Origin of the sequence: Nocardia goodfellowii, from assembly GCF_017875645.1 — a bacterium.
In the GTDB taxonomy this organism is placed as follows: domain Bacteria; phylum Actinomycetota; class Actinomycetes; order Mycobacteriales; family Mycobacteriaceae; genus Nocardia; species Nocardia goodfellowii.
Genome location: NZ_JAGGMR010000001.1, coordinates 1,027,671 through 1,085,074 on the forward strand (window position 1 = coordinate 1,027,671; position 57,404 = coordinate 1,085,074).

Sequence of the window (57,404 nt, forward strand, 5' to 3'; positions counted from 1 at the left end):
TCCCGGTATTCCTGCTTCTCCTTTTCCGGCATGAACTCGAGATCCGCGATATCCACCAGCTGGTCCCAGGTGGTGCCGTAGACGATCGCGAGATTCTTCAGCGCGTCCATGGTCGGGCGGGCGGCCCGGGTGTAGGGCCAGCTCTCGAATTCGGAGATCCGGCTCGGCTTCATGGCGGCGGTTTCGCCCGGTAGTTCCCGGTACCGATCGGCGACCTCGCCCTGGGTGAGGTCGTGCGCATGCCGCCACGCGGCGCGCGGCCGGACGCCGCGCGCACGCAACTCCGCGACCATCGGCTCCAGCAGTTCGTGATCGCTGAGGCCGAGCGCGGCCAACCGGGCGCGCAGCCACCGGCGTTCCACCGCGCCGAACCGCTCGGAGCGCCACCATTGCTCATCAGTCCGCATCGCCGCGCACCTCCGGCCCTCCCCCACCAGAATTACCGGCGCACAACATTTTCCGAGTCGGTCCGGCCGGAAAATTCGGGGATCACTTTGTGATATTTCCTGCGTACCAGGCCGATTTCCCCAGGTCAAGGAAGGCATTCGGGAGGAAGCCATGCTGCGTACGAAAGGGATCGCGACACGCCGGAAAGCATTGCGACTATGGCATTGTCGGCGCCGCACCCTGCGCCGAGGACGCAGTACCGAGGGGGAACGATATGGCCATCACCGCGACCGACTGGCTGATAACCAGTGATATTGCCCTGGAGGCGGCATTCCGCGTCGACCTGCCGGAACCAGGCCGCGGCAAGTGGATCCTGTCCTATCTGCCGACCAACCTCCGGCTGACCCGGGCGCAAGCGTTGTCCGGCATCGTATTGGCGGAAATGATTCTGCTGGAACAGCGTTACCCGGCGCATCCGCTCGACCGGGAAGTCGCGCAGCTTCGTGCCGCGGACATCGGGATCACGCTGCTCGACGCCATGGTGCTGCTCGCTTTGCGAGCACCGATGACAGCGGCCGAGCAAGACGACGAGCCGTGTGTGACCAAGGTCCGCACCCGCGCGGCGGAGGTGACCGGGGCGAGAGGGTGATCGTCATCAGCCCAGCTAGCGGGAACGGCGGCTCTTCATATAGCGGGCGAGCTCGTCGTAGGTGCCGTCGCCGTTGGCGAATTCGACTACGTTGCGGGCGGATTCGAACCAGGCGCCGGCACTGGGCTTGATGTCGGCGAGCACCGATTCCAGGTCGCGCATGGTGACCGGCCGGACCTCGCCGGTACGAATGGAGTCGGCCATGGCCAGCTGGGTGGCCGAGGTGCACAGGTGCGCCAAGTCTGCGCCGGAGAAGCCGTCGGTGCGGCGAGCGACGGCGGTGAGGTCGATCCCGGTCACTGGGCGATCACGCAGGTGATAGTGCAGGATCGAGGTGCGTGCGGCGGTGTCGGGCAAGCCGACCAGCACCATCCGGTCGAAGCGGCCGGGGCGGCGCAGGGCGACATCGACATCCCAGGGGTGGTTGGTGGCACCGAGGACGTAGACGCCGTCGTTGCTGTCGGTGGCCGAATCCATTTCGGTGAGTAGTTGATTGACCACGGTGCGCATGGTGGCCGAGCCCGACATCTGGCTGCGCTTGTGACCGAGGGCGTCGAGTTCGTCGAGGAACAGCACGCATGGGGCGTTGCGCCGGGCCACCTCGAAGACGCTGTGCAGATTCCGCTCGCTGGAACCGGTGTAGATGTCGAGGATGTCGGCGATCTCGATCGGGTAGAAGTTCGCGCCCAGCTCACCGGCCACGGCCGAGGCCAGGAAGGTCTTGCCGCAGCCGGGCGGGCCGTAGAGCAGCAGGCCGCCGCGGGCTGAAGTGCCGTAAGCCTGGGCCAGCGCCGGATTGCGCAGCGGGCCGAGCAGGGTCAGATCCAGCCGGCTCTTCACCTCGTCCATGCCGCCGACATCGGCGAGGGTGACCGCGGGCTGCGCCACGGTGCCCGCGTCACGGTCGGTGGCGAACTCGGCGGGACCGGAATCGACGAACGCGGGCGCGATGATGTCCCCGACCTGCTTCTCGGCGGCCGCCCAGAAGTCGTACTCATCGAGCGCCTCCGCCGGCGCAGCGGGTTCCGCGGCATTCGGCAACGCGCCGGCCGAACTGCCCGCCAGCGCGATCGTGCACTGCCGCAGCAGCCCGAGGGCCTGGGCGTTCCCCGGTTCCTGGGTGAGCGCCGCACCACACTGGGCCAGCGCCTCGGTGAACAGGCCGCGCTCGAGCAGAAGTTCGATCACGCGCATGCGCAATGCGAACACGTCGGGGCTGCGGTCCAGTGCCGCGAGCATTTCGAGCAGAACCGGGTCGTCGCTAGGCCGGGGCATGACGTCGCTCCTTCACAGATCGCAGGATCCAGCGCAGGATTTGCAGAGCCAGCGCCCCGAAGACCACGCAGGGCATCGCGACACCGATCGGATCGGCAGAACCGGTGCCGATGGCGAGCAGCACGAGCAGGAACACCACGCAGAGCAGCAGCACCCGCGCGATCGACACCACATCCGTGCGCAGCGTCGACCAGACGTTCGGCCACTGCCGGCGCGGCAGCGAGCGCAGCCCGAAGATCACCACGGCCACCACCGCGGCCAGGCCGGCCAGGCCGATCGAGCGGCCGGGTCCGGTCACCACGTCGAATGTTCGCGACCCGGTCGTCTCCGGTGCGGCGCCGAACAGCAGCACCGCGCCGACCACCAGGAACATCAGCAGGTGCAGGCGCACCAGCGCCCGATGCACCACCAGCCCGATATTGCGCCGGACCAGCGGGCCCATGGCCGCCGGATCGAGTTCGCCGACGCGCAGCAGACCATCGGCCGCCGCGCCCAGCCGTCCCGCCCGCAACCGCACGATCGCCAGATCGTGCGCGGCGGCCGCGTGCGCCGGGTCGATGTCCAGGGCTCTGCCGAACGATTCGGCCGCTTGTCCGGAGGTCCGCAGGCCCGCCTTGCTCTGCTGCAGCAGGATCGATCCGCGCAGCCAGTGCAGGTTGGCGTTCTGCGGCGTCAGTTCCAGCGCCCGCTGAATGGCGGGCAACGCCACCGCCGGATCGGTCCGGGTGACGGTGGCCAGCACCCGATAGTTCGCCGCCGAGTCCGGGCCGAGTTCCACGGCGCGGCGGGCGGCGGCCGCCGCGGCCCGCTCCTCGCCCAGCGCGTTCTGCGCCAGGGCGCGGGCGCGGAGCCCGAACTCGGAATCCGGTCGTACCCGCAGGGCCGCGTCGGCCGCGGCCGCGGCGGCCGGGTAGTCGCCGAGGGACAGGCACGAGTCCGCGAGGTAGGCGGCGGCGGTGGCGTTGTCCGGATCGCTGGCCAATTCCTCGGCGAGCAGCGTGCGGGCGTCGGCGTATCGGCCGAGTTGTTCCAGGTGGATGGCCCGCGCGACGCGCGTGCTCGCCACCGAACCCTCGCTCACCAGACCACCTCGTCTCGGTTTGCCGACCTCCGCGATCCTAAATTTGCAGACCGATCGGTACGAGATCTCGCCGGTTTCCGATACCGAATCGTTTCCGCTGGTCACACGTGGTGAGCCGGAGCACAGTACGGCACCGGAATAGTTCCCGGCGACCCCTCGTTGTAGCTGTTCGTCGACGTCCGGACAGCCCCGGGCCGCACCCCATTCGTCGCTACGAGCGACCACCCGCCGAGAGGCGCTTGTGGGACGTCGACTTCGATCGCCGCCAGGTCCCCCCGCCTGGCGGCGTTCGTCGTATTCGGGGGTCCCGACTCGCGCGGAAGCCCGCCGTGGCACAGGATGCTGAGGTGACTTCACCTGGCGAGGCGTTGCGGCGACGGCTCGGGCTCACCGATTCGGTCGTGCTCGGGCTCGGCTCGATGGTCGGGGCCGGCATCTTCGCGGCCCTGGCGCCCGCCGCCGCGGCGGCGGGGTCCTGGTTGCTGCTCGCGCTGGGAATCGCGGCGGTGCTCGCCTACTGCAATGCGACGGCGTCAGCCCGGCTGGCCGCGCTGTACCCGGTGTCGGGCGGGACCTATGTGTACGGGCGGGAGCGGCTCGGCGAGTTCTGGGGATATCTCGCGGGATGGGGCTTCGTCGTCGGGAAGACCGCGTCGTGTGCGGCCATGGCGTTGACGGTGGGCAGTTACGCCTGGCCGGAACATGCCCGGGTGGTGGCGGTGGCCGCGGTCGTGACGATTACCGCGGTGAACTACACCGGGGTGCGGAAATCCGCCCTGGCCACCCGGATCATCGTCGCGGTCGTGCTCGGCGTGCTGGCCCTGGTCATCGGCACCGCGTTGTTCGGAAACCATTCGGCGGCAACAGCTCTGCCCGGCCGGGTCGGCCCGCGCGCGGTGCTGGAGGCGGCGGGGCTGCTGTTCTTCGCGTTCGCCGGGTACGCGCGCATCGCGACGCTCGGCGAGGAGGTGCGGGAACCGCGGCGGACCATTCCGCGCGCCATCATGATCGCGCTGGGGTTGGCGCTCGTGGTCTACGCGCTGGTGGCCGTGGCGGCGTTGCGCACCCTCGGGTCGGCCGGGCTGGCTGCTGGAGCCGACCCGCTGGCGAGGGTGGTCTCCGTCGCGGGCGCACCGGAATTGGCGCCCGTGGTGCGGGTGGGCGCGGTGCTCGCCGCCACCGGTTCGCTGCTCGCGCTGATCCTCGGGGTATCGCGGATCGTGCTGGCGATGGCGCGGGACCGCTGGTTGCCGGCCGGGTTGGCGGCGGTGCATCCGCGCTTCGGTGTGCCGCATCGGGCCGAACTGGTGGTCGGGGTGATCGTCGCGGTCGTCGCGGCAAGCTTCGACTTGCGTGCGGCCATCGGTTTTTCCTCGTTCACGGTGCTGGCCTATTACCTGGTCGCCAATGTCTCGGCGGCCACCTTGCGCGTGGCGGAGAACCGTCCGGCACGCTGGATCACGAGCGTGGGCACGATCGGGTGCGTGGTCGTCGGCTTCTGCCTGCCGCTCGGTTCGGTGCTCGCCGGGCTGGCGGTGCTGGCCGTCGGAGCCGGGTGGTTCTTCCTGCGCAAGCACGCCGGAACGACGGAGTAATCCCCGTCCGGAGGGCCCGCACCCGTTAGCCTCGATCTTCATGGGGCGCTTCGGTGGATTCCGGACCGGGTTCGCGGCGATCGCACTGGTTGCGGGCAGTGTTTTACCGCCGAGCGCGCAGGCCGCGCCCACCGTGCCGAACGCCGAACGGCACTGCGCGGTGACCTCCGGGCGCGATCTGGAACGCGCCAGACCCGAGCAGGTCGGGCTGGATGCCACGGCCGTCGAGTCGGCGCTGGAATTCGCGGCCGGTCGGAACCGGTTCAACGTGCAGATATTCCGGCACAACTGCCTGATCGGCGCGGGGCCGTCGAACGAGCAGAGTGGCAATGTGGCGTGGAATATCTGGAGTTCCACCAAGAGCGTGGTGTCGCTGGTCTCAGGGATCGCGTGGGACCGCGGCAAGCTCGACCTCGAAGCGCCGATCGGCCGATATCTGCCCGCGGGACTGGGTGATGAGCTACGGCGCTCGATCACCGTGCGGAATCTGCTCACCGAAACCTCCGGGATGCGCGTCGGCGTGTTCACCGAAGGCATCACCGGGGTCATCCCCATCGACCCGAACAGCGCGGTGCAGGCGCTCGGTGTGCCGCTGGACAATCCGCCGGGTACGACCTTCAGCTACAGCCAGCGCAATGTCGACCTGCTCTCCTATGTCATCGAATTGGCGGTCGGCGAACCGCTGCAGCGATTCGCGCAGCGCGAGCTGTTCGACCCGCTGGGCATCCTGCCCGGTGACTACTACTGGGCTCGGGACCGCGCCGGGCACACCTACGGCTACGCGCACCTGCTGATTCCGCCGAACGATTTCGCCAAGATCGGGCTACTGGTGCACAACGAGGGGCGCTGGGGCGCGCGGCGAGTTCTTTCCGAGGCGTATCTGTCGAAGGCGCTGGCTCCGTCGGCGGCCAATCCCTGTTACGGGTATCTGTTCTGGATCGGCGCGGGCTGCGCGGAGATTCCCGACTATCTGCCCGCGGACGCCTACGCGATGTCCGGACTCGGACTACAGAACATCTTCGTCATTCCCAGCCTCGATCTCACGGTGATGTGGACCGGAATCTTCGGCAATGTCAGCCGGTACGGTCCGCAGGGCGTCCTGCAGAACTTCGAGGAACTGCCGCACGAATTCTTCCGGAAACTCATGTCCGCGTTCCCCGGCACCACCGATCCCGGCCCGTACCGCGAACCTCCGGTCCGCGTCGATCCGCGCCGGTATTTCGACGCGGACATCTTGCTCGCGGTCTTCGGTATCGGCCCCTCCGCCTACCCGGGCTGCAACGTCTTCGCCTGCCTGGACTACCCGCTGGCGCCGCCGTTGTCCGGTATCCCGCCCGGTTGTACGGTGCTGGTCTGCCTCGGCCCGGACCCCCGCACGCCCGGTATCCGGTGAAACACGCACCGTGACTGCTGGTGCTTGCCCACCTCGGCGGTCCAGATGGGCGAGAAAACCCGCTCTACAGCTGGGTGACCCAGCCGTGCACCGTGTCGGTGCGCAGCGCGTCGGCGTGCCGTTTGCGCAGAGCTTGGCCGAGCGGTCCCGGTTTGCCGTCGGCCACGGTGCGGCCGTCGACCTCGGTGACGGGGGCGCAGCCCGCGGAGGTACCGGTGACGAAGACCTCGTCCGCGATGTAGAGCTCGGTGAGATCGACCGTGCGTTCCCGCACCGGGATGCCGTCTTCGGCGGCCAGGGTGAGGATGGTGCGTCGATTGATGCCGTCGAGGATGTCGCAGGAGACATCCGGCGTGATGAGGGTGCCGCCGCGCACCAGGAAGATATTGGCGGCGGAGAGCTCGCAGACGTGGCCGTTGCCGTCGAGGAAGACGCAGTCGTCGTAGCCGCTGTCGATGGCGTCCTGTTTGGCCAGCACCGAATTCACGTATGCGCCATTGACTTTGGCGCGCGACGGAATGGCGTTGTCCGGGATACGCCGCCACGGACTGGATTTCAGGCGCATGCCGTGCTGCGGGACGATCGGCGTGGCCGGGTAGATGAACATACTGACCTGGATGTCGCAGCCGCGCACGCGCGTGCCCGGAATCGACTCCACCACATGGACGGTCGCGCGCACGAATACGTCTTCGGTCAGCTCGTTCGCCGCGACGAGCTCGACCGTCGCGGCCCGGAAGCGGTCGTAATCCCACTCCTGGTCGAACCGATCCATCCCGATGATCTTGCAAGACTCCACCATTCGGCGGAAATGGTCTTCCAGCCGGAACACGGTGCGGGCCGATCCCGCCACGAACACGGGGAACACCGTGTAGACGCTCAGTCCGTACAACACCGCCGAGGAGGCCACGCTGACGTGGGCCGCCTCGGCGGGTACGAGTCGATCACCGAGATACACCTGAGGGTAGGGCTTCGCCATCGCCGCAGAGTATCAGTTTCAGTTACGCCGAACGGCCGCGTTGCCGCTCCACCAGTAGCGATCGGTGAGCAGCGGCCCGGCCGCGTCCATCGATGCTTGCAACTCCCTGCGGGCTTGTTCGCAGGCTTCCCGATCCCGCTCCGCTTGCTCCAGATCTTGAACCATGCTCCCCATGATTCGGCCTGCGCCCCACCGCCGTCCACTGATTTTCCGCACCGCCGACAGCGAACGGGCCGCCCGGAATCCGAGCGGCCCGTTCGTGCGGAATGTGCTCAGCGCCGGCTGAGCAGGACTTCGGCGATCTGAATCGTGTTGAGCGCGGCGCCCTTTCGCAGGTTGTCACCCGAGACGAACAGCGCCAGGCCACGACCGTCCGGCACACCCGGATCCTGCCGGATCCGGCCGACCAGCGACTCGTCGGCGCCGGCGGCCTGCAACGGGGTCGGCACGTCGACCAGCCGCACACCGGCCGCGCTCGCCAGGATTTCCTTCGCGCGCTCCACCGACAGCGGCTCGGCGAACTCGGCGTTGATCGACAGCGAGTGGCCGGTGAAGACCGGCACACGCACACAGGTGCCGCTGACCAGCAGATCGGGCAGACCGAGAATCTTGCGGCTCTCGTTGCGCAGCTTCTGATCCTCGTCGGTCTCGCCGGTGCCGTCGTCGACCAGCGAACCCGCCAGCGGGATCACGTCGAACGCGATCGGCGCGACGTAGTTGTTCGGGGCGGGGAACCGCACGGCGCCGCCGTCGTGCACCAGCTTCTCGGCGTCGCCGATCACGGCGCGCACCTGCGAGGCGAGTTCCTCGACACCGGACAGACCGGATCCCGAAACAGCCTGGTAGCTGGAGATGATCAGGCGTTGCAGGCCCGCTTCCTCGTGCAACGGCTTGAGCACCGGCATGGCCGCCATGGTGGTGCAGTTCGGGTTGGCGATGATGCCCTTGACCAGGTTGCGGGTGGCTTCGGGGTTGACCTCGGAAACGACCAGCGGGACCTCGGGATCCTTGCGCCAAGCCGACGAGTTGTCGATGACGGTGACACCGGCCGCGGCGAAGCGCGGGGCCTGCACCCGGGACATGGTGGCGCCCGCGGAGAACAGCGCGATGTCCAAGCCGGTCGGGTCGGCGGTCTCGGTGTCCTCGACGACGATTTCCTGGCCGCGGAACGGCAGCTTCTTACCGGCCGAGCGCGCCGAGGCGAAGAACCGCACCTCGTCGGCCGGGAAGTTGCGCTCCTCCAGCAGTTTGCGCATGACGGCGCCGACCTGACCGGTCGCGCCCACGACTCCTACGCGAATTCCCATGTGTCAGCGCCCCGTTCCCGCGTGCACGACGGCGACCTCGTCGCCGCCGAGGTCGAAGGCCTTGTGCAGGACCTGCACGGCCTCGTCCAACTCGATGTCCTTGACCAGCACCGAGATCCGGATCTCGGAGGTGGAGATGAGGTCGATATTGATGCCGGCCGCGGCCAGCGCCTCACAGAACTTGGCGGTCACGCCCGGGTGGCTCTTCATGCCCGCCCCGACCAGGGAGACCTTGCCGATGTGGTCGTCGAAGATGATCTGCGAGAAGCCGATCTCGTCCTGCTGCTTGGTGAGCATTTCGACGGCGGAGGTGAGATCGCTCTTGGGCAGCGTGAAGGTGATGTCGGTCTTGCCGGTCTCGACCTTGGAGATGTTCTGCAGCACCATGTCGATATTGATCTCGGCGTCGGCGACGGCACGGAACACCTTGGCGGCGTAGCCCGGAACGTCCGGCAGACCGACCACTGTCACCTTGGCCTCGCTGCGGTCGTGCGCGACGCCGGTGAGGATTGCTTGCTCCAAGGGGATGTCCTCCATCGATCCGTAAACGTAGGTGCCCTGCTTGTCGGTGTAGGACGAGCGCACATGCACGGGCACGTTGTAGCGGCGCGCGTACTCGACGCAGCGCAGCATCAAGACTTTCGAGCCGCAGGCCGCCATCTCCAGCATCTCCTCGTAGGAGACCTGCTCGAGGCGCTGGGCGTCGGAGACGATGCGCGGGTCGGCGGTGAAGACGCCGTCCACATCGGTGTAGATCTCGCAGACATCGGCTTCCAGCGCCGCGGCGAGCGCGACGGCGGTGGTGTCGGAACCGCCGCGGCCCAGCGTGGTGACGTCCTTGCTGTCCTGGGACACGCCCTGGAAGCCGGCCACGAGCACGATGGTGCCCTCGTTCAGCGCCTCGCGCAGGCGGCCCGGGGTGACGTCGATGATCTTGGCGTTGCCGTGCGCGCCGGTGGTGATCACGCCGGCCTGCGAGCCGGTGAACGACCGGGCCTCGGCGCCGAGGGAGTGAATGGCCATCGCGACAAGCGCATTGGAGATGCGTTCACCGGAGGTGAGCAGCATGTCCATCTCGCGCGGCGGCGGGGTGACCGCGACCTGCTGGGCGAGATCGAGCAGCTCGTCGGTGGTGTCGCCCATCGCGGAGCACACCACCACCACGTCGTGGCCCTGCTTCTTCGTCTCTACGATCCGTTCAGCGACGCGCCGGATACGCTCGGCGGTCGCCACCGAGGATCCTCCGTACTTCTGAACCACGAGAGCCACGAGAAGGTCCTCCAAATTCGACTAACAGCAGGTAACAGCCACCAAGGGTACCGGCCGGGGTGCACGGGATTTCCCGCTACCTCCCACAGCTGTGGAAATCCGCACAGTCACACATACTCTCGCGCGTCTCGGGGAAGGTTGCCCGATTCACCGCGTACACAGGGGAATGATGGACTCATGAAGAGCTCACTGATCGATGTGCGGACGGGCAACCGGGAAGTCGTGCAGAACATCACACCCCAGTGCGCGGCCTTCGCCAAGGAAGCGGGCGGGGATGGGCTGCTGCATATCTTCGTGCCGCACGCGACCGCCGGCCTCGCCATCATCGAACTCGGCGCGGGCAGCGACGACGACCTGCTCGCCGCACTGCGGGACCTGCTGCCCGCCGACGATCGCTGGCAGCACGCGCACGGGTCACGCGGGCACGGCCGCTCGCATGTGATGCCCGCCCTCATCCCGCCCTACGCGACCGTGCCGGTGCTCGGCGGCGAGCTGACGCTGGGCACCTGGCAGTCCATCGCGCTGGTCGACCTCAATGTCGACAATCCGGACCGTCAGGTGCGCCTGTCCTTCCTGGGCGGTTAGCCGGCCGCGCGGCGGAACCAGCTGACCTGGGTGCCGTTCTGGAAATCCCGGCGGCGCTCCAGCTCGAATCGGGTCGGGTTGAACTGCCCCGTGAACGCGCGGGTGCCGTCCCCCGCGATGCACGGGTAGCTCTTGATGACCAGCTCGTCGATCTCATCGATGAGTTGCGCCGCGAACTGCCCGCCGCCCGCCAGCCAGATGTCCTTGCCGTCCTCTTTCTTCAGCCGCCGCACCAGGCCGGCCGGATCGTCGCGGACCAGTTCGACACCGGGCGCATCGATGCCCTCGAGCGTCGAGGACACGATGTACTGCGTCTTCATGTGCGGGTACGGGCTGGCGATGCCGGCGTCCAGTGCCGGAACGTAGGTGCCGCGGCCCATGATCAGGGTGTCGAAATGCGCCGGGGCGGTGTCGGCCGCGATGCCGAAGTGCGGCCAGAGGTGAGCGGGCAGTGTTTCGGGGTAGTCGCTGCTGAGCCAGGCCAGAAATTCCGGCGAGAGGTCGAAGAAGGAGATGTCGTCGCCGGGGCCGGCGATATATCCGTCGAGGGACATGCCGACGAAGTAGGTGAGCTTTCGCATGGATGGACCTGCTTTCGTTTTCCGGATCGGAGGCGGTCAGGCGCGAGTGAACCAGGTGACCAAGGCTCCGTTGTCGTATTCCTTGCGCTCGACCGGGGCGAACAGCGTCGGCGCGAACTCCCCGGCGAACGCGGAGATGCCGCCGCCCGCGACCACCGGGTAGCTCTTGATGATCATTTCGTCGATCTCCTCGAGCAGCTGCGCCGCGAGGTTGCCGCCGCCGCAGAGATAGATGTCGAGGCCTTCTTCTTTCTTCAGCCGCCGCACCAGGGCGACCGGATCGCCGGGGACGACCTGCACCTTCGGGTCGTCGAGCCGCAGCGTTGTCGACACCACGTACTGCTTCATATGGCCGTATGGGCTGGTGACGCCGTCCGCGAGGCCGGGCTCCCAGGTACCGCGACCGGCGATGACCGTGTCGAAGTGCTTGTTCGGTTCATCCACAGCCATCCCCACGTGGGGGCGGAGGTGGCTGGGGACGAACTCCGGGTATTCGGCGTTCAACTCCGCCATCTGCTCGGCATCCCACGGGTAGAAGTCGAATTCGCCGTTCGGGCCCGCGATGTATCCGTCCAGCGACACCGCAACGTAGTAGACAAGCTTTCGCATGGTGACCGCCTCAACTGTTGTACTCTGCTTGAAGTGATTAGGAATGTAGTACTACGGATGGAGTGGTGTCAAGGTGCGAACTAACCCGGAACGACGGCAAACCCTGCTCGACGCCGCGATCGAAGTCCTGGCCAGCGATGGAGCGCGCGGCTTGACCTTCCGCGCGGTGGACAAAGCGGCGGCCGTGCCCGCGGGCACGGCCTCGAACTACTTCGCCAACCGCGATGATCTGCTGACCCAGGCCGGGGCGCGCTTCTACGAAAAGCTCCAGCCGAGCGCGGCGACGATGGCGCTGCTGTCGGACGGGCCGCGGACGCGCGAGAACATCGTGGTGCTGATGCAAGACGTGGTCAGCCGCATCGAAGCGTTCCGCACCGGGTACCTCGCCCTGCTGGAGCTGCGCCTGGAGGCCACTCGCCGCCCCGAGTTGCGCAAGGTGCTGAACGAACGGGTGCGGGCCGACATCGAGTTCAACGTGCGCAACCACCTCGAATCCGGGATGCCCGGCGACAAGGAGTCTGTGCTGCTGCTCTATCTGGCGTTGAACTGGCTGATCGTGGACCGGTTGACGTTGCCGGAGATATTCACCGAGGAGGAGAGCCGGCACCTGATCGAGGAGGCGGTGCGACGGCTCGTTCCCATCCCTGGTGATGAGCACTCCGGGACGGCGCGCGCGCCGAAGAACTGAGCGTTAGCGATGGCGTTGTCACCGTCGAGCTGTCGTCGGCGACCGGCCCCCGCATCGATCGTCGGCGCGGCCGCCGCGAGCGGGACGAGTTCTGGCAATACGCGCCACGCGGAAGCCGTACGCGCCGAACCGCTTCGGGTTTTGCCCCCGGATTGCGGGGCCGCCGGGAAGAGACTGCTTGGTTGACGTGCGGAGATCGCCTGTGCACAATCGGCCGAGTTGGTTTACGGGGGGTGGAGGTTTGGCATGCGCACGAAAATTGATATTCACTTCACCGTCGATGCGACGCCGACGCATGTCTTCGAGGCCCTGGCGGCCGTCGAAATGTTTCCGGAATGGTCCTCCTACCAGGACGCGCGCGTGGCCACCCGCGACCAGGACAACCGGCCGACCAAGATCTATGTGACCGCCGACGTGCACGGCAGCTCCGACCTGCAGGTCCTGGAGTGGGCCTGGACCGAGGACCGGGTCACCTGGCAGATCATCGACAGTTCACGCGGCATCCGCGGCGGCGGCTGGTTCGAGGTCGCCGAGAGCGACGGCGAAACCCAGGTCTGGTACCACGCGGAAATGCAGACCAAGATCCCGCTGCCCGGACTGCTGATGAAACGGACCCAGCAGCGCTGGCACGAGACCATCGTGGAGAACTTCATCGAGTACGCCGAAAGCTACCCCGATACCGAGAGCTACGAGGCCTACCTGGATCCGGTCTACACCGATCAGGGGTAGCGGTGATGCCCTGAGCGAAAAGGCCCCGGCCGCAATATCTCCGGGCCGCGCGCGACAGCATCGAGTGCGACGATAGGCGCCATGATCGGTAGCAAGCGCGTTCGGTTCCAGCCGATGGCCGAAGGCAGCTCGGTAACCCAGCTCGAATTGTTCTTCGACCTGGTCTTGGTTTTCGCCTTCACCATGGTCACCGCGATCGCCGCGAAACCGACCAGCGCGCAGAACACGCTGCGCGCGCTGCTGGTGCTCGCGGTCATGTGGTGGGTGTGGATCGCCTATTCGTGGCTGGCCAATACGGTGCGCGCCGACGAGGGCGTGACCCGGCTCGCCATGTTCGCGGCCATGGGCGGCGGATTCATCGCCGCGCTCACCATCCCCGAGGCCTTTCAGGACGCACCCGGCGGCTGGCACGGCCCGCTCGTCTTCGCCATTTCCTACCTGGTCGTGCGGCTGGTGCATCTCGGCGTCTACATCATGGGCACCGGCGACGAACCGAAACTGCGCGCCCAGGTGACCAAGTGGGGCATCGGGTCCATCGCCATCGGCGCCACCCTGCTGATCATCGCCGCGACGACCGCGGGCACCGTGCAGATCTGGTTGTGGATCGCCGCCATCGCCGGCGACATGCTGTGGACCAGGATGGCCGGCCTGGAGTGGCGGGTGCGCTCGGCGCGGCACTTCTCCGAACGCTACGGGCTGATCATCATCGTGGCCCTGGGCGAATCCATCGTCTCGATCGGCATCGGGGTGAGCGGGCAACCGATCTCGTGGCCGATCACCGTGGGGTCGATGCTCGGGCTGGCGGTCTCCGGACTGCTGTGGTGGAGCTACTTCGATACCGCGGCGCTCTCGGCCGAGCACGCCCTCGCCACCGCCGGTAAGGACCGACAGGTCCGCATCGCGCAGGACGGCTACACCTACTGGCACTTCCCGATGATCGTCGGCATCATCGGGCTCTCGCTCGGGCTGAAGAAGGTGCTGACGTATGTCAGCGATGCCTCGCACTATTCGCTCACCGACGCGCTGTACGGCATTCCACTGTTCACGCTCTACGGCGGCGTCGTGCTGTATCTGATCGGGCTCGTCGGCTTCAAATATTCCGCGACCGGCCGGATTACGGTGCCGACTCTGGTCGCGGTGGTCGTGCTGCTCGCGCTGATCGCGCCCGCCACGGCCTTGCCCGCGCTGGCGGCGCTGGGGCTGCTGTGCGGTGTGCTGATCGGCTTGGTCGGCTGGGAGACCATCCGCAACGCGCGCCCGCGCGAGCAGATCCGGCACGGGCACGGGTCGTGAGTCAGCTGTTGCGGAGTATGTGCCCCACCGTGTGTTCCGGGGCGGTCGGGCCGTAGGCGGAGGGCGCCACACGCACGCCGGCGTGCACCGCGTCGCGAATCTGGTCGACGTTCTCGCGGATGGCGTCCGAAACGAGCTCGTCGGTGCGCGGGTCGGCCAGCACACCGAACAGAATGCGGAACACCGTGTCGGCGATCAACCGCAGGATCTCGTCGTGGAACGGGATGTAGCGGACCTTGCCCGCCTGCGGGTCGCTCTTGATCAATTCGACGATCATCGCGTCCATTTCGGCGCGGTTCTCCGCCAGCGCGGCCGCGATATTGCGGGTGTAGTGACCGGTGCGCAGCACGTGGGCCACCTCATCCATCACCGCGATCGTCATCGGACGCCTGGTCAGCTCGATAATGGTCGGCAGGAAGCGGTTCACGACGGCCGTCACCACGGGTTCGGCGAAAGCCCGGTCCGCGGCCCGCGCCAGCCGGGCCACAATGACCGCGATTCGCAGTAGCCGCAAGCCGCGCAGCCACGGGCTGGTCACCGGGATCATGCCCAGGACGTCGTACCAGTAGAGGAACGGGAACGTCCACCGCCAGCCCGCCCGAGCCCACCGCCACACGAACTCGAGCGCGAAGACGGCGCAGATCGCGTAGTCGACGGAAACGACTGTGCGCCGGGTGTTCTCGTCGACGGACCAGACCGTTATCCACACCAGCAGCGCGACCGACACCACGGCCAGCACCAGCATGAGGGCATCGACCCACGCCGGTAGCGGCTTCCGCGGATAAACGACACGAGCACCCACAGCAGGATCCCTTCAACGCCGAACGGGCCCCTCCCGTCGCCCGGCCATCGCTCCCCGATGGGCCCGCTCCGCGAGGCTTGCCGCATGAGCGTAATCGCGAAACTCCGCCTGGACAGCGTGTGACGGACAGCTACTTTCCGGCGCGGATGATCGCCTCGATATTGCGTTCCGCCAGCGCGGTGATGGTGAGCGACGGGTTGACGGTGCCGGTGCTGCCCGGGATCGCCGCGCCGTCCATGACGTAGAGGCCCGGGTGGCCGTGGACGCGGCCGTAGCCGTCGGTGGCTCGCCCCAGCACCGCGCCGCCGAGGGGATGGGCGGTGAACAGGGCGTTGGCGTCGTAGCCCAGGGCGCTGTATTCGACCAGGGCGCCGGACTTCTCGGCGATGCGGCGGTCGACGGCGCGGGCCACGCCGACGATGTCGTCGCGGTTCTTCGCCGACCAGGCCAGGCCGACGGCGTCGGTAGACTTGTGGTAGCCGAAGCGCGCGCGGGTGGAATCCAGGACCATGCCGAGCGACGCGAGCGCGCCGGTCTCGAACGGAATACCCGGGATGTACCAGTTTTCCAGCGTGACCGGCAGGCCGGACTCGTCGAAGATGCGGCTGGCGCTCGGCACGCCCTGGCCGAATCCGGCCAAATGGCTTGCCCCACGGGCGAGTACGACGTCGCCGTTGGTGCCCCAGCCGTCGCCGATGTGCTCGTTGAGGTTGGGCAGCGTGCCGGTGGCCTGCGCGCGGACCAGCAGTTCGGAGGTGCCGACCGAACCCGCGCCGAGGAAGAGTTTGTCGCAGGTGAGGGTGCGGGTGCCGAGGACGTCGCCGGTGGGGGCGAGCTTGGTGACGGTGACGACGAACCGGCCCGACGCCTCCTGCGCGATGGTGTCGACCCGATGCCCGGGGTACACGCCCGAGTTCCCGGTCTCCTGGGCGTATTTCAGGTAGTTCTGGTTCAGGTCGAACTTGGCGCCGTTGGAATTGCCCAGGTTGCTGCGTGCCACGGTCGCGGAAGGCTTTGCCGCACCGGACAATTCGGCACGCAGGACATTCCAGTTGAAAATGGAGTCGTTGGCCAGCGGCTGGTAGCCGGCCTTGCGCACCTGATCGTCCCAGGCGCGCGAGTGCGTGAACGGGGACGAACCGTAGATGTCGGCGGGAATCGTGCTGAGCCGCAGCACCTCTCGGACCCGCGGATAGTAGACGCGGTCCAGTTCGCCGTAATCGACGACGCCACCGAAGACATGATCGAAGAACCGCTTCTCCGGGGCCACCATGGCGCCGGTGAAGATCACCGAACCGCCACCCACCGCCGCGGCCCGCCACACATCGATGCCCGGGTAGGTCGTGCAGTCCAGCACCCCACCGAATTTGGTGAACGTCATCGGGACCTTGGTGACGCCCGTGAAGTTGGTGCGATGCCAGAAGCCGCGGCCGTCGGGTAGGTCGTCACCGGTGAAGATTTCGCGCCACGGGTCGTTGGGCCAGCGGGAACCGCGCTCCAGCACGGTGTTCGCGATTCCGGCCTGGGCCAGCCGCAGGGCTGTGACCGCCGCGCCGAATCCCGAACCGATCACGATCGCCTCGGTGTGTTCCGGCGGATCGGCCAGGGGCGCGAAGATCTCCGGCACCCACTCCCGGAACTGGCCGGGCCCGGACGGGTTGGCGGCTGTCGCCGTGCCCGCGCTCAGCGTCGGCCCCGCGGCACCCAGCACCGCGGCAACACCCGCCGCCTTGAACAGCGCACGTCTACGCACCAGGCCACCTCCCTCATCACGCATGGCCGAGCGCAGATTACCTGGAAGACACAGTCCGCCCCAACCGCTCGGCCCGCCAATTTCGGGGGCGCTCCCCCGACCCGGCCCGGAATCAGCCGGCGAAGGGCTGAGTCTCCAGCGCGCAGGTGGCGCCGGGGGCCGGAAGTTGCAGGTCGACGAGGTAGCGCTCGCGCAGGCGGCGGACACACTCGCCGCGGGTGTCGTGACCGTACCCGTCGGAGACCACGACGAGCCGGGCGTTCACCATCTCCTGCTGCGCCCGCTGCGCGAAGACCAGCGGGGTGACCGGGTCGTACCGGTTGTTGATCAACAACGCCGGCTTGTCGGAGCTCAGGGTCCAAGGGCCGGTGTAGCGCTGCGGGTACCCGCCCTCCGGCGCGGGCCAGGCCGCGCACGGCTGATGCTGATACAGCCAGAACGGGCCGTATGCCGCGGCGGCGCCGGTGAATTCGCGGGCGATGGCGGGCCACTGCTCCGGCTGCCGCAGCACGCTGTTGTCCGCGCAGGAGATCGCGGTGTAGGAATCGAGGAAGTCCCAGCCGACGCTGCCGCCGGCGAGGATCGCCTGGACGGTCTCGGGGTTGCCGGCCGGGCCGCGTTCCAGCTCGGACAGCAGTCGCGCCAGCGCGGACCAGCCTTCTTCCGAGTCGTAGAGCAGCAGCGATCGTGCCTGCATGACTTCGGTGTGCTGCACCTGCCTGGCGTGTTCCCGCTCACCGACGGTGATCGGCCCCTGCGCCAATCGCTCCATCAATGCGGAAACCCGCTGCCGCAAAGCCTCTTTCGCCGCCAGCGCGGCGCTCGTTGTGGCAGGTGCGCCGGTGGTCGGCACACCGGTGGCCGGGTCGGCCGGCTGCGCGGTGCCCTGTCCCCGGCGTTCCGGCGTCTGCTCGGGCCCCGCCGCGAAGCCGCAGCGCAACCGTCCCGCCTCGGCACACAGCCGCAGGAATTCACCGAACACCTCGTCGGTGCCGACGGCGGTATCGGTGACCTGCCTGCGGATGTCCTCGGTGTAGACCTCGGGATCGATCATCGAACCGAGCAACAGCGCCCGCACCCGGTCACCGAACAGCGCGCCGTAGACCTGCCCCAAATAGCTTGCGTAGGAACCACCTTCGTAGGAGATCTGGTCTTCGCCGAGTGCGCGGCGCAGCAGATCCAGATCGCGGGCGGCATCCACCGTGGTCAGGTGGGGCAGCAGGTCGGGACTGTGCGCGGCGCAACCCGCGGCCAGCGCCCGGCTGGCGCGCTCGGTGGCCACCTCCTGCTCGGGATTCACCGGCGGAATGCTGGCGGCCAGCCAGAACCGTTCCTGCGCTTGGGCATCGGCGTGGCAGCGCACCTGCGCGCTGCGACCGATCCCGCGCTGATCGAAGGTCAGCACATCGAAGCGGCGGCTGATCTCCCCGGGAAACAGCTCGCCTTTACGCGCCCAATTCACACCGGACCCGCCGGGCCCGCCGGCCGCGGTGAACAGCGTGCCGATCCGGCGTTCGGGTTCCGAGGCGAGCTGGCGCACCACGGCCAGTTCGATCGACGGCCCGTCCGGCTGCTGGTAGTCGCGCGGCACCCTGGCCGTCGCGCACTGGTATCGGGCGAGTTCCGGATCGGCGCACTGAGCCCAGTCCAGCCGCGGCGCGGGGGCGGCGTCGGCTTCGGCGACGAGCTTGGAGACAGCCGCATCGCGCTGTGCCGACAGACCACAGCCGCTCAGAACGGGCAGCGCTACGGCGAGCACCGCCAAGGCCACCAACTTGCTTGCACGCATACGGATCATGGTGTGCCCCACGGCCCTTCGACGTCGTCATCCTTAATGACGAAATCCTCCCGAACCCACCCCGAGACCTGCTGCGCCACCCACCTATTCAGGTCATCAGCAATCGCACCACGGCGATCGCGCCGACCACCACGATGACGCCGCGCAACACAGTCGCCGGCATCTTCCGCCCGACCGTCGCGCCGAGCTGGCCGCCGATGATCGAACCGACCGCGATGAGCGCGGCCGCCCGCCAGTCGACCGTGGCGACGATCATGAAGATCACCGCGGACACCGCGTTCACGATCAGCCCGAGCACGTTCTTCACGCCGTTGAGCCGCTGGATGTCCTCGTGCACGAAGACCCCGAGCAGACCCATCAGCAGCACGCCCTGCGCCGCGCCGAAGTAGCCGCCGTAGACGCCGGCGGCGAAGATGCCGGCGAACAGAATCGGTCCGCCGTGCGCGGGCGGGGCGACATTGTTGGTCTCGCGCCGCTGTTTGACCCAGCGAGCCAGGCGCGGCTGCACCATCACCAGGATCAGGGCGGCGATGATCAGCACGGGCACGATCGCCTTGAACGCCTCCGCGGGGAGGCGCAGCAACAGCACCGCGCCGGTGATACCGCCGATCAGCGAGGCCGATCCCAGTTTCAGCAACCGGGTGCGCTGGCCGGCCAGTTCCTTCCGATAGCCGATCACGCCGCTGACGCCGCCGGGCACCAGGCCGATCGTGTTGGACACGTTCGCGGTAACCGGCGGCAAGCCGAAAGCGAGCAGCACGGGAAAAGTGATCAGGGTTCCCGAACCCACGATGGTGTTGATGCAGCCCGCGGCGATTCCCGCGCCGAAGACGGCAAGCATTTCTAGCCAGGTCATGTGACGTTTCCTCACGTCCCGTCGGGGCCGGGCCCCGTACAAGCGTTCGTTTCGTAAGCGACGCTATCGGGTTCGCCGGTCGCCCGAGCGCCGCCCCCCGTGGATGCACCGGCGCGACCGGGAGATTTCAGCTTTCTTACAGCAACCAGGGACCAGACTCTCCGGGCTCGCGCAGCGCGCGGTAAACTCGCCATCATCATGCAGCGGGCGCTTCTTCTCGGCCGCCGCGACGGGGTCTGACCAGACCGGCTCCCCGTCGCGGGGTTTTGCCGCGTCGGTCGACCTCATAACGGGATCCACCACACCCTGGAGAAATCGCATGTCTTCCGCCGACGCCTTCGTCTCGAGCGCCCCGCGCAATATCACCGCGCCCTCGAAGCCCGCCCCGGCCGACCAGCCCGCCTGGAACGCCCAGAAGAACTCCTCGATGCCCGCCTTCCGGTACCGGCCCTACGCCGAGGAAGTCGAGAACGTCACGCTGCCCGACCGCACCTGGCCGGACAAGATCATCGACAAGGCACCCGCCTGGTGCGCGGTGGACCTGCGCGACGGCAACCAGGCCCTGATCGACCCGATGAGCCCGGCCCGCAAGCGCCGCATGTTCGATCTGCTGGTCCGAATGGGCTACAAGGAGATCGAGGTCGGCTTCCCCGCCGCCAGCCAGACCGACTTCGACTTCGTCCGCGAGATCATCGAAGACGGCGCCATCCCGGCCGACGTCACCATCCAGGTGCTGACCCAGTGCCGCGCGGAGCTGATCGAGCGAACCTTCGAGGCCTGCGCCGGCGCCGCGAACGTGATCGTGCACTTCTACAACTCCACCTCCATCCTGCAGCGCAAGGTGGTCTTCCGCGCCGATCGCGACGCCGTCAAGAAGATCGCCACCGACGCGGCGAAGCTGTGCCTGGAGATCGAGCAGAAGTACCCGGACACCGAGTGGCGCTATGAGTACAGCCCGGAGTCCTACACCGGCACCGAGCTGGAATACGCCAAGGAAGTCTGCGACGCGGTCACCGAGATCGTCGCGCCGACCCCGGCCAAGCCGATGATCATCAACCTGCCCGCCACCGTCGAGATGGCGACTCCGAACGTCTACGCCGACTCGATCGAGTGGATGAGCCGCAACCTGGCCCGCCGCGAGTCCATCGTGCTCTCGCTGCATCCGCACAACGACCGCGGCACCGCGGTCGCCGCGGCCGAACTGGGTTACCAGGCCGGCGCCGACCGCATCGAGGGCTGCCTGTTCGGCAACGGTGAGCGCACCGGCAATGTCTGCCTGGTCACCCTGGGCATGAACCTGTTCTCCCGCGGCATCGATCCGCAGATCGACTTCTCCGACATCGACGAGATCCGCCGCACCGTCGAGTACTGCAACCAGCTGCCGGTGCACGAGCGGCACCCGTACGGCGGCGACCTGGTCTACACCGCGTTCTCCGGTTCGCACCAGGACGCCATCAACAAGGGTCTGGACGCCATGAAAGCCGCCGCGGACGCGGCGGATTCGGATGTCGACGACATCACCTGGGAGGTGCCGTACCTGCCGATCGACCCGAAGGACGTGGGCCGCACCTACGAGGCCGTCATCCGGGTCAACTCGCAGTCCGGCAAGGGCGGCGTCGCCTACATCATGAAGACCGACCACGGCCTGGTGCTGCCGCGCCGGCTGCAGATCGAGTTCTCCCAGGCGATCCAGCGGATCACCGACGGCGAGGGCGGCGAGGTCACCCCGAAGGTGATGTGGGACGTCTTCTCCGACGAGTACCTGTCGCCGATCCGGCCGCTGGAGCGGATCCGGCAGAAGGTCACCGCGTCGGAGACCGACGGCGGCGTGGACTCCATCACCGCCGTGGTGAAGGTCGACGGCGTCGAGCAGGAGATCACCGGTGCGGGCAACGGGCCGCTCGCCGCGTTCGTCGACGCCATCGCGGCCGTCGGCTACGAGGTGCGCGTACTGGATTACTCCGAGCACGCCATGTCCGCCGGTGACGACGCGCAGGCCGCGGCCTATGTGGAGTGCGCGATCGGCGACAAGGTGGTGTGGGGAGTCGGTATCGCCACCTCGATTACCACCGCCTCGCTGCGGGCCGTGGTGTCCGCGGTCAACCGCGCTTCCTAAGGGACTGTAAAGGCCCGGACGTTCGGGGCGTCCGGGCCTTTCCTCCTGCATATACCACCGTCAATACCTCGGCGCGGCGCCATGAACCGCGTGCTAGCGTGGATTCGCACTCAAGCGCCGAGCTCTCTGCTCGATTCCCGAGCAGATGGGGGAACTGTGACAAACAACGACCACAACCCGACCTCCCCGCCCTGGCTGCAGAGTCCGGCGGCTGGGCCTGCCACAGATATGGCGGAAGAGACCAGCGAGTCGTCCGCGGCGCCGGAGGAGATCTCCGAGCCGGCCGCCGACGCCGCCGACCCGGACAGCGCCGAATCGGCCGTCGAGCCGTCGTCCGAGAATCCCGAAGCCGAACCCGAACTCGTGGCGCAGCCGGAGGCCGGGCAGTTCGCCGGTTTCGCGGCCGGCCCGGCGGACCAGACTCATGTCTACGGTGCCGGGGCGCCCCAAAGCTACGGCCCGCCCGAGGGTTTCGCGCCGCCTCCGCCCCCCGAGGGTTTCGCGCCGCCACCACCGCCGGAAGGGTTCGCGCCGCCGCAGACCTACGGCGCTCCGCCGGAGCAGCCGCAGTTCGACGCGGGCCACGGACAGTTCGTGCCGCCCAACCCGTATCAGCCCACCGCCCAACAGGTTCCGGAGACCCATCAGGGCGCGCGCTACGGTGATGAATACCGGCAGGAGATCGGGCCCGACGGCCTGGTCCGCCGGGTACCGCAGGAGAGCGCGCCGCCGGAAGGCAATGCGCCGCAGGAGCCTTCGGACGGACCGATCTACAGCTGGGCGCCACCGCCGCCCCCGCCGATGCAGCAGTCGTTCCAGCCGCCGCAACCGCCGCCGGGCATGGGCGATCCGAACAGTCCGGGTCAGTCCTGGCAGGGTGGCCCACCGCCGCAGCAACAGCACATGTTCCAGCAGCAGCCCGCGCCGAACGGTCCGGGCGGGTTCTCGCCCCCCGATGCTCCCGGCGGCTTCGCCGGTCCGCAGGGCCCGGGAGGTTTCGCCGGTCCCGAAGGCCCCGGCGGTTTTTCGGGTCCCGGTCAGCCCTGGCAGGGCGGCCCGCCGCCCGGACAGCAGCAGCCGTTCCAGCCGCAGCACATGGCACAGCCGGGTCAGCCCGGACACTCGGTCAATGACCTCAACCTGTTGAAGCGCGCCCGCAAGGCGCCGCGCAGCGGGTGGCGACGCGCGGTGCACAAGGTCTCCGGCGGCGTGATCAACCCGGGCGAGTCCGCGGCCGATGTGGTCTACCGCGATCTCGTCGAACGGGTGAACCAGCCGGTGCGCGGCGACTACCGGATCGCGATCCTCTCGCTCAAGGGCGGCGTCGGAAAGACCACCACCACGGTGGGTCTCGGCTCCACGTTCTCCTCGCTGCGCGGTGACCGCGTCATCGCCATCGACGCCAACCCCGACCTGGGCACGCTCGCACACCGGGTGCCGCGGCAGACTCGTTCCACCGTGCGCAACCTGCTCGAGGACGACCACATCTCCCGCTACTCGGACGTGCGCGCACACACCTCGCAGGCGCCGAGTCGCCTGGAAGTGCTTGCCTCCGAACAGGATCCGGCGGTCTCCGAGGCGTTCAGCGAGGCCGATTACCGCAAGGCGATCGGCATCCTGCAGTCGTTCTACAACATCATCCTGACCGACTGCGGCACCGGCCTGATGCACTCGGCCATGTCCGGCGTCCTGGATATGGCCAGCTCCCTGGTGCTGGTCACCTCGCCCGCCATCGACGGCGCCCGTTCCGCCTCGGCCACCCTGGACTGGCTCGATCACCACGGATACGGCAAGCTCGTCGAGCGAACCGTGGTGGTGGTCAACGCTTCTCGCCGCGGCGCCTCCACCGTCGACCTGGACCAGTTGCGCAAGCTGTTCCTGGACCGCACCCGCGCGGTGCAGGTGGTCCCCTTCGACGACCACCTCGCCGAGGGCGCGGAAATCGATCTGGAATTGGTCAGCAAGCCGACCCGGCGCGCGCTGCTCGAGCTGGCGGCGATGGTCGCCGACGACTTCGGCTACATCAACTCCCAGCAATACCGTCCGGGCCCGCCCATGGGACGGCACTGACTCGGGTCTGAACGCCGTGTCCGAATCCGGCCAGACATCGGATGGTCACCTCCGTTGAATAGGTTTCATGAGCGAAACCGAAACACGGACAACCAGAACGGCCCTGGTCACCGGCGCGAGCCGGGGCATCGGCCGTGCCATCGCTGAACGATTGGCCCGAGACGGTGTCCTGGTAGCGGTACATTTCGGTCGGAACGACGCGGCAGCGAAAGAGGTAGTCGCCGGGATCGAGGCCGAGGGCGGCCGGGCTTTCGCGGTCGGTGGTGACCTCGGCGGCACCGACTTCGCCGCCCTCCTGGCCGACATGGACGCGGGCTTCGCCGGCTTCGGCGCACCCACCGGACTGGACATCCTGGTCAACAACGCGGGCATGACCGTCATGAAAGGCGTCGACACCATGACGCCCACCGAATTCGACACCCTCTTCGCCACCAATGTCCGCGCCCCGTTCTTCCTGGTGCAGGGCCTCCTCGACCGGCTCCGTGCCGGCGGCCGGGTGGTGAACCTGTCCTCGGCCGTCACCCGGTTGGCGGTCCCCGACATCCTGGCCTACACGATGACCAAAGGCGCCATCGACAGCTTCACCCGCGTCCTCGCCCAGGCCCTCGGCCCGCGCGGCATCACCGTCAACGCCGTCGCCCCCGGCTATGTCCTCACAGACATGAATGCCTGGCTCATCGACAATCCCGACGGTCAGCGCGAAGCCTCGTCCAATGTCGCCCTCGGTCGGGTTGGCCGCCCCGGCGATATTGCCGACATCGTCGCCTACCTCGTCGGCGACGACGCCCGGTGGATCACCGGGCAAACCCTCGACGCCAGCGGCGGGACCGCCCTGTGAGCGGATAGGCCCTGCTGCGCCGCAGGTGATCGGGACGGCGACGAGCTCGCTGATCCAGCGACGGCCAGTAGGCCACCTAGTCGTCGGTGATCTTCGCGGCCGCGGTTCGGAAAGCCGCGAGGACCGTGGCGATGGCGGGGCTCTTGTCGGCGTGCGGGCGGGTGGCGAGTTCGTAGAGGCGGGCGGCGCGGACGCCGGAGAGCGGAAGCATGACCAGGTCCGGGTGCGCGACGGCGAAGCGGGGCATCAGGGCGATGCCGTAACCGGACAGCACCAAGGTCTCGATGACGCGGAAGTCGTTGAGCCGCTGCGCGATCCGAGGCCGCACGCCGGTGAGGGTGGCGATGGAGCGGAGCACGTCGTCGACCGGGAAACCGCCCCGGACGCTGATCCAGGTCTCGTCGGCCAATTCCGCGGGCGTCACCGCGGTGCGGTGCGCGAGCGGATGATCCGGCGCGACAAGGACATCGGTGGGCTCGCGCATGAGCGGCCGGGTGGCGACGCGCGGGCCCGCGAGCGCCGGCCCGCGTTCGTCCCGGTGGGTGAGGACGACGTCGTAGTCGGCGAGCAGGCGCGAGACCTCGGTCGGCGGGGCGTCCTCGTCGGCCGCCATCACCTCGACGCCGCTGTCGGCCAGCGCGGGCAGCAGATGCGGCAGCAGCAGCGCGGCTCCGGACGGGAAGAGCGCGACGCGCACCCGGCCGCGCGGTGAGGCCCGGTAGTGCGACATCTCGGCGATCGCGCGGTCCATGGCGGCGAGCACTTCGTCGGCGCGGACGACCAGCGCGTGGCCGGCGTCGGTGAGCCGGATCCGGCGGCCGTCCGGTTCCAGCAGCGCCACTCCGGCTTCCTTGGCCAGCACCTTCAGCTGCTGGGAGACCGCGGACGGTGTCATCGACAGCGCCTCGGCTACCCCGCCGATGGTGCCGCGGTCGGCGAATTCCCGCAGCACCCGCAGGCGATCCACCGACATCTGGGACATGATCGTGCTCACTCTCAGCTTTCTCTTATGCGTCCTACCTGCGCTGTAAAGCATAGCTACAGTGATCGTGCAGATTAATTCGATTGTTCTGAAGATTGCCGGATCGGACCATGGGTGCGTGACCACTCGTGACCGCCTGATCGGCCTCTCCGTCGTCCTGCTGTGGGGCGTGAACTTCATCGCCATCCGGGTGGGCCTGGACCATTTCCCGCCGTTCTTCTTCGCGGGTCTGCGGTTCGCCGTGCTGGCGATCCCGGTCGTGCTGTTCGTGCCGCGCCCGCAGGTGCCGCTGAAGTGGCTGCTGCTCTACGGTTTCGGGTTCGGCACGCTGCAGTTCGCGTTCCTGTTCAGCGCCATGCGGGCGGGCATGCCGACCGGGCTGGCCTCGCTGGTGCTGCAGTCCTCGGCGCCGTTCACCGTGGTGCTGGGCGCGATCTTCCTGCGGGAACGGCTGCGGCCGATCCAGCTGGCCGGTCTCGGGGTCGCGGTGGCGGGCATGGTGGTGATCGGGGTGGACCGGGCGCAGTCGGCCGCGCTGCTGCCGCTGCTGCTCACCCTGGCCGGCGGATTGGGCTGGGCCTTCGGCAATCTGGGTTCCCGCAAGGCCGCCGCCGGAGGCGGAGTGAACACGATGCACCTCACGCTGTGGATGGCCGTGGTGCCGCCGCTGCCGCTGTTCGCCCTGTCGGCCGTGGCCGAGGGACCGACCGCCGGGCTGCACGCCCTGACCGATTTCAGCGCGGCGAGCTGGTGGCACGCGCTGATCGCCGTCGCCTACATCGCGGTGCTGGCCACCGTGGTCGGTTCGGGTATGTGGACCTATCTGATGAGCCGCTACCCCGCGGGCACCGTCGCACCCCTGACACTGCTGGTGCCGGTGGTCGGCATGGGCGCGGCCTGGGCCGCCCTCGGCGAGACGCCCTCGGCCTGGGAGGTGATCGGCGGCCTGATCGTCATCGCGGGCGCTTTCACGGCGACCACGGCCGGTCGCCGCGGGAAAGCGGCCGCGCCGGAACAGGTCGCGGCACTCGACCCGACCCCGGCCGCCGATGTCGAAGCGAGCCCGACCCTCGCCAAAGCCTGAGTAGTGCGCGTGTCACGCGGCGGTTTGCCGGGAACGCGCTCGCATAACCGGCTGATGCCGGTAGGGTCGGTCGCCGTACACCTGTGAACGGCTGGAGCGCTGTGCAGTCGGCCGCGGCGAAGTCGGGAGGGTGGGTCTCGAGCTTCGGGATCGCCGCTTTACAGTGGTGCGGCGGGGGACGTGGCGGCGGCGAGGCTAGGCAGCGAAGAAGCTCATGGCAGAACAGCGGTGGACCGTTTCGCGGCGCTCGGTGCTGCGCGGGGCGGCGGCAGTGGGGGTTGCGACAGCTACCGGAACGGCAGGGGCCGGGCGCGCGACGGCGAACCCGGGCGGACCTCGGGTCGCGGTACTCGGCGGTGGCGTAGCGGGTTTGACCGCGGCGCACGAACTGGCCGAACGCGGATTCCAGGTCACCGTGTACGAGCGGCGGGCCCTGGGCGGGAAAGCGCGCAGCATCCCGGTGCCCGGCACCGGGACCGGCGGGCGGCCGGACCTGCCCGGCGAGCACGGCTTCCGCTTCTTTCCCGGCTTCTACCAGCATATTCCGGACACCATGCGCCGGATTCCGTTCGCGGGCAACCCGAACGGCGTCTGGAACAACCTGATCAACGTTCCCGAGGCGCGGTTCGCCCGCCAGGACGGCGACGACTTCCGGCTGCCGCTGGGCCGCCGTGCCGCTATCGCCCCCACACCGGAGATCTTCCAGGAAACCGTCGGTGCCGCGCTCGCCACGGCACTGAAAATGCCTGCCGCCGAAGGGTTGTACTTCGCCAACCGGCTGCTCGTGTACTACACCAGTTCCGATGCCCGCCGGTTCGGGCAATGGGAGCACATGTCCTGGTTCGACTACGTCGGCGGGCACCGGCGTTCGCACGAATTCCGCGCCCTGCTCTCCCGCACGCTGACCAGCATCATGGTCGCCGCGAAGGAGAATGTCGCCAGCGTGCGCACCATCGGCAATATGGGCGAGCAGTTCCTGGGCAATCCGTTCGAGGTCGGTAATGACGGCGCGCTCGACCGGGTCCTCAACGGCCCCACCAACGCGGCGTGGATCGATCCGTGGACGCGGCGGCTGGCCGAGCTCGGCGTGCGCTTCGCGCTGGACGCGGAAGTGCGCGGACTTCAGGTGCACGACCGGCGGATCGCCGCGGCGCGGGTCGTCGAGAACGGAGTGCAGCGCACCGTCGACGCCGACTATTTCGTCGTCGCGCTGCCCGCCGAGCAGGCGCGCGCCCTCTGGTCTCCCGACGTGCTCGCGGTGCGACCCGAATTGGCCGCCATGGACCGGCTTTTCGTCGACTGGATGGCGGGCATCCAGTTCTATCTGCGCACGCCTGCGGATATCTCTCGCGGGCACACCGCCTATGTGGACGCACCGTGGTCGCTGACCTCGATCAGCCAGAACCAGCTGTGGAACTCGAAGTTCACCGGATTCGGCGACGGTTCGGTGCAGGACTGCCTCTCGGTCGACATCTCGGACTGGAACACCCGGGGCGTGCTGTACGGGAAACCCGCCAAGGAATGCACCCACCAGGAGATCGCACGCGAGGTATGGGCGCAGATGCGCGCGCACGTCGGCGACGCCCTGCGCGATGACGCGCTGCATTCCTGGTTCCTGGATCCCGGCATTTCCTGGCAGGGCGGTCACAACACCAATGCCGATCCGCTGCTGATCAATACCGCCGGTTCCTGGGAGTGCCGCCCCGAGCCGCACGGAGCGCTCGAAAACCTCTTCCTCGCGGGCGATTACGTGCGCACCAATGTCGACCTCGCGACCATGGAGGGCGCCAGCGAATCCGCGCGCGCCGCGGTGAACGCGCTGCTCGAGGTCGCGGGCTCGAACGCGGAACGCTGCCGGAAATACACGCTGTACCGCTCCGCGGAACTCGAGCCGCTGCGGCGGCAGGACGCGGACCGCTATGCGAGCGGTCTGCCGAACATCTTCGACACACCTCTGTGAAGACACGAAAAACTTAGTGCCACCAGCGGTCTCGCAATGCTTGAATGTCCTATGGGCGAGATCACCGACACCACCGAGATCACCGACCCGGCGGACCTGCGCCGCCTCCTCGGCGAGCCCGTCCCCCGCGCGATCACCAAGGAACGTCTCGCCCTGCATCCCAGGGACCGGGACTGGATCGCCACCTCCCCTTTCGTGATTCTCGCCACCAGCGATGCCGACGGCAATTGCGACGCCTCGCCGAAAGGCGACCCGGCGGGTTTCGTGCGCGTCCTCGACGACCACACCCTGGCCGTCCCGGAACGTCCGGGCAACCGCCGCGCCGACGGCTACCTCAATATCCTCGCCAACCCGCACGTCGGCCTGATCTTCCTGGTCCCCGGCCGCCGGGAGACCTTGCGCGTCAACGGCCGCGCCCGCCTGGTCCGGGACGCGCCCTATTTCGATGACATGGTGGTCCGCGGTCACCGCCCGATCCTGGCCGTCGAAGTCGACATCGAGCAGATCTTCTTCCACTGCGCCAAGGCGTTCATGCGCAGCCACCTCTGGGAGCCGGAGAAATGGCCGGTCAGCACCCTGCCCGGACCGGCCCAGCTGGTGAAGGAATTGCAGCCGGAGGTCACCGAATCCGTCGAGGAACTCGAGCACTATTACCGCCCCGAGAATTACGAGCCCAAGCTCTACCAGGGTTGACGCGTGGCGAGCCGCACAATGGGCCAGCGCGCCAGGGCATCGGGATCGGGCACTGCATAGACTCGCCCCGTGGCAGACATAACGGTGCGTGGGCGGATTGCCCTGCGAGCCGCGGCGGCGGCGTCGTGGGCCTCGCAGAAAGCCGGGCGCGGCAAGGGTTCGATGATCGGCGGCCTGATCGCGCTGAAGATCGATCCGACCATCATGGATCAGCTCGGCCGGGGCCGGCGGACGGTGCTGGTCACCGGCACCAACGGCAAGTCCACCACCACCCGGATGACCACCGCGGCGCTGGGCACCCTCGGCACGGTGGCCACCCAGGCCGACGGCGCGAATATGGACGCGGGCATCGTCGCGGCGCTGAGCCTGCATCAGGGTGTGTCCTTGGCCGCGATCGAGGTCGACGAACTGCACCTGCCGCACGTCACCGATTCGCTGAATCCCGCTGCAGTCGTGCTGCTCAATCTGAGCCGCGACCAGCTGGACCGGGTCGGCGAGATCAACATGATCGAACGAAAACTGCGCGCGGGCCTGGCCCGGCATCCGGACACCGTGGTCATCGCCAACTGTGACGACGTGCTGATCACCTCCATCGCCTACGACCACCCGAACGTGGTGTGGGTGGCCGCGGGCAGCGGCTGGGCCATGGACGCCACCAGTTGTCCGCGCAGCGGCGAACCCATCCGCTGGGAGGGCGAACACTGGCGCAGCACCGGAGCGGATTTTGAACGCCCCCAGCCGGATTGGTGGCTCGAGGGTGATGACCTGCGCGGGCCCGGCGACATTCGGCTGCCGCTGACGCTGGCGCTGCCCGGTCGCGCGAACCGGGGCAATGCCGCGCAGGCCGTGGCCGCCGCCGTCGCACTCGGCGCCGAGCCCGCCAAGGCCGCCGAGGCCACCGGCACCGTGCGTGAGATCGCGGGCCGCTACCGCACGGTGCAGGTCGGTGATCACGAAGCGCGGCTGCTGCTGGCCAAGAATCCGGCCGGGTGGCAGGAAGCCCTGTCCATGATCGAGCCGACCTCGGCGGGCCTGGTGATCGCGGTGAACGGGCAGGTTCCCGACGGTGAGGATCTGTCCTGGCTGTGGGATGTGCGCTTCGAGCATTTCGAGGGCGTCCAGGTGGTCGCCGCCGGGGAGCGCGCCACCGATCTCGCGGTCCGTCTCACCTACGCCGGTGTCGAGCACACCACGGTGCCGGATCCGTTGCGCGCCATCGCTTCCTGCCCGGCCGGGCATGTCGAGGTGCTGGCCAACTACACCGCGTTCCGCGACCTGAACCGCGATCTGGAGGCGCGCAAATGAGTGACTCGACCGTGCGTATCGGCTTGGTGCTGCCGGATGTGATGGGCACCTACGGGGACGGCGGCAACGCGCTGGTGCTGCGCCAGCGGCTGCGCATGCGCGGCTACCAGGCCGAGATCGTCGAAATCACGCTGGCCGACCCGGTTCCCGACTCACTGGACATCTACACCCTTGGCGGAGCCGAGGATTCGGCGCAGCGCCTGGCCACCCGCCACCTGCGGCGCTATCCCGGCCTGCAGCAGGCGGCCGCGAAAGGCGCTCCGGTGCTGGCCATCTGCGCCGCCATCCAGGTGCTCGGCCACTGGTACGAGACCTCCACCGGCGAGCGGGTCGACGGCGTCGGCATGATCGACGTCACCACCGCGCCGCAGACCACCCGCGCCATCGGCGAGGTCACCACCACCCCGCGGCTGGCCGGCCTGACCGCGGCGCTCACCGGATTCGAAAACCATCGCGGCGGAACGACGCTCGGCCCGGACGCCACCGGACTGGCGCGCGTCACCCGCGGCGTCGGCAATGGCGTCGGCGACGGATTGGAAGGCGTAGTCCAGGGTTCGGTGATCGGAACGTACATGCACGGTCCGGCGCTGGCGCGTAATCCGGAATTGGCGGATTTGCTGCTGGCGCGCGCATTGGGTGTGCAAGACCTGGAACCATTGCCACTTCCGGAAGTTGAGCAACTTCGTCGTGAACGATTGCGCGCCTGACAGCGAAATCGCTGTCCTGCGCATTACTCTCGTCGTTCATGACGACAATCACACAGGAGCGCGCAACCGCGAACGGTGAGCAACCCGAAGAGTCGGGTCGTCAGCGGTTGTCCAACCGGTTATGGTCATTCCGGCCGCGCCCGCTGCACGCCTCCGCGGTCGTTTCAGCTGTAGTGGCGTGGAAGGCATTCGAGATGTCCTTCGCGGCACTACACAATCTCGCGGTGCACAATCTCGTGGAGCCGAGACTGGCTTCGAACGTCCCCTTGGCGATCGACGGTTTGATGGTCGGCTCCATTGTGGCCACCGCGTCGTTCCGCAAGAACAGCCTCGGCTGGTGGTATGCGACAGCGCTGTTCGCGCTGTCCACCCTGGTGTCGGTGGCGGGCAATATCGAATACGCCCGCGAGATCGGCGGCGGCATCGTGGCTTTGGCGATTTACGCCGGTATGCCGTTGACGATGCTTTTCGCCGTGCACCTGACGCTGCTGCTGTGGTCGCGGAGCCGGGAAGCGAAATTGGATGCGGCCCAACAGATCGCGGTCGCCGAAAATCCGCCACCGGAGAACACGACCGATCAGCGCTTGGCCGCCTGGGTGGACACCAACACCGACGGAATACGGATCGACGAGGTTTTCGAGGCCGAGCACGCGGCGCTCACCGCGGCCGTCGCACCGAGCGTGCAAATGCGCGTCAGCCCGCTCGCCGCGGCCGCTCAGCAGGCGAACCTGATGGCGCAGGGCCAGCACACCAATCCCACTGCGCGCAAATTGGTTACGACCGGCGGACCGCAGTGATCCGAATTCGAACACACCGCTGCACAGGGCGCTGACCTGCAACGTCGCGCGTTAGACTCACGCTTTGCCGCATAAGCAATCCCCAGCCACGCTCAAATACTTCGATGGAGTAGCACGATGGCGCTTACAGTCTGGCAGGACCAAGGTTTCGATCAGTTCCGTGATGTCGCACGGCGGCTGGCTTCGGTAATTCAGTGCAGCGACGACCGATCCGCCGCACTGCACCAATTCACCGAGGGGACCAGGAACGGAGAGGCCTTCACCGAGTTGTTGATCGAGTGGTCCGGCCGCTGGTTCAACGAATCCGGCGGTCAGCAGATCCTGATCGGCCCCGAAATGTTCTGGTTGCTGTCGGAACCGGACCCGCGCAGGGCGATTCGCTCCCAGATTCCGGGCGGCGACGGACGGGAAACCGAACCGACGCCGGGCCAGCGCGGCCGCAAATTGCTGTTGGTCTGTGTGCTCGAGACACTGGCCCAAACCCAATGGCAGCAGCCGGAACCGGTGGAGGACAAAATTCCGGTGCTCAACGGTGTCGGCATCAACGGAATGGTCTGACAACTGGATCCCCGGCGCGCGGCTCGGCTTTCTCGCCGAGCCGCGCGCCTATCTTTAGGCGCGGACTTCGACCAAGATCAGGGGTATGGCAGACGAGATCACCGGCCCCACCCGCAGCACCCACATCGATGAGCTCGCCGCGACGGAGATCGGGCCGGGCATCCACGTTCGGGAATTGCCCGGCACCACCGGTATTCGACCCTGGGTCATCGATCTGGCGCCGGGCGCGGAATGGCCCGCCGTCGACGTGCACGCCACCTGCGGGGAGGCCTATTACGTCATCGAGGGCGTCATTCGCGACGGTGATCGCGACTATGGTCCCGGCTCGTATCTCTTCTTCGAACCCGGCACCGGTCACCGCCCCGCCAGCGAAACCGGCGCTCGTGCTTTCGGCTTCAACTACGACCTGCCGAAAGCCCCCTGAACTGCGCACTTTCCCGACACGCAGCTGATGTCCCACCCCTGCGCCAGGCCTGGTGATAGGACCGTAGGAACAACCGATCTCGCCCAGGAGGTCTGAATGCGACTATCGCCTTGCCATTCCTGCGCATCCGCGATCGACCATTGTCACGGCACCCTCATCGTCCACCCCGCCCGCCGGCCCGAATGCACCGACGACGTCTGCATCGACCCGGAGCACGCCCGGCACACCTTCATCGTCGACTGCGCCGATATCGCCGGCGGCTGCCCCTGCACCGAGACCGAATCGTCCCCGCGCACCGCCGGCGACAGCCTCCCGTAGCCTGGCCCGGGTGAACTACGACCATGTCTTGTTGCCGTCCGGGGCCGCCACCATCGCCGATGTCGACGACTACCTGACCGGGCAGCAAGGGCTGGCCGAGGACCCTGTGGTCGCGACCATCGCGGCGGAGTTGAACAAGCGCGATGCCGAACTGCCCGAGGCGGACACCTTCCTCGGCGCCGAGTCCGTCGGCGGGGCGCGGACCGGCACGGTGCTGCATGTGCCGTGCCCGTACGACGCGATCGGTTTCGTGCGGAATCTCCTGTTCGAGCTGGCGACCCCGCACGGGTACGCCGTGTACGACCCGCAGCTGGCGTGGTTGATCGATCCGGCGGAACGCGTCGACGTCGAGGTCACGCACGGCGGTGCGGGCGATTTCCCCTATCTCACGAAAGCTCTGCTGGAGCAGTGGGTCCCGGAGCTGTCCGACCCCAACCCGTTCTTGATCGCCGAGCGCGCGCCGGAACACTACATCCAGACCTATCGCGCCGCCGACGGCGAATACACCGTCGAATATCGCGACGGGTCCGCCACCGAGCACTTCGGCCTGCGGACCTCCGACCCCGCCGAGGTCTGCGCCCTGATCTGGGCCTGGGCGACCGGCGAGCCCGGCACCGCGCACTGGATCCGCGTCGAGTTCTGACCTACTGGTTCTGCACGGCCAGCCGCCCGGCCAGGGCGATGAACGACACACCGAAGATCCGGCGCATCCAGGTGACGACGACCGGCCGGGTGATGACGTGATTGCGCACCGCGGCGGCGCAGGCTCCGTACACCGCGAACACCGCGAAGGTGGCGAGCATGAAGATGCCGGACAGCTCCAGCATCCGGGCCAGCGCATTCGGCGAACCGCTCGGCACGAACTGGGGCAGGAAGGCGAAGAAGAAGATCGTCAGCTTCGGGTTCAGAATGTTCAGCAGGACCGCGGAGGTGATCACCTTGCGCGCCGACGGAGCCTGGCCCGCCGCCTGCTCCGGCACCGCGAGCGCACCCTTGTCCCGGAAGGTGTTCCAGGCCATGTACAGCAGGTAGAGGACACCGAGGTACTTCAAGGTCTGGAAGGCGACCGCGCTGGCGTTGAGCACCGCGGCCAAGCCGGTGATGGCGGCGAGCATGTGCGGGACGGTGCCGAGCGTGCAGCCGAAAGCGGCGATCACGCTGGCGCGGGTGCCCCGGGACAGCCCGGCCGCCAGCGTGAACAGCACACCGGTGCCCGGGGTCGCGCAGATGACGAGCGTGGTCAGCAGGAATTCGATGCTCATCCCCCGCACAGTAACGCGCCCGAACCATTCCGCAACCCCGGAAAGAGTTGCGTATCTTTATGTTCGGTCAGAGCACGCGGCGTCCGGAGAGCGCCCGGCCCAGGGTGAGCTCGTCGGCGAATTCCAGATCGCCGCCCATCGGCAGGCCCGACGCCAAACGCGTGACGCTGAGCCCCGGAAAATCGCGGAGCATGCGCACCAGATAGGTGGCCGTCGCCTCGCCCTCGGTGTTCGGGTCGGTCGCGATGATCACCTCGCTGACATCCACGCCGTCCTCCTGATTGCCGATGCGCCCCAACAGTTCCCGGATCCGCAGTTGATCCGGCCCGACTCCGCTGAGCGGATCCAGCGCACCGCCGAGCACGTGGTAGCGGCCACGGAACTCGCGGGTGCGCTCGATGGCCTGCACGTCCTTGGGTTCCTCGACCACGCAGATCATGGTGCGGTCGCGACGCGGGTCGGCACAGATACGGCACAGCTCGTTATCCGAGACGGTGCCGCACACCACGCAGAACTGCACGCCGTCGCGCACCTTCTGCAGCGCGGCGGTGAGACGATCGATATCGGGCGGCTCCACCGACAGCAGGTGAAACGCGATGCGCTGCGCGCTCTTCGGCCCGACACCGGGCAGCTTGCCCAGTTCGTCGATCAGATCCTGGACCGGACCCTCGTACAACGGTTACCTCAGAATCCGGGGAGGCCGGGAATGCCGCCGCCCATGCCGCCGGAAAGCGGGCCGAGCTTCTCGGCCGCGAGATTCTGCGCGTTGGACATCGCGTCGTTGATCGCGCCGATCACCAAATCCTGCAGGCCCTCGACGTCCTCCGGGTCGACCACCTTCGGGTCGATGGTCAGCGAAACCACCTCACCGGTCGCCTTGATGGTGGCCTTGACCAGACCGCCGCCGGCCTGACCCTCGACCTCGGACGCCGCGATCTCGGCCTGCGCCTCCATCACCGCCTGCTGCATCTGCTGCGCCTGGGCGAGTAACTGCTGCATATCGAACTGACCACCGGGTTGCACGGCTTGTCCTTCGCGTCGAGGGAATTGTCTGCACCGAGCCTAGCCCTTCGGTGGGCCGAGGTTGAGATCCCCTCCAACGGGCATACCCTCAGGCAGTTCGATGTTCGGTGCGGTTATTCGGAGTCAGCTATGAGATCAACTCGCGTCGTTTCCCTTGCGGCGCTCGCCTTTTCCGTCGTCCTGCCGTTGTCCAGCGGCCCGGCCGCGGCGGATTCCGCCGACACCGGGGTGCTACCGGCCCTCGACTACGGCGGCGGCTGTGTGCTGGACCCGCAGAACAAGGCGGCGACCGTCCAGGCGCTGCGTTTCCAGTGCACACCCGAGCAGCAGGACGCGATCTACAACGCCGCCGAGGCGGGTGCGGTGCCGCAGGGCGTGAAAAACGGCTGGGTGGTGCGGCCCGGCGCGATGAGCGGGGCGGCCGCGGGCATGTGGCTCGGCAAGACCTTCCACACCGGACCCGACGGCGGCTGGCTGATGAACCGGGTCACCGGCGCGGGGATCGAAGCCTGGCGGGCCGATGTCTACCGCGCGCCCGCGCTCACCGACGGCCGCGAAACCTGGGCGCTGGACTACAGCCCCTCCCCGACGCCGCCGGTGTACGACGAGATCCGCGAGGTCGCACCGGGCGTTTGGTACGGGTACTCGTGGTGGCGCGGGGCGTTGCAGACCGTGCGGCTGCTGGCTTTCCTCCTGTACTAGCCGTTTCGTTTGACTCTCCCCCGGCTGGAGGGTGTTCGCTGGAACCCATGACGGCGACCGTTTCGATCGGGGAGTTCTCCAGGCTCACCTATCTCAGCGTGAAAACGCTGCGCTACTACCACGACATCGAGCTCCTGGCACCGATAGCGGTGGATGCCGGATCGGGATACCGGCGCTACTCCACCGCACAGGTGGGACAGGCGCACCTGATCCGGCGGCTGCGTCAGCTGGAGATGCCGCTGCCGGAGATCAAAGCCGTGCTCGACGCCGCGGACACCGACTCCCGCGACGCCGCGCTGCGCGCGCATCTGGAACGTATGGAAGCGCAGTTGCAGCGCACCCGCGACGTGGTGGCGTCACTGCGTTCGCTGCTCACGCCGTCCGCGCCGATCAGCGTCGAATACCGTTCCGTGCCGGCGTTTCCGGCGCTGGCCGTGGCCGATCGGGTCGGGCGCGACGGCATCGGCGCGTGGTGCGCGGAATCGTTCGGCGCGCTGTATCGGACCCTCGCCACCGCGGGTATCGAACCCAGCGGAATCTCCGGGGCCACCTACGCGCTGGAGTTCTTCGCCGAGGATCAGGGCGAGGTGGTCGCGTTCGTTCCGATAGCGCCGGACACGCACCTCGACCCGCCGCCGGGCCTGCGGGTCATCGAGTTGCCCGCCCGCCGGTTCGCCATCGCCGTGCATTCCGGAACCTTCGACGATTTCGACCGCACCTACGGCGCTCTGGGCAGCTACGTCGCCGAACACGACGAAGCGCTCACCGAGCCCGTGCGCGAGCTGTACCTCACCTCGCCCATCGACACCGCCGACACGACCGCCTACCGCACCGAAGTCTGCTGGCCCGTCGGCCGGCTCTGAAAGGGAGACCCATGACCATCCAAATCGGCTACATCACCTTCGACGCCGACGACGCCGCCGCGCTCGCGGGGTTCTACGCGGACCTGCTCGGCAAGACCGTCGACCCGGACGCCAACCGGCACTTCGCCACCGTGGGCGCACGAGCCGGCGACGCGCCGGCGCTGATGTTCATCCAGGTTCCGGACAAGAACCCCGGCAAGAACGTGGTGCACCTGGACCTCGCCTCGCCGAACCGGCAGCAACAGGTGGAACGCGCGATCGGCCTGGGCGCGAAGCACGTCGGCGATTTCGACGAGTTCGGCCAGCAGTGGACCACGCTGGCCGACCCGGAAGGCAATCTGTTCGATATCGGCGCGGCCTAGTCAGCCGATCTCGCGCTGCAGGTTCGCCAGCACCTCGGCCTGGATCTTCTTCAGGCCGAGGGGCGCGAAGATCCCCTCGAAAATGCCCTTGACGCCGCCGGCGCCCTGCCAGGTGGTGCGCAGCGTGACCTGCGAGCCGGCGCCTTCCGGGGTCACCGTCCAGGTGTTCACCATGGACGAGTTCTTGTCCCGCTCGGTCACCATGGAATCCGAGACCGAGACGACGGCGTGCACATTGCGGATGCGCGACTCGGTCGCCTGCAAGGTCCACTCGGCCACCGTGCCCGCGCCGGTGCCGCCCTCGAGCACCTTGTAGTCGCGGTAGTGCGAGCTGAGGATGCGCGGCCGCACCGTCTGATAGTCCGCGATGGCGTCGAGCACGCGCTGCGGATCCGCCGCCACGGCGATCGAACTGCTGGCGCTGACCTGTCCCACAATGAGCTCCTCTGTATCAATCCCAGTCTTCGCTGTCCCCACCCCATCCTGCCCTGCCCAGCTCCTTACCCGACGCCCAGGGCCGCCCGTCAGGCGGGTTCGGCGAACCGATGGGAAGCCGAAAACATTCCCGGTGCAACATATGCGTGACATTTCTCGACTGTCGGCGGCTTTCCGTGGCTGTCGGCCCACCGTGCGTACTAGCGTCGAAGGGTGGCAGTGAGTCTGAACGAATCGGGTTTCGCCGCGCATCAGGCGGGTGTGGATCGGCTGCTGGCCAGCTACCGAGCCATCCCCGCCGACGCCAACGTGCGGCTTGCCAAGAAAACATCGAATCTGTTCCGGGCGCGGGCCCAGAACCCCGCGCCTGGCCTGGACGTTTCCGGTCTCGCCAAGGTCATCCGGGTCGATCCGGAGGCGAAGACCGCCGATGTCGCGGGGATGACCACCTACGAGGAGCTGGTCGCCGCTACCCTGCCCTACGGTTTGGCGCCGCTGGTGGTGCCGCAACTGAAGACCATCACCCTCGGAGGCGCGGTCACCGGCCTCGGTATCGAATCCACCTCCTTCCGCAACGGCCTGCCGCACGAGTCGGTGCTGGAGATGGACGTGCTCACCGGCGCGGGTGAGATCCTCACCGCTACCCCGGACAACGAGCACGCCGACCTGTTCCGCGGTTTCCCGAACTCCTACGGCACGCTCGGCTACACGGTCCGCCTGAAAATCGAATTGGAAACCGTGCGGCCCTTCGTCGAGCTGCGCCACTTGCGTTTCCGGGATCTGCGCGAACTGGAAGCCACGCTGGCACGGATCGTCACCGAGCAGACCTACGACGGTGAGCGCGTCGACTATCTGGACGGGGTGGTGTTCACCGCCGAGGAGAGCTATCTGACGCTGGGCCGGCAGACCGACGAACTCGGCCCGGTCAGCGACTACACCGGCATGGACATCTACTACCGCTCCATTCAGCACGACGACGGCGTCAAGCGGGACCGCCTCACCATTCACGACTACCTGTGGCGCTGGGACACCGATTGGTTCTGGTGCTCACGGGCTTTCGGCACGCAGAATCCGAAGATCCGCAGATTCTGGCCGAAACGGTACCGCCGCAGCAGTTTCTACTGGAAGCTCATCGCGCTCGATCACAAGTACCACATCGGCGACAAATTGGAAGCGCGCCAAGGCAACCCGCCGCGCGAGCGGGTGGTGCAGGACATCGAGGTCCCGGTCGAACGCACCGCCGACTTCGTGGAGTGGTTCCTGAAGGAGATTCCGATCGAACCACTCTGGTTGTGCCCCTTGCGTTTACGCGACGCCGCGCCGGAAGGCACCACGGCCCGCCCCTGGCCGCTGTACCCGCTGGAACCCAACCGCACCTACGTCAACGCCGGGTTCTGGTCCGCGGTGCCCACCGTGCCCGGACAGCGCGAGGGCGCCGCGAACCGGGCCATCGAGCAGAAGGTCACCGAGTTCGACGGGCATAAGTCGCTGTACTCCGATGCGTACTACGACAAGGATGAATTCGCGGCTCTGTACGGCGGCGAGCACTACACCGAACTCAAGAAACGCTACGACCCAGACCAGCGGCTGCTGGATTTGTATTCGAAGGCGGTGCAACGCAAATGACGACTTTCAAGGACCGGTCCGGACCTCATGGTCATTCCCCAGGTTCCACTCCTGCCGTCTTGGCCGAGCTCGGAACCAAACTCAGCATTGCGGAAATCTTCGAGTCCCTGATCGAAGGCCCCATGCCGATCAGGTTCACCGCCTACGACGGCAGTTCCACCGGGCCCGAGGATTCGCCGTACTCGCTCGAGGTCAAGAACGCGCGCGGTATCAACTATCTGGCCACCGCGCCCGGCGATCTCGGCATGGCCCGGGCCTACATCTCCGGCGACATGGTCGCGGGCGGCGTACACCCCGGCGACCCGTACGAGATCCTGAAGGCATTGGACGGCTTGAAGTTCCACCGTCCTTCGGCACTGGCGCTGGTCACCATCGCGCGCTCGCTGGGCTGGGAGCGACTCAAACCGGTCGCGCCGCCGCCGCAGGAAACCGTGCCGCGGTGGCGGCGGATCGCGCTGGAAGGCTTGCGGCACTCCAAGACTCGCGACGCCGAGGCCATCCATCACCACTACGACGTCTCCAACACCTTCTACGAGTACGTCCTCGGCCCGTCCATGACCTACACCTGCGCGTGCTATGAGGACGAGAGCTGGACGCTGGAGCAGGCGCAGGAGAACAAGTACCGGCTCGTCTTCGACAAGCTGCGGCTGAAGGCGGGCGACCGGCTGCTCGATATCGGCTGCGGCTGGGGCGGCATGGTGCGCTACGCGGCCAAACGCGGCGTCAAGGTCATCGGCGCGACGCTGTCCGCCGAGCAGGCGGAGTGGGCGCAGCGGAAGATCGCCGAGGAGGGCCTGTCCGAACTGGCCGAGGTGCGGCACTCCGATTACCGGGACATCGCCGAATCAGGGTTCGACGCGGTGTCCTCGATCGGGCTGACCGAGCACATCGGCGTGCACAACTATCCGTTCTACTTCGACTACATCAAGAGCAAGCTGCGCGACGGCGGCCTGTTCCTGAACCACTGCATCACCCGCCCCGACAACTCCCGCACCACCAAGGCGGGCGACTTCATCGACCGGTATGTATTCCCGGACGGTGAGCTGATCGGGTCCGGCCGCATCATCTCCGAGATCCAGAACATCGGACTCGAGGTGATGCACGAGGAGAACCTGCGCGAGCACTACGCGCTCACCCTGCACGAATGGTGCAAGAACCTGGTCACGAACTGGGACGCCTGCGTCGCCGAGGTCGGTGAGGGCACCGCGAAGGTGTGGGGGCTGTACATGGCGGGCTGCCGGCTCGGCTTCCAGCGCAACGTGGTTCAGCTGCACCAGGTGCTCGGCGTGAAACTCGGCCCGAACGGCGAATCCGGTCTCCCGCTGCGCCCCTGGTGGAAGGCGTAACCGCGCTATTCCAGGAGTTCGGCCAGGAACAACGCCGGGAGGGTGACCTCCTCGGCTTGGTTCGGTCCCTGGCGCATCTCGGTGTGCAGCACCCGCAAGATGGCGACGACACCCGGCCCCGCGTCCAGCAGGGGCCGGGTCCAGCCCAGATCGGCGCAGGTGGCGGCGGCGGGTAACAGCAGACCGGTCGCTTCGCCGACCCAGCCGGAGGCGGCCAGGCATTCGGCGAGCAACAGCGCGGTATCCAATTCCGCACGGGGACGGGCTTGTTCGAGCATGCGGCCGTGCAATGCGCGGGCCCGGCGGACCGCGGTGTCGTCGGTGCGTAACTGACGCTGGGCGAGCAGGCCGCGGATGGCGGCGATCTCCTCGGCCTCGGCCGTCAACGCCGCCGAGCCGCGCAGCCGGTGCGAGTGGTGGATGACGCCGAGCCGGTCCGGCTGCGCGTCGTCGCCCGTCGGCAGGCCGAGCCGGAGCCGTTCGGCTCGGACATGCGCGGCCAATCGGGGCAGCCGGCCGTCCACTGCGATACGCGAACCCTCATCCAAACGCGCTGCGGCGGTGTACAAGTCGCCCCGCACCGCCTTCACCCGGGCGCCGATGACGAAGGTGGAGATCAGAAAGTCGACCGGGCCGATCCGGGTGACCAGCTGATGGCTCTCGTCGAGCAGCCGATCGGCGGCATCCAGATCGCCACGGCGGTAGTTCAATTCACCGAGCAGCGCCGCGGCCACCCGGACCGCGTGCGAACGGGGGCCCGCCTGCTCCCGCGCGGTGTCCCACGCCCGCTGGAAACAGTCGGTGGCGGTGGGGATATCGAGTTGCTCGTAGGCGGCCGCGCCTTGCGAGCAGAGCCCGAATACCGCGCCGAGCGGATCCTTCGACCGTGCGTGATACGGCTCCGCCCACTGCTGGATCTCGCGGGCGCCGTCGAAATCGAAATTCGTGAGCCGCACGAACGCGGTCAAATTCGAGGCCGTCGAGACGGTCCAGGCGGGCAGCTCGTCGGGCCGTTCCAGACAGTCGGCCACTCGGTCCAGCACACCTTCGGTGTGGTCGCCCGCGATCTGATCGGCCGCGGCGAGCACGTCGGCCGCACACCGCTGCTGCGCCACATCCGCGTCGGTCGCCGAGCCGCGCGCCAGAATGCTGGACAACCGCCCCAGCGCCGTGCGCGCCGCCCCGGACTGCTGCAGGTTCACATTCGCGCGCGCCACCGCCATCAGCAGCTTCGAGCGCGAGGAAACCTGCTGCACCGGCAGTTTGGACACCGTCCCGAGCAGCGTCGCCAGCCGCGAGCCGTCGATCAGGTCCATGCCGCCGCTCTCGATCAGGTCCAGCGCCAGTTTCAGATCGGTCGCCGCGAGCGCGTGGTCCACCGACTTCCGGAGCTGCTGATGCTCGGCGAACCATCGGGAAGCCCTGCGATGCAAGGCTTTCAGCTTGGCGGGATCGGTCTGCTCCAGTCGCCCGCGCAGATGTTCGGCGAACAGCGGCTGCATCCGGAACCACTCCGGATCGTGCTCGATCCGCTGCAGGAACAACTCTCGCTGCTCGGCCTGCGCCAGCAGCAGCTCCCCTTCGCTGTCCTCCGACAGCGCCGAAGCCAAAGAGCCGCAGATCTTTTCGGACACCGAAATGGCGGTCAGGAAGTCCAGCATGCGCGGCTCGAGGGTGTCGAGCACGTTCTCCGCCAGGTACTCCCGAATCCCGTGCGTGCCTTCGCACAGCGTGCCGATCAGCTGGTCGGCGTCGGCGTTGCCGCGCAGCGCCAGACTCACCAGCTGAATGGCGGCGGGCCAGCCGTCGGTCGCGGTGTGGATCTGCTCGATCTGCGCGTCGCTGAGGTCGAAGTTGTGGCGTTCCACCAGCACTTCCCGGGTCTCGTCGAGCGTCAGCCGCAGCGCGGTCGACCCGAGCTCCACCAGTTCGTCGTGCACGCGCATCCGGCTGGTCGGCAGCCCGGACTGCTCCCGGCTGGTCACCACGAACCGCAGATGGTGACATCCGTTGTCCAGCAGCGACTCCATCACCCGGTGCGCGCCCGGGTCAGCGATGCGATGCCAATCGTCGACCACCACCACGACGGTTTCGCCGCCGCTGTGGATCTCGTCGATCAACGTGGCGATCACATAGGCCACCGCGTCGGCGGGCCGCTCCTCCAGCACCTGGTCCAGGCCCAAACCGATATCGGGACGGACCCGCCGGATCGCCTCGATGAGGTGCGCCAGGAACCAGACCTCGTTGTCGTCGTCGCGCCCGACCCCGAGCCAGGCGACCGGCACCCCGCCCGCGACGAGTTCGGCCCGCCACTGCGCGGCCACTGTCGACTTGCCGAAGCCGGCGGGCGCGTGGATCACCGCGAGCCGACGCCGCCCGCCCGCGCGCAACGTGTCCAGCAGCCGGGGCCGCGGCATCGGTTCCCGGGCCGGCGTCGGCGGCCGGAACTTGGTCGCCGCGGTCGGCGGCAGCGTCGGCGCGGCGGAATCGCCGGGGTGCTGGGACACCATCGGCCGCATGGTCAGCGGCCAGCTGCGCCGGGTGAACGCCGGGCGGGTCTGGGTCGATTCCGGCTGACCCGGCGCGGCTTCACCCGAGGCGAGGTCGATCTCGTCCGGCAGCGCCGCCGGGTCCAGCAGCGCCATCTCGTCGGGTACCGCGCCGTGGGCCGCCTGAGTCGCGCGTAACAACTCGCCGAATGCGAAGGCCGTCTCCGGTCGCTCCTGCGGGTCGCCCGACATGGCCTGCTCGATGGCCGCCGCCACATCCGCCGGAATGTCCTGGTCCCGCAGGTCGGGCACGGGCTGGGTGGTGATGCGCAGGAACTGCGCGACCACCTTCTCCCCCGCCTGCCGTTCGAACGCCGCGTGCCCGGTGAGCAACGCGAACAGGGTGGCGCCGAGGCTGTAGATATCGGATCGGACGGTGGGTTCGTCACCCTTGAGCACTTCCGGCGCGGTGAACGCCGGTGAACCGGTGATCAGGCTGCTGGAGGTGCGGAAACCACCGGGAATGCGCGCGATGCCGAAATCGGTGAGCTGCGGTTCGCCGTACGCGCTGAGCAGCACGTTGGCCGGTTTCACATCGCGGTGCAGGATTCCCGCCCGGTGTGCGCTCTCGATGGCTCCGGCCAGTTTCACGCCCGCTCGCAGCGAGTCCGACCAGGTCAAGGGGCCCTGATCGCGGATGAGCTGTTCGAAGGAGCCGTGCGTGCAGTACGGCATCACGATGATCGGCATGCCGCTGGCGGTGACGTCGACCTGGAGGATGTCGACGATGTTCGGATGCCCGGAGAGCCGGCCCATGGCCTGCTCCTCGCGCAGGAAGCGCTCGCGGCTCTCGTCGTCGATATCCGAGGAGAGAACCTTGACGGCGACCACACGTTCCAGCGCGACCTGCAGGCAGCGGTACACCACGCCGAATCCGCCCCGGCCGATCTCCACCGCCCCGGACAAACCCATCGCCGACAGTTCGTCGGCCACGGCGACCGGCTCCATCCGCTGAGTGTCGTTGGGACGCTGCGCTTCCGAGGCGGCATCCGGCGCCTCGGGTTCCCCGGCGCCCGAACGCGTCTGTGGATTCATGTGACCACCTCGACCTAACTCACATCGAATCGACGGAGCGGAGCCCGCGGAGCAACCCAACGAGACCGCATCGGCGATCGTTGTTCGCGCCGACCATCGGACTCACCGCAGGCGCTCGGGGGTGCCCGTTTTGTCTGCGCTTACTCCAACGTAGCGCGGTAACGGGGCGGGCGGGTGAGGAATCGAAGCGCGCTCTCGCACGTGGGGCGGGCTTCCGTGCAGCAAAAGCCCGCCCCCGCGGATATGGGGGCGGGCTCGGCCGGATCAGCCGCCGATCAGATCGGCTGCCACAGCGCCGGGGTGTTCGCCGGCGTCCAGTTCGGGTCGTGCGCGGTGTGCGCTTGCAGGCACCTGTACTTCTTGCCCTGATAGATCACCTCGTCGCCGATCGCGAAGGTGGCGTGCGGTTCCCACACCTTGCCCGCCGGATTCGGCTGGGTGGTCACCGGGGTGCTGGGCGGCGCCGTGGTGGTGGGGTGCGAGTGGGTGGGCTCCGGGGTCGTGGTCGGAGCGGGCGCGCCGGTGGTCGGCGCCGGAGCGGTGGTGGTCGGGCCGGTCGTCGGCGCGGAGCCGCCTCCGATGTTCAGGTCGACGCAGGAGTAGAAGGCGTTGACGGTGTCGCCGATGTTCCAGATGGCCAGCAACTTCTGCTTGCCGCTGAACCCGCTCAGGTCGATCTTGTGCGTCTGCGTCTTCGAGTCGGGGATCTGGTTCCCCTCGTCGACGAAGCCGACGCGCTGGTCACCGATGTAGTACTCGTAACTGGCGGTGCGGTGCAGCGCGGTCAACGTCCAGGTGAAATCGACCGTGCCGCCGACATTGTGGACCGTCCACGGTTTTCCGTCGTCGTCGAGTTCCTTGAAGTTCGCCAGACCAGCGCTGCAATTACGCTGACCCTTGGGACCTTCCACACTTTGCGGTTCATAGGAAACCGGCCCGCAGGACACCGTTCCCGCGGCGCATTGGGCCTGGCGACTGGCCGGACCGGATAGATAGCCGTGCGCGGACGCGGTTCCGGCCGGCATGACAGCGAGTGCGACGCCCAGAGCAGCGGCAGCGGTAGAAAGGGCACGAATACCCACTCTTGTTCTCCCTCAACGGTATGGACGAACAGCAAGGGGCCGGCGTTACTGTCCTGTTATAAAGCGCGTTGTGAACCATATGCGTTCACCATTGAGGGGGTCAAGAAAATCGGGTAACTGGACGAGAACTGTTGCGTTGCTACAAATTTGATCCGGCTGACTGGCCGGTAATTGGACACACATGCAAAGACGGAGCCCGCCATCGCATCGCGATGGCGGGCTCCGCCGATGTACTACCGCAGACTTACTTGCGCAGCGAGGCCGGAACCTCGAAACGCTCGCCGTACTTCGCGGCCAGCTCGTCGGCCCGAGCCACGAAGGCCTCCTGGCCGCCCGGGTAACCGACGACGAACTGGTGCACACCACCGGTCCACGCCGGGTAGCCGATACCGAAGATCGAGCCGATGTTGGCGTCGGCGGTCGTGGTCAGCACGCCCTCGTCGAAGCACTTCTGGGTCTCGATCGCCTCGATGAACAGCATGCGGTCGATCAGATCCTGAATCGGCACACCGAAACCGGCGACGGTCTTGAAGTGCTCGCGCAGACCCGGCCACAGGCCCTGGCGCTTGCCGTTCTCGTCGTACTCGTAGAAGCCGGCCTTCTCCAGGCGGCCCGGACGACCCTCGTTCACCAGGTACTCGATCACGTCGATCGCCGGGTGCCGCTTGCGGCCCATGGTCGCGTCGCCCTTGGCGATCGCTTCCTCGGTCTCCTTGGCGATCTTCAGCATGAGCTTCATGTTCAGCTCATCCGAGAGCTGCAGCGGCGCGGCCGGGTAGCCCGCCTGCAGACCGGCCTGCTCGATGGTCGAGGGGTCGATGCCCTCGGTGAGCATGGCGATCGCCTCGTTGACGAAGGTGCCGATGACGCGCGAGGTGAAGAAGCCGCGGCTGTCGTTGACCACGATCGGGGTCTTCTTGATCGCGAGGGTGTAGTCGAACACCCGAGCCAGCGCCTCGTCCGAGGTCTTCTCACCACGGATGATCTCCACCAGCGGCATCTTGTCGACCGGCGAGAAGAAGTGGATGCCGATGAAATCCTCCTGGCGCTTCACGCCGGCCGCGAGACCGGTGATCGGCAGGGTGGAGGTGTTGGAGCCCAGCAGGGCGTCCGCGTCGACGATGTCCTCGATCTCCTGGAACACCTTGTGCTTGAGCTCGGTGTTCTCGAAGACGGCCTCGATGACGAAGTCGACACCGGCGAAGTCGGCCGCGTCCGCGGACGGCTTGATCCGGTCCAGCAGCGCCTTGGACTTCTCCTCGGTGGTCTTGCCACGCGAGAGCGCCTTGGCCTCGATCTTCTCGGAGTAGTTCTTGCCGCGCTCGGCCGCCTCGATGGTGACGTCCTTCAGCACGACCTCGTAGCCGGCCTTGGCCGAGACGTAGGCGATGCCCGCGCCCATCATGCCCGCGCCCAGCACACCGATCTTCTTGATGTCCTTCTTCGGGACATCGTTCGGACGGGAGCCGCCGTTGTTGATCGCCTGCAGGTCGAAGAAGAACGCCTGGATCATGTTCTTCGCGACCGGGCCGGTCAGCAGGGAGACGAAGTAGCGCGACTCGATCAGCGACGCGTTGTCGAAATCGACCTGCGAGCCCTCGACCGCGGCGGCCATGATGGCCCGCGGGGCAGGCATGTTCGCGCCCTTGATCTGCTTACGCAGGTTGGCCGGGAACGCGGGCAGGTTCGCCGCGAAGGCCGGGGTGGACGGGGTGCCGCCGGGGATCTTGTAGCCCTTCTTGTCCCAGGGCTGCACGCCACCCTCGGGGTTGGCCTTGATCCACGCCTTGGCCGCGGGGACCAGCTCCTCGATGGAACCGACGACCTCGTTGACCAGGCCGACTTCCTTGGCCTTGGTGGCGTTGAACTCGTTGCCCTGCAGCAGGATCTGCATCAGCGCGTTCTGCAGGCCGAACATGCGCACGGTGCGGGTGACACCGCCGCCGGCGGGCAGCAGGCCCAGCTTCACCTCGGGCAGGCCGATCTTCAGGCCACGCACGTCGGCGGCGACGCGGTAGTGCGTCGCCAGACAGATCTCCAGGCCACCGCCGAGCGCGGCGCCGTTGATGGCGGCCACGACCGGCTTGCCCAGCTGCTCCAGGCGGCGCAGCGCGCCCTTGATGGTGGCGAGCTCGTCCATGAGGGCCTGGCCGTCTTCCGGGCCGACCTTCATCATGTTCTTCAGGTCGCCGCCGGCGAAGAAGGTCTTCTTCGCCGAGGTCAGCACCACGCCGGTGATGTTGTCCTTCTCGGCTTCCAGGCGCTCGACGGTCGCGGACATCGAGTTCTTGTAGAGCTCGTTCATCGTGTTGGCGCCCTGGTTCGGGTCGTCCATCGTCAAAACGACGATGCCGTCCGAATCCTGCTCCCAACCGATCATGTTGTTTTCGGTCACTGCTTTGTTTCTCCTCGTGAAAGTCTGCGTCGGTTGGGGATTAGACGCGTTCGATGATGGTCGCGACGCCCATGCCGCCGCCGATGCACAGGGTGACCAGCGCGTAGCGGCCGTTGCGGCGCTCCAGCTCATCGACCATGGTGCCGGTGATCATCGCGCCGGTGGCGCCCAGCGGGTGGCCCATCGCGATGGCGCCGCCGTTGACGTTGAGCTTCTCGTCCGGGACGTTCATGTCCTTCTGGAACTTGAGCACGACGGAGGCGAAGGCCTCGTTGATCTCGACCAGGTCCATGTCCTCGATGGACAGGCCGGCCTTGGCCAGCGCCTTCTTGGCGGCCGGGGTCGGGCCGGTCAGCATGATGGTGGAGTCGGCGCCGGAGGTCGCGGTCGCGACGACGCGGGCCCGCGGGGTCAGACCCGAAGCCTTACCGGCCGCCTCGGAGCCGATCAGCACCAGCGCGGCGCCGTCGACGATGCCCGAGCTGTTACCGCCGTGGTGCACGTGGTTGATCTTCTCCACGAAGTGGTACTTCTGCAGCGCCACCGCGTCGAAGCCACCCATGTCGCCGACCATGGCGAAGGACGGCTGCAGCTTGGCCAGATCCTCGGCGGTGGTGCCGGGACGCATGTGCTCGTCGCGGTCCAGCACGACCAGGCCGTTCTGATCCTTGACCGGCACGATCGACTTGGCGAAGTAGCCGCCGGTGGTGGCCGCGGCGGCCAGCTCCTGCGAGCGCACGGCGTAGGCGTCGACGTCATCGCGGGAGAAGCCCTCGATGGTCGCGATCAGGTCGGCCGAGACACCCTGCGGGACGAAGTAGGTGTCGTAGTTGGTGACCGGGTCCAGGGCCCAGGCGCCACCGTCGGAGCCCATGGCCACGCGCGACATCGACTCGACGCCGCCGGCGATGACCAGGTCGTCGAAGCCGGAGCGCACCTTCTGCGCGGCCAGGTTGACGGCCTCGAGGCCGGAGGCGCAGAAGCGGTTGAGCTGGAAGCCGCCGACGGTGTCGGGCAGGCCGGCCACGGTGACGGCGGTGCGGGCGATGTCCATGCCCTGATCGCCGACCGGGCTCACCACACCGAGGATGAGGTCCGAGATCTGGTCCTCATCGAGGTTCGGGAAACGGTTCCGCAGCTCCTGGATCAGACCCACGGTGAGGTCGATCGGCTTGACCGAGTGCAGCGAACCGTTCTTCTTGCCGCGTCCGCGCGGGGTGCGGATGGCCTCGTAAATGTAGGCCTCTGTGGTCATGTGGAGTGTTTCCTTCCTTGGGGTGCGGCGGCCGGGAGTTCACCCGTCCGAGCGCTCTGTGCACCGACCGGCGCTACGACCGACCGTCTGTATTCAATTGGCGACGCTTGCCCAGCCCTTGCGTGGATAACGCTCCAGGCTCGACGTTCGTGCCGCATAACGCTGTACAAATCAGGGCACGCAACTGCTCACGATAGAGCCTCGCCATACCAGAGTCGACGGCCACCCGTTCATAGTACGCGCTGTGCGAACTCCGGTTAACTTAACGTCCTAGCGGCAGCGCTTGTCAACCATGTGGGGATGTGGCACACGGCTCACGATCAGCCGTCGATGCGAGTGGCGCCCAATTCGGTGCGGAGCAATTCCAGAGCGACCTCGTCCGGATCGCGCCGATCCTCCGGAGCGACCGGCTTGGCGGCCTCGGCCATCAGCTCCTGCTCCTCCTCCGGGGTCAGGTCGCGCGGGACCGCGGCGTGGATCGTTTCCCCGCCCGGCTCGGCGGGCGGGGAATCAAAAGGGCCCGGGTCGTCCGGTAGATCCGGGAAGTCGGGGGGCGGGATGTCATCGTCGGCGTACGGCTTGAACTCCGGCCCGGGCTGCGGCGCGGATGGTCCGCCGGTTTGCGCGTTCTTGGCCTGGCTGGGCCGGGAAAACCGGGGCGGGGTCGCCGGACCGCCCGTGGTCGCCGCGCCGCGCGCCGCCTGGCCGGGCTGCGCGGCCGCCCGCGCGGCCTTGGCCACGACCTGCGCGGCCTGCGGACGCGCCACGGCGGCACCGGCTTCCCAGCGGATGTCGTGGTCACGCCCGAGCACCGCTCGCACCGCGGACCGGACCGCCTCGATATTGCGCGGCTCCGACAGCCGCTTCGCCAGTGGCGCGTGCTGATGCGCGAACACGATCACGTCACCCTCGATCCGGGCCACCGAGGCACCGGACAGCAAAGCCTGCACCGCGGCCCCGAATTCCCGGACCTTCGCCCGGATATCCGCCCAGGCGGCTTCCACGGACCGCAACAACTCATCCGATCCCGGAGCAGCCGCCTGCGCGCCCGGCGCGGGAACCCCCTCGGCCACATTGCCGCGGCCCGCATCCCCGATCGCCTCGGACGGCGAATTCACCTGCGCCGCCGCAGGGTTGGCGCTCGACTCCGCGGGTCCACGAGTCGATGCCGAGGTACGCGCCACCTCCGGACCCGGTGCCGCCGAGGTCGACTCCCGCCCCGTCTCTGGGCCGGAACTCCGCGAAGGCGAAGCGGCATCGTGACCAGGTCCAGAAGCAGAAGCGGAACCCTGCGCGGACGGACCCGAATCCGGTCCGGAACCACCAGCCTGAACAGTCGAAACATCGGACCGCGCGGACGGCAGTGAGTCCTGTCCTGGACCGCCGGCCGAAGCAGGAGAAGCGGAGTGCGGCGCGGCCGAAGCCGAGCCCTGTCCTGGACCGCCAGCCGGAGCAACAGAAGCGGAGTGCCGCGAGCTCGGAACCGAATCCGACCCGGGGCCGCCAGCCGAAGCTGTGGAAGCGGAATCATGCACGGTCGAAATCGAATCCGGCCCGGAAGCCTGGACAGGCGAAGCAGAGGACCGCGCGGACGGAGCTGAATCCGGACCGGAGGTCTCGGACGACGACCCCGGGCCCGCAGCGGGTGCGCTCTGCGGCGAGGAAGGGGCCTGCGTACTCGCGGGGGTGGCTGGAGCGGATGCCTGCTGAGCCGACGGTTCGGCGCTCCTCGCCGGCGCTCCCTCCTGCTTGGCGCGCAGCGCGGCCAATGCCTCGGCGCCACGCCTGCGGCCCTCCGCGGCGGCGGGACGGGCCGGGCCGGATTCGCTGTGCGCGGCGGGGCCCGGTCCGGCGGCCGGAGCGATCGCGCCGGTGGCGATACCGCGTTCGAGACGCTCCAGGCGCTGCAAAGTCGCGGACTCCGCATCGGAGACCGAGGGCAGCAGCATTCGGGCGCAGACGATTTCGAGCAGCAGACGCGGTGCGGTGGCGCCGCGCATCTCACCGAGACCCTCGTGCAGCAGTTCGGCATAACGGGCCAGGGTGGCCGCGCCGATGCGCTGGGCCTGATCGCCCATCCGCTCCAGCACGTCGCCGGGCCCGGTGACGAGATTGCGCTCGACGGCGTCGGGGACCGCGCGCATGAGGATCAGGTCGCGGAAGCGTTCGAGCAGGTCGACGGCGAAGCGGCGGGGATCGTGGCCCGCCTCCATGACGCGGTCGACCGTGCCGAACAGGGCCGCACCGTCGTCGACGGCCAGGGCTTCGACGGCGTCATCGATCAGCGCGACATCGGTGACGCCGAGCAGGGAGACCGCGCGGTTGTAGGTGACGCCCTCGGGCCCGGCGCCGGCCAGCAGCTGGTCGAGCACGCTGAGGCTGTCCCGTGGGGAGCCGCCGCCGGCGCGAATCACCAACGGGTACACCGCTTCCTCGACCGCGACATTCTCCTGCTCGCAGATCTTGCCGAGCAGGCCGCGCATGGTGGCGGGCGGCAGCAATCGGAACGGGTAGTGGTGGGTGCGCGAGCGGATGGTGGGCAGCACCTTGTCGGGCTCGGTGGTGGCGAAGATGAAGATCAGGTGCGCGGGCGGCTCCTCGACGATCTTCAGCAGCGCGTTGAAGCCCGCGGTGGTGACCATGTGCGCCTCGTCGACGATGAAGACGCGGTAGCGGGACTCGGCGGGCGCGTAGAAGGCGCGATCGCGCAGTTCGCGGGTGTCGTCGACACCGCCGTGGCTGGCCGCGTCGAGTTCGATGACGTCGAGGTTGCCCGGACCGCCGGGCCCCAGCGCCACACAGGACGGGCAGACGCCGCACGGCCTCGAGGTGGGCCCCTCCGCACAGTTCAGCGAGCGCGCGAGAATACGGGCCGAGGAGGTCTTGCCGCAGCCCCGCGGACCGGAGAACAGGTAGGCATGACTGATCCGCCCAGTGTCCAGGGCAGTGCTGATCGGGTCGGTGACGTGCTCCTGACCCACTACCTCAGCGAACGTTGCCGGTCGGTACTTCCGGTACAGAGCCACGGCCAGAGGTTACCGGCGACCACCGACAAAACACACACCCGCCGGCGCGGACCCGAAAGCCCGAATGCGCGGGGACGGAAACTCACCAACTTGTGATACAGATCACAGCATGCGCCAGACCTCGTTCCGCACCCTTGATCAATCCGAGATATAGCAACGTGTCAGCAATCACAAGGTTCTGGGCAGTTGGCTCCCGACCTACACCGGCACCCCACCCACCCGATCAGCGATTATCCGAACTCACGCCCTGTTAGTGCCGCGAATTTCGGAAGTAACGAAACCGTCACCACGAATGACAGCGCGCAATCCGCTGGCTAGCGTGGCAATCGGCAACTTCGGTAGCCAAACCTTCATCAGGTTGGTGGTCCCGGCCGGTACCTCATCCCGGCCGGGGCACAACCTGGAAATCGCGCCCGTCCCGCTTCACCGAATCGTCCCCGGAGGAATCTCCCCCGTGCCGACCTGTGATGACATCGCCGCGGCCTGGCTCTCCAGCACCGACTTCGCCGGAAACCGCACCGCGGTCGACCTGCTCAGCCGAGCCATCAGCCCACAGGACTTCGCACTCAAGCGCGACTCACTACCGGTCACCGCCGCGGCCGATCCTGCCACCGCCGCCGCTATCCTGGAACTCCTCGATCGCGGCCAGGTGCCGACCATGGCCGCGATTCGCACCCTCACCACGCAGAACGAGATGCGCCGCGAAGCCGAGCGCATCGAAAAGCTCGGTCGCCGCGCACAGCGCAGCATCGACGATTTCGGCAAGGTGCTGGCCCGGCTGGCGCACGAGCACTGGACCGCCCACGGCACCGGGCCCACCCGGCGCGACGTGCTGTCCTCCGAACCGGTCATGACGCTCATCGCCGAGCGGATCGGCGAGATCGCCCCCACCGCGGTGAAACATCTGTGGTTGATCGAGCGCGCCCAGCGGGCCGGTTGGATCGCCTCCAACGCCAACCCCCAATCCCTCTGCGCCGCAAGGCGCTTCCATGCCGCGAAGTACGGCAATCGGGTGTCGCTGCGGCCGGTCAACACCATCGGCACGATGGTGGCCGGGTTCCTGGCGGAGTACCGCCATGAGCACGGCCGGCCGCCACGCTGGTCGACGCTGGCCCGCGAACTGCGCGACGACCGCGGCCGGCGGCTGTTCCACGACACCGCGGACGCCCGCACACAGGAACTGTGGCTGACCACCGCGGAGTGGATCACGATCGACGACGACCTCCCGGTCCCGGGCAAGCGTGGTTTGCGCACGCTGGCGCGCAAGGCGCGCGGGTAAGCCGGCACCGCACAACTCGCCGCGCCCACTGGTGAAACAACCGAACGTGACTCGGGCCGCACGGTGAGTATTGGGTAGTTTCCCTGCAACGCATTCCGCGTGAAGGGAGTTTCCGTGTCCTCGATCGACCCAGCGGCCACCGCGTGGCTGCTCATCAGCACCGCCCTGGTGTTGCTGATGACGCCCGCACTGGCCATCTTCTACGGCGGAATGGTGCGCTCCACCGGCGTACTCAACATGCTGATGATGAGCTTCATCGCGATTCCGCTGGTGACGGTGGTGTGGCTGCTGGCCGGCTACACGCTGGCCTTCGGGGAGGACGCGGGCGGCGGCCTGATCGGCAATCTCGATCATTTCGCGCTGGCGGGTATCGACCCGAACACGGTGAAGGGGTCGGTGCCGGAACTGCTGTTCGTCACCTTCCAGTTGACCTTCGCGATCCTGACCGCGGCGCTGGTCTCCGGCGCGATCGCGGACCGCGCCAAGTTCGCCGGCTGGATGGTCTTCGTGCCGCTGTGGACGCTGGCGGTGTATGTGCCGATCGCGCATTGGGTGTGGGGCCCGGACGGCTGGCTGCTGAAGTTCGGCGCGCTGGACTACGCGGGCGGCCTGGTGGTGGAGATCGCCTCCGGCGCTTCGGCTTTGGCGCTGGCCATCGTGCTCGGCCCGCGCATCGGCTTCAAGGTCGACGCGATGCGCCCGCACAACCTGCCGTTCGTGCTGCTGGGCGCGGGCCTGCTGTGGTTCGGCTGGTTCGGCTTCAACGCGGGTTCGGCGCTGTCGGCCAACGGCACCGCCGCCGCGGTCTTCTTGAACACGCTGGTCGCGGGCTGCCTCGGCATGCTCGGCTGGCTCGCGGTGGAGCAGATCCGGGACGGCCGTCCGACCACCTTCGGCGCCGCGTCGGGCGTGGTGGCGGGCCTGGTCGCGATCACCCCGTCCTGCGGTTCGGTGAACACTCTGGGCGCGGTCGTCGTCGGCCTGGTGGCGGGCGTGGCGTGCTCCTTCGCGGTGGGCTGGAAGTTCCGGGCCGGGTATGACGATTCGCTCGACGTGGTCGGCGTGCACTTCGTCGGCGGCGTCGTCGGCACCCTCCTGATCGGGCTGCTCGCCAACCAGATCATGACCGGCGGTGTGGAGGGCCTGCTCTACGGCGGCGGTCCCGCCCAGCTCGGTAAGCAGTTGGTGGGCGTGCTCGCGGTCGCCGCGTTCGCCTTCACCGTCAGCTTCGCGCTCGGCAAGCTGATCGACAAGACCATCGGCTTCCGCATCCCCCAGGAAGACGAGACCTCGGGTATCGACTTCGCCCTGCACGCCGAAACCGCGTACGCCGAGGGCGTGCACGGCCACACCGCCGGTAAGAGCGTCTTCGGCAACACGCACTGACCTCGGCCCCGAGAACGCCCATCACCCCGCTGCGGGTGGTGGGCGTTCGACGTTTCCGAGCAGATGAAAATATTCCTTGACTTGAATATTCACTTCAGTGAATACTTCTCCCCATGGAACGGATCGCAGCAGCGCTGGGAGACACCGCGCGGTGGCGCATCGTCGAACTCCTCGCCGAGCGTCCCCGGTCTGTCGGCGAACTGGCCGAGCTGACCGGTTTACGGCAGCCGCAGACAACCAAGCACCTGCAAACGCTCGCGCGGGCCGGCCTCGTCACGGTCTTCCCGCTGGGGCAGCGCCGGGTCTACGCGCTCGACGCGCCACCGCTGCGGGCCCTCGGGCACCGGCTGGGGGAACTGGCCGAGCTGACCGCGGCCCATCGGGACGAACGCGAGGTCGTCGCCCGCTACCGCGCCGCCATCGAGGCGGAAACCGTTGCCGCGGAAGGAAAACGGTGGGCCGACGGGCGTCGCTTCGAATTCGAGCGAATGCTGCCCACGCCGCGCGAGCTGCTCTGGCGGCTGTGGACCGATCCCGTCCTGCTCGCGTCCTGGTGGGCGCCGCCCGGAATGACGGTCACCGACTGCGCCTTGCAGCCCGAACCGGGTGGCCGCGCCGTCCTCGACTACCGCGACGCGGAAGGCCGGCGCTACCGCTCCACCGGCCGGGTTCAGCTCGCGGAGGCCCCGGAGCGCCTGGTCTTCGACCTGTCGGTGCTGGACGCGGCCGGGGCGGTCTCGTTCACCGGCCACTACGACCTGCGTCTCGCCGCGGAACCGGCGGGCACCCGGCTGCGGCTCGAACTGGAGATCACCGAAACGGCCGTCGAAGCCGTCCCCTATATCGCCGGCATCGAAACCGGCTGGGGCCAGGTGCTCGACAACCTCACCACCCAAGCGATCCACCGCACCGAAAAGGAAGCACGCTCATGACCGAACGCATTGTGACCGCGAACATCGCCCTCACCCTCGACGGCCGCTACCACGGCCCGGGCGGCCCCGCCGATCTCGCCGCGATCGTCCGCTACGCCACGACCGAGACCGCGCGCAATCACCTCACCCGCGTCTACGAAGGCAAGACCACCGCGGTCCTCGGACGCACCAGCGCCGAAGGTTTCCTCGGATACTGGCCGACCGTCGCCGCGGACGAGAACGCCGATCCCCGCGATCGCGGGTACGCCAAGTGGCTGGTCGACACGGAAAAGGTGGTCTTGTCCAGCACGCTGACCGAGGCGCCGTGGGATCGCGCCCGTGTGGTCGACGCCCCCGCCGCGGACGTCATCGCCGAGCTGAAAGCCGGCGGTACGGGCGACATCCTCGTCAACACGAGCCCGAGCGTGATCAAGGCCCTGCTCGCCGCCGACCTGCTCGACCGGCTGTACCTGCTGATCTGCCCGGAGATCGCCGGCGACGGGCAGCGGTTGTTCGACGACGGCCTGCCTGGTTCGACGTGGCGGCTCACCCACCAGGAGGTCGGCGAGCTGGGCGAGCTGGCGTTGGTCTACGACCGCGTCCGGTAACGGCTCAGTTGACCGCCCCGGCGGGCGCGGTGAAGGTGTTGCAGTGGAAGGTGCGGTTCTTGTCGACGCCGATTTCGAACCAGTTGCCGCTGTTCTCGGCGGTGCCGTGGTCGCGGGCGTCGGTGGGGCCGTCGCCGCGGCCGTTGGCGTCCCGCTTGGCCACGTTCATCTGCGCGGTGGACAGCGCGCCGCCCTTGTTCGCCGAGCCCAGGTACATGCCGTTGAAGCATTGCGCCTGTAGTTCGACGCGGCGGGAGAGTTCCAGCCCGCGGGTGCTGCGGACGCCCGCGTCGACGCGTTCGGCGTTGGCGCGGCGCAGGATGCCGGACATGGCCTGGATGTGGTGGCCGTACTCGTGCGCGAACACCGACAGGTAGACCACCCAGTTGTTCTTGAAGATCTCGGTCTGCAACTGGCTGATCGGCATGTAGATGGTCTTGTTGGCCGGACAGTAGAAGGCGGCGAAGCTGCTGGTGGTGCCGGTGCACGGGGTGGTGATGCCCTCGGTGCTGGCGCTGACGTTCAGCGTCGGGGCCTCGAACGGCAGATTCTCCTTCGCCAGCAACGGCTTCCACGCGTCCTCCAGGCAGGAGGCGGCGGTCTCGAAGAAGGTGCGCGCGGTGTCGACCTCGGCGCTCCAGGCTGTGTACCCGCACTTGGCCGGAAGCAGCGTGGCGTCCTCGTCGGTGAGCAGCGGGTTGGTCGCGGCCTCGGTGGAACCGGGGCTCTCCTCGGCCGCGGCGGGCCGGGAATCATCCCCGGTGCGCACCGCGACCAGCAC

The 57,404-nt window shown here is 67.9% G+C and carries 53 protein-coding genes (2 of these 53 cut by a window edge); 29 read left to right on the top strand and 24 right to left on the bottom strand.

From position 1 onward, the window contains the following. Positions 1-407: the 5' end (the start) of a tetratricopeptide repeat protein gene (locus BJ987_RS04210; protein WP_209884859.1), read on the bottom strand. Its footprint begins 2,449 nt before the window's first position; only the first 407 of its 2,856 coding nucleotides appear in the window; it begins with the start codon at positions 405-407; its stop codon lies off the left edge, out of view. A 254-nt stretch (positions 408-661) separates the two neighbouring features. Here BJ987_RS04210 and BJ987_RS04215 point away from each other — a divergent pair, with 254 nt between their 5' ends. Continuing rightward, a complete protein-coding gene (locus BJ987_RS04215) occupies positions 662-1,036 on the top strand; it encodes a hypothetical protein (RefSeq protein WP_209884861.1) in 375 nt (124 codons plus the stop codon). A gap of 15 nt (positions 1,037-1,051) precedes the next feature. Here the strand turns inward: BJ987_RS04215 and BJ987_RS04220 are convergent, their stop codons facing one another. Next, positions 1,052-2,311 (bottom strand): ATP-binding protein, encoded by a 1,260-nt coding sequence (locus BJ987_RS04220; RefSeq protein ID WP_245365808.1) that lies wholly within the window; start codon positions 2,309-2,311, stop codon positions 1,052-1,054. Beyond that, on the bottom strand, positions 2,298-3,392 hold the full coding sequence (locus BJ987_RS04225; protein WP_209884863.1) for a tetratricopeptide repeat protein: 1,095 nt from the start codon (positions 3,390-3,392) through the stop codon (positions 2,298-2,300). Before BJ987_RS04225 ends, BJ987_RS04220 begins: the two co-directional genes overlap by 14 nt. 419 nt (positions 3,393-3,811) lie before the next feature. On the opposite strand from BJ987_RS04225, the gene BJ987_RS04230 reads away from it, so the two are divergent. Both BJ987_RS04230 and BJ987_RS04235 read left to right on the top strand, forming a co-directional pair. Next, positions 3,812-4,987, top strand: a complete 1,176-nt coding sequence (locus BJ987_RS04230; RefSeq protein WP_245366511.1) for an APC family permease — start codon at positions 3,812-3,814, stop codon at positions 4,985-4,987. Positions 4,988-5,027: 40 nt separating this feature from the next. Next, positions 5,028-6,380, top strand: coding sequence for a serine hydrolase domain-containing protein (locus BJ987_RS04235; protein ID WP_209884867.1), 1,353 nt, complete (start codon positions 5,028-5,030; stop codon positions 6,378-6,380). A 64-nt stretch (positions 6,381-6,444) separates the two neighbouring features. On the opposite strand, the gene BJ987_RS04240 is transcribed toward BJ987_RS04235, so the two are convergent. From BJ987_RS04240 to BJ987_RS04255, 4 genes are all read right to left on the bottom strand, one after another. Then, positions 6,445-7,356, bottom strand: coding sequence for an aminotransferase class IV (locus BJ987_RS04240; RefSeq protein ID WP_209884869.1), 912 nt, complete (start codon positions 7,354-7,356; stop codon positions 6,445-6,447). An 18-nt stretch (positions 7,357-7,374) separates the two neighbouring features. Beyond that, the gene (locus BJ987_RS04245; protein ID WP_209884871.1) at positions 7,375-7,521 is read right to left on the bottom strand and encodes a hypothetical protein; all 147 of its coding nucleotides are present in this window, start codon (positions 7,519-7,521) and stop codon (positions 7,375-7,377) included. Between the two features lie 107 nt (positions 7,522-7,628). After that, positions 7,629-8,663 (bottom strand): aspartate-semialdehyde dehydrogenase, encoded by a 1,035-nt coding sequence (locus tag BJ987_RS04250; RefSeq protein ID WP_209884873.1) that lies wholly within the window; start codon positions 8,661-8,663, stop codon positions 7,629-7,631. A 3-nt stretch (positions 8,664-8,666) separates the two neighbouring features. Next, positions 8,667-9,932, bottom strand: a complete 1,266-nt coding sequence (locus tag BJ987_RS04255; RefSeq protein ID WP_209884875.1) for an aspartate kinase — start codon at positions 9,930-9,932, stop codon at positions 8,667-8,669. 177 nt (positions 9,933-10,109) lie between these two features. Between BJ987_RS04255 and BJ987_RS04260 the strand changes: the two genes are divergently transcribed. Further along, a complete protein-coding gene (locus BJ987_RS04260; RefSeq protein WP_209884877.1) occupies positions 10,110-10,517 on the top strand; it encodes a YjbQ family protein in 408 nt (135 codons plus the stop codon). Here BJ987_RS04260 and BJ987_RS04265 read toward each other — a convergent pair. Together BJ987_RS04265 and BJ987_RS04270 are read right to left on the bottom strand one after the other, a co-directional pair. Further along, complete coding sequence (locus tag BJ987_RS04265; protein WP_209884879.1) at positions 10,514-11,098, bottom strand: dihydrofolate reductase family protein; 585 nt, start codon at positions 11,096-11,098, stop codon at positions 10,514-10,516. The genes BJ987_RS04260 and BJ987_RS04265 overlap by 4 nt on opposite strands. 36 nt (positions 11,099-11,134) lie before the next feature. Next, positions 11,135-11,707 (bottom strand): dihydrofolate reductase family protein, encoded by a 573-nt coding sequence (locus tag BJ987_RS04270; RefSeq protein WP_209884881.1) that lies wholly within the window; start codon positions 11,705-11,707, stop codon positions 11,135-11,137. Between the two features lie 73 nt (positions 11,708-11,780). Here BJ987_RS04270 and BJ987_RS04275 point away from each other — a divergent pair, with 73 nt between their 5' ends. From BJ987_RS04275 to BJ987_RS04285, 3 genes are all read left to right on the top strand, one after another. After that, entirely contained in the window at positions 11,781-12,395 is a 615-nt protein-coding gene (locus BJ987_RS04275; RefSeq protein ID WP_209884883.1) for a TetR/AcrR family transcriptional regulator, read from the top strand. A 246-nt stretch (positions 12,396-12,641) separates the two neighbouring features. Beyond that, positions 12,642-13,124 (top strand): SRPBCC family protein, encoded by a 483-nt coding sequence (locus BJ987_RS04280; protein ID WP_209884885.1) that lies wholly within the window; start codon positions 12,642-12,644, stop codon positions 13,122-13,124. 81 nt (positions 13,125-13,205) lie between these two features. Continuing rightward, positions 13,206-14,417: a low temperature requirement protein A gene (locus tag BJ987_RS04285; RefSeq protein WP_209884887.1), complete on the top strand. Its 1,212-nt coding sequence runs from the start codon at positions 13,206-13,208 to the stop codon at positions 14,415-14,417. Between the two features lies 1 nt (position 14,418). Here BJ987_RS04285 and BJ987_RS04290 read toward each other — a convergent pair whose 3' ends face one another. From BJ987_RS04290 to BJ987_RS04305, 4 genes are all read right to left on the bottom strand, one after another. Further along, the gene (locus BJ987_RS04290) at positions 14,419-15,219 is read right to left on the bottom strand and encodes an ion transporter (protein ID WP_209884889.1); all 801 of its coding nucleotides are present in this window, start codon (positions 15,217-15,219) and stop codon (positions 14,419-14,421) included. Positions 15,220-15,349: 130 nt separating this feature from the next. Next, complete coding sequence (locus BJ987_RS04295) at positions 15,350-16,996, bottom strand: GMC oxidoreductase (RefSeq protein ID WP_245365810.1); 1,647 nt, start codon at positions 16,994-16,996, stop codon at positions 15,350-15,352. Positions 16,997-17,084: 88 nt separating this feature from the next. Further along, complete coding sequence (locus BJ987_RS04300) at positions 17,085-18,761, bottom strand: alpha/beta hydrolase (RefSeq protein WP_209884891.1); 1,677 nt, start codon at positions 18,759-18,761, stop codon at positions 17,085-17,087. 97 nt (positions 18,762-18,858) lie between these two features. Continuing rightward, positions 18,859-19,626, bottom strand: coding sequence for a sulfite exporter TauE/SafE family protein (locus tag BJ987_RS04305; protein WP_209884894.1), 768 nt, complete (start codon positions 19,624-19,626; stop codon positions 18,859-18,861). Positions 19,627-19,945: 319 nt separating this feature from the next. On the opposite strand from BJ987_RS04305, the gene leuA reads away from it, so the two are divergent. From leuA to BJ987_RS04320, 3 genes are all read left to right on the top strand, one after another. Beyond that, positions 19,946-21,742 carry a 2-isopropylmalate synthase gene (gene leuA, locus BJ987_RS04310; protein WP_209884896.1) on the top strand — a complete coding sequence of 599 codons (1,797 nt, stop codon included), beginning with the start codon at positions 19,946-19,948 and terminating at the stop codon, positions 21,740-21,742. A 156-nt stretch (positions 21,743-21,898) separates the two neighbouring features. Continuing rightward, a complete protein-coding gene (locus tag BJ987_RS04315) occupies positions 21,899-23,812 on the top strand; it encodes a nucleotide-binding protein (RefSeq protein ID WP_307869468.1) in 1,914 nt (637 codons plus the stop codon). A 67-nt stretch (positions 23,813-23,879) separates the two neighbouring features. Then, entirely contained in the window at positions 23,880-24,650 is a 771-nt protein-coding gene (locus BJ987_RS04320) for an SDR family oxidoreductase (RefSeq protein WP_209884898.1), read from the top strand. A gap of 76 nt (positions 24,651-24,726) precedes the next feature. Here the strand turns inward: BJ987_RS04320 and BJ987_RS04325 are convergent, their stop codons facing one another. After that, on the bottom strand, positions 24,727-25,623 hold the full coding sequence (locus tag BJ987_RS04325) for a LysR family transcriptional regulator (RefSeq protein ID WP_209897820.1): 897 nt from the start codon (positions 25,621-25,623) through the stop codon (positions 24,727-24,729). 127 nt (positions 25,624-25,750) lie between these two features. Here BJ987_RS04325 and BJ987_RS04330 point away from each other — a divergent pair, with 127 nt between their 5' ends. From BJ987_RS04330 to BJ987_RS04375, 10 genes are all read left to right on the top strand, one after another. After that, positions 25,751-26,716 (top strand): EamA family transporter, encoded by a 966-nt coding sequence (locus BJ987_RS04330; RefSeq protein WP_209884900.1) that lies wholly within the window; start codon positions 25,751-25,753, stop codon positions 26,714-26,716. A 214-nt stretch (positions 26,717-26,930) separates the two neighbouring features. Further along, positions 26,931-28,676 (top strand): hydroxysqualene dehydroxylase, encoded by a 1,746-nt coding sequence (locus tag BJ987_RS04335; protein ID WP_209884902.1) that lies wholly within the window; start codon positions 26,931-26,933, stop codon positions 28,674-28,676. Positions 28,677-28,727: 51 nt separating this feature from the next. After that, entirely contained in the window at positions 28,728-29,369 is a 642-nt protein-coding gene (locus tag BJ987_RS04340) for a pyridoxamine 5'-phosphate oxidase family protein (protein ID WP_209884904.1), read from the top strand. 69 nt (positions 29,370-29,438) lie between these two features. Beyond that, the gene (locus BJ987_RS04345; RefSeq protein WP_209884906.1) at positions 29,439-30,674 is read left to right on the top strand and encodes a MurT ligase domain-containing protein; all 1,236 of its coding nucleotides are present in this window, start codon (positions 29,439-29,441) and stop codon (positions 30,672-30,674) included. Further along, positions 30,671-31,381 carry a type 1 glutamine amidotransferase gene (locus BJ987_RS04350; protein WP_209884908.1) on the top strand — a complete coding sequence of 237 codons (711 nt, stop codon included), beginning with the start codon at positions 30,671-30,673 and terminating at the stop codon, positions 31,379-31,381. Before BJ987_RS04345 ends, BJ987_RS04350 begins: the two co-directional genes overlap by 4 nt. Positions 31,382-31,419: 38 nt before the next feature. After that, on the top strand, positions 31,420-32,178 hold the full coding sequence (locus BJ987_RS04355; RefSeq protein ID WP_209884910.1) for a DUF2637 domain-containing protein: 759 nt from the start codon (positions 31,420-31,422) through the stop codon (positions 32,176-32,178). A 117-nt stretch (positions 32,179-32,295) separates the two neighbouring features. Then, positions 32,296-32,736, top strand: a complete 441-nt coding sequence (locus BJ987_RS04360; RefSeq protein ID WP_209884912.1) for a hypothetical protein — start codon at positions 32,296-32,298, stop codon at positions 32,734-32,736. Positions 32,737-32,821: 85 nt separating this feature from the next. Continuing rightward, positions 32,822-33,160, top strand: a complete 339-nt coding sequence (locus BJ987_RS04365) for a cupin domain-containing protein (RefSeq protein WP_209884914.1) — start codon at positions 32,822-32,824, stop codon at positions 33,158-33,160. A 96-nt stretch (positions 33,161-33,256) separates the two neighbouring features. Further along, complete coding sequence (locus tag BJ987_RS04370) at positions 33,257-33,478, top strand: hypothetical protein (RefSeq protein WP_209884916.1); 222 nt, start codon at positions 33,257-33,259, stop codon at positions 33,476-33,478. A gap of 10 nt (positions 33,479-33,488) precedes the next feature. Then, positions 33,489-34,121: a hypothetical protein gene (locus BJ987_RS04375; protein ID WP_209884917.1), complete on the top strand. Its 633-nt coding sequence runs from the start codon at positions 33,489-33,491 to the stop codon at positions 34,119-34,121. 1 nt (position 34,122) lies between these two features. Here the strand turns inward: BJ987_RS04375 and BJ987_RS04380 are convergent, their stop codons facing one another. From BJ987_RS04380 to BJ987_RS04390, 3 genes are all read right to left on the bottom strand, one after another. Next, the gene (locus BJ987_RS04380; RefSeq protein ID WP_209884919.1) at positions 34,123-34,740 is read right to left on the bottom strand and encodes a LysE family translocator; all 618 of its coding nucleotides are present in this window, start codon (positions 34,738-34,740) and stop codon (positions 34,123-34,125) included. Between the two features lie 67 nt (positions 34,741-34,807). Then, the gene (recR, locus tag BJ987_RS04385; RefSeq protein WP_209884921.1) at positions 34,808-35,416 is read right to left on the bottom strand and encodes a recombination mediator RecR; all 609 of its coding nucleotides are present in this window, start codon (positions 35,414-35,416) and stop codon (positions 34,808-34,810) included. Between the two features lie 8 nt (positions 35,417-35,424). Continuing rightward, entirely contained in the window at positions 35,425-35,763 is a 339-nt protein-coding gene (locus tag BJ987_RS04390; protein ID WP_209884923.1) for a YbaB/EbfC family nucleoid-associated protein, read from the bottom strand. 129 nt (positions 35,764-35,892) lie between these two features. On the opposite strand from BJ987_RS04390, the gene BJ987_RS04395 reads away from it, so the two are divergent. The 3 genes from BJ987_RS04395 to BJ987_RS04405 are packed head-to-tail and all read left to right on the top strand — an operon-like array spanning position 35,893 to position 37,690. Then, positions 35,893-36,465 (top strand): hypothetical protein, encoded by a 573-nt coding sequence (locus tag BJ987_RS04395; protein WP_209884925.1) that lies wholly within the window; start codon positions 35,893-35,895, stop codon positions 36,463-36,465. A 47-nt stretch (positions 36,466-36,512) separates the two neighbouring features. Then, on the top strand, positions 36,513-37,328 hold the full coding sequence (locus BJ987_RS04400; protein ID WP_209884927.1) for a MerR family transcriptional regulator: 816 nt from the start codon (positions 36,513-36,515) through the stop codon (positions 37,326-37,328). Positions 37,329-37,339: 11 nt separating this feature from the next. Then, positions 37,340-37,690 carry a VOC family protein gene (locus BJ987_RS04405; protein ID WP_209884929.1) on the top strand — a complete coding sequence of 117 codons (351 nt, stop codon included), beginning with the start codon at positions 37,340-37,342 and terminating at the stop codon, positions 37,688-37,690. Here the strand turns inward: BJ987_RS04405 and BJ987_RS04410 are convergent, their stop codons facing one another. Then, positions 37,691-38,125 (bottom strand): SRPBCC family protein, encoded by a 435-nt coding sequence (locus BJ987_RS04410; protein ID WP_209884931.1) that lies wholly within the window; start codon positions 38,123-38,125, stop codon positions 37,691-37,693. Positions 38,126-38,338: 213 nt separating this feature from the next. On the opposite strand from BJ987_RS04410, the gene BJ987_RS04415 reads away from it, so the two are divergent. Then, entirely contained in the window at positions 38,339-39,751 is a 1,413-nt protein-coding gene (locus BJ987_RS04415; RefSeq protein WP_209884933.1) for an FAD-binding oxidoreductase, read from the top strand. Further along, positions 39,748-41,097 carry a class I SAM-dependent methyltransferase gene (locus BJ987_RS04420; RefSeq protein WP_209884935.1) on the top strand — a complete coding sequence of 450 codons (1,350 nt, stop codon included), beginning with the start codon at positions 39,748-39,750 and terminating at the stop codon, positions 41,095-41,097. The genes BJ987_RS04415 and BJ987_RS04420 overlap by 4 nt, the downstream gene beginning before the upstream one ends. A 5-nt stretch (positions 41,098-41,102) precedes the next feature. Here BJ987_RS04420 and BJ987_RS04425 read toward each other — a convergent pair whose 3' ends face one another. The 5 genes from BJ987_RS04425 to BJ987_RS04445 all read right to left on the bottom strand — a co-directional run bounded on the left by BJ987_RS04425 (position 41,103) and on the right by BJ987_RS04445 (position 52,439). Beyond that, on the bottom strand, positions 41,103-44,681 hold the full coding sequence (locus BJ987_RS04425) for a serine/threonine-protein kinase (RefSeq protein ID WP_209884937.1): 3,579 nt from the start codon (positions 44,679-44,681) through the stop codon (positions 41,103-41,105). A 275-nt stretch (positions 44,682-44,956) separates the two neighbouring features. Beyond that, positions 44,957-45,763, bottom strand: a complete 807-nt coding sequence (locus BJ987_RS04430; RefSeq protein WP_307869469.1) for a lytic polysaccharide monooxygenase — start codon at positions 45,761-45,763, stop codon at positions 44,957-44,959. 244 nt (positions 45,764-46,007) lie between these two features. Further along, positions 46,008-48,158: a 3-hydroxyacyl-CoA dehydrogenase NAD-binding domain-containing protein gene (locus BJ987_RS04435; RefSeq protein WP_307869470.1), complete on the bottom strand. Its 2,151-nt coding sequence runs from the start codon at positions 48,156-48,158 to the stop codon at positions 46,008-46,010. A 40-nt stretch (positions 48,159-48,198) separates the two neighbouring features. Next, positions 48,199-49,413: an acetyl-CoA C-acetyltransferase gene (locus BJ987_RS04440; protein WP_209884938.1), complete on the bottom strand. Its 1,215-nt coding sequence runs from the start codon at positions 49,411-49,413 to the stop codon at positions 48,199-48,201. Positions 49,414-49,733: 320 nt separating this feature from the next. Beyond that, positions 49,734-52,439 carry a DNA polymerase III subunit gamma and tau gene (locus BJ987_RS04445; protein ID WP_209884941.1) on the bottom strand — a complete coding sequence of 902 codons (2,706 nt, stop codon included), beginning with the start codon at positions 52,437-52,439 and terminating at the stop codon, positions 49,734-49,736. Between the two features lie 454 nt (positions 52,440-52,893). On the opposite strand from BJ987_RS04445, the gene BJ987_RS04450 reads away from it, so the two are divergent. The 4 genes from BJ987_RS04450 (at position 52,894) to BJ987_RS04465 (ending at position 56,623) form a co-directional block, all read left to right on the top strand. Continuing rightward, complete coding sequence (locus tag BJ987_RS04450; protein WP_209884943.1) at positions 52,894-53,718, top strand: hypothetical protein; 825 nt, start codon at positions 52,894-52,896, stop codon at positions 53,716-53,718. A gap of 114 nt (positions 53,719-53,832) precedes the next feature. Continuing rightward, positions 53,833-55,104: an ammonium transporter gene (locus BJ987_RS04455; protein ID WP_209884945.1), complete on the top strand. Its 1,272-nt coding sequence runs from the start codon at positions 53,833-53,835 to the stop codon at positions 55,102-55,104. 113 nt (positions 55,105-55,217) lie between these two features. After that, on the top strand, positions 55,218-56,036 hold the full coding sequence (locus BJ987_RS04460) for a metalloregulator ArsR/SmtB family transcription factor (RefSeq protein WP_209884946.1): 819 nt from the start codon (positions 55,218-55,220) through the stop codon (positions 56,034-56,036). Then, positions 56,033-56,623: a dihydrofolate reductase family protein gene (locus BJ987_RS04465; RefSeq protein ID WP_209884947.1), complete on the top strand. Its 591-nt coding sequence runs from the start codon at positions 56,033-56,035 to the stop codon at positions 56,621-56,623. The genes BJ987_RS04460 and BJ987_RS04465 overlap by 4 nt, the downstream gene beginning before the upstream one ends. Before the next feature lie 4 nt (positions 56,624-56,627). Here the strand turns inward: BJ987_RS04465 and BJ987_RS04470 are convergent, their stop codons facing one another. Next, a protein-coding gene (locus tag BJ987_RS04470) for a neutral zinc metallopeptidase (RefSeq protein WP_245365812.1) crosses the window boundary here: on the bottom strand, positions 56,628-57,404 show its 3' portion. The gene runs 156 nt beyond the window's last position; 777 of the gene's 933 nt are visible here — the last part of the coding sequence; its start codon lies beyond the right edge, outside the window; its stop codon occupies positions 56,628-56,630.

Excerpts from the sequence above, each read along its gene's own strand:
- BJ987_RS04365 (WP_209884914.1), top strand. The coding sequence starts at position 32,822 with ATGGCAGACGAGATCACCGGCCCCACCCGCAGCACCCACATCGATGAG.
- BJ987_RS04305 (WP_209884894.1), bottom strand. The coding sequence starts at position 19,626 with ATGACCTGGCTAGAAATGCTTGCCGTCTTCGGCGCGGGAATCGCCGCG.
- BJ987_RS04420 (WP_209884935.1), top strand. The coding sequence starts at position 39,748 with ATGACGACTTTCAAGGACCGGTCCGGACCTCATGGTCATTCCCCAGGT.
- leuA (WP_209884896.1), top strand. The coding sequence starts at position 19,946 with ATGTCTTCCGCCGACGCCTTCGTCTCGAGCGCCCCGCGCAATATCACC.
- BJ987_RS04230 (WP_245366511.1), top strand. The coding sequence starts at position 3,812 with ATGGTCGGGGCCGGCATCTTCGCGGCCCTGGCGCCCGCCGCCGCGGCG.
- BJ987_RS04460 (WP_209884946.1), top strand. The coding sequence starts at position 55,218 with ATGGAACGGATCGCAGCAGCGCTGGGAGACACCGCGCGGTGGCGCATC.
- BJ987_RS04340 (WP_209884904.1), top strand. The coding sequence starts at position 28,728 with ATGGGCGAGATCACCGACACCACCGAGATCACCGACCCGGCGGACCTG.
- BJ987_RS04295 (WP_245365810.1), bottom strand. The coding sequence starts at position 16,996 with ATGCGTGATGAGGGAGGTGGCCTGGTGCGTAGACGTGCGCTGTTCAAG.
- BJ987_RS04425 (WP_209884937.1), bottom strand. The coding sequence starts at position 44,681 with ATGAATCCACAGACGCGTTCGGGCGCCGGGGAACCCGAGGCGCCGGAT.
- BJ987_RS04405 (WP_209884929.1), top strand. The coding sequence starts at position 37,340 with ATGACCATCCAAATCGGCTACATCACCTTCGACGCCGACGACGCCGCC.
- BJ987_RS04235 (WP_209884867.1), top strand. The coding sequence starts at position 5,028 with ATGGGGCGCTTCGGTGGATTCCGGACCGGGTTCGCGGCGATCGCACTG.
- BJ987_RS04465 (WP_209884947.1), top strand. The coding sequence starts at position 56,033 with ATGACCGAACGCATTGTGACCGCGAACATCGCCCTCACCCTCGACGGC.
- BJ987_RS04380 (WP_209884919.1), bottom strand. The coding sequence starts at position 34,740 with ATGAGCATCGAATTCCTGCTGACCACGCTCGTCATCTGCGCGACCCCG.
- BJ987_RS04265 (WP_209884879.1), bottom strand. The coding sequence starts at position 11,098 with ATGCGAAAGCTCACCTACTTCGTCGGCATGTCCCTCGACGGATATATC.
- BJ987_RS04240 (WP_209884869.1), bottom strand. The coding sequence starts at position 7,356 with ATGGCGAAGCCCTACCCTCAGGTGTATCTCGGTGATCGACTCGTACCC.
- BJ987_RS04325 (WP_209897820.1), bottom strand. The coding sequence starts at position 25,623 with ATGTCGGTGGATCGCCTGCGGGTGCTGCGGGAATTCGCCGACCGCGGC.
- BJ987_RS04285 (WP_209884887.1), top strand. The coding sequence starts at position 13,206 with ATGATCGGTAGCAAGCGCGTTCGGTTCCAGCCGATGGCCGAAGGCAGC.
- BJ987_RS04270 (WP_209884881.1), bottom strand. The coding sequence starts at position 11,707 with ATGCGAAAGCTTGTCTACTACGTTGCGGTGTCGCTGGACGGATACATC.
- BJ987_RS04355 (WP_209884910.1), top strand. The coding sequence starts at position 31,420 with ATGACGACAATCACACAGGAGCGCGCAACCGCGAACGGTGAGCAACCC.
- BJ987_RS04260 (WP_209884877.1), top strand. The coding sequence starts at position 10,110 with ATGAAGAGCTCACTGATCGATGTGCGGACGGGCAACCGGGAAGTCGTG.
- BJ987_RS04360 (WP_209884912.1), top strand. The coding sequence starts at position 32,296 with ATGGCGCTTACAGTCTGGCAGGACCAAGGTTTCGATCAGTTCCGTGAT.
- BJ987_RS04370 (WP_209884916.1), top strand. The coding sequence starts at position 33,257 with ATGCGACTATCGCCTTGCCATTCCTGCGCATCCGCGATCGACCATTGT.
- BJ987_RS04215 (WP_209884861.1), top strand. The coding sequence starts at position 662 with ATGGCCATCACCGCGACCGACTGGCTGATAACCAGTGATATTGCCCTG.
- BJ987_RS04395 (WP_209884925.1), top strand. The coding sequence starts at position 35,893 with ATGAGATCAACTCGCGTCGTTTCCCTTGCGGCGCTCGCCTTTTCCGTC.
- BJ987_RS04280 (WP_209884885.1), top strand. The coding sequence starts at position 12,642 with ATGCGCACGAAAATTGATATTCACTTCACCGTCGATGCGACGCCGACG.
- BJ987_RS04320 (WP_209884898.1), top strand. The coding sequence starts at position 23,880 with ATGAGCGAAACCGAAACACGGACAACCAGAACGGCCCTGGTCACCGGC.
- BJ987_RS04300 (WP_209884891.1), bottom strand. The coding sequence starts at position 18,761 with ATGCGTGCAAGCAAGTTGGTGGCCTTGGCGGTGCTCGCCGTAGCGCTG.
- BJ987_RS04220 (WP_245365808.1), bottom strand. The coding sequence starts at position 2,311 with ATGCCCCGGCCTAGCGACGACCCGGTTCTGCTCGAAATGCTCGCGGCA.
- BJ987_RS04335 (WP_209884902.1), top strand. The coding sequence starts at position 26,931 with ATGGCAGAACAGCGGTGGACCGTTTCGCGGCGCTCGGTGCTGCGCGGG.
- BJ987_RS04245 (WP_209884871.1), bottom strand. The coding sequence starts at position 7,521 with ATGGTTCAAGATCTGGAGCAAGCGGAGCGGGATCGGGAAGCCTGCGAA.
- BJ987_RS04400 (WP_209884927.1), top strand. The coding sequence starts at position 36,513 with ATGACGGCGACCGTTTCGATCGGGGAGTTCTCCAGGCTCACCTATCTC.
- BJ987_RS04250 (WP_209884873.1), bottom strand. The coding sequence starts at position 8,663 with ATGGGAATTCGCGTAGGAGTCGTGGGCGCGACCGGTCAGGTCGGCGCC.
- BJ987_RS04350 (WP_209884908.1), top strand. The coding sequence starts at position 30,671 with ATGAGTGACTCGACCGTGCGTATCGGCTTGGTGCTGCCGGATGTGATG.
- BJ987_RS04440 (WP_209884938.1), bottom strand. The coding sequence starts at position 49,413 with ATGACCACAGAGGCCTACATTTACGAGGCCATCCGCACCCCGCGCGGA.